Origin of the sequence: Kitasatospora sp. NPDC087861, assembly GCF_044742585.1 — a bacterium.
Lineage (GTDB): Bacteria > Actinomycetota > Actinomycetes > Streptomycetales > Streptomycetaceae > Kitasatospora.
Map to the genome: position 1 here is coordinate 227,629 of NZ_JBIUUS010000006.1, position 57,671 is coordinate 285,299.

At 71.8% G+C, this 57,671-nt stretch carries 48 protein-coding genes and 2 tRNA genes (1 of these 50 running past the window's edge); 34 read left to right on the forward strand and 16 right to left on the reverse strand.

The window, feature by feature from the left end:
• Positions 1-26 precede the first annotated feature (26 nt).
• The 3 genes from ACIOJE_RS11980 (at position 27) to ACIOJE_RS11990 (ending at position 2,705) form a co-directional block, all read left to right on the forward strand.
• Positions 27-326, forward strand: coding sequence for a hypothetical protein (locus tag ACIOJE_RS11980; RefSeq protein WP_280673861.1), 300 nt, complete (start codon positions 27-29; stop codon positions 324-326).
• 212 nt (positions 327-538) lie between these two features.
• The gene (locus ACIOJE_RS11985; protein WP_280673863.1) at positions 539-1,657 is read left to right on the forward strand and encodes a peptidoglycan bridge formation glycyltransferase FemA/FemB family protein; all 1,119 of its coding nucleotides are present in this window, start codon (positions 539-541) and stop codon (positions 1,655-1,657) included.
• A 13-nt stretch (positions 1,658-1,670) separates the two neighbouring features.
• On the forward strand, positions 1,671-2,705 hold the full coding sequence (locus ACIOJE_RS11990; RefSeq protein WP_280673865.1) for an alanine racemase: 1,035 nt from the start codon (positions 1,671-1,673) through the stop codon (positions 2,703-2,705).
• Positions 2,706-2,708: 3 nt separating this feature from the next.
• On the opposite strand, the gene ACIOJE_RS11995 is transcribed toward ACIOJE_RS11990, so the two are convergent.
• Positions 2,709-4,283: a glycosyltransferase family 87 protein gene (locus tag ACIOJE_RS11995; RefSeq protein ID WP_400775425.1), complete on the reverse strand. Its 1,575-nt coding sequence runs from the start codon at positions 4,281-4,283 to the stop codon at positions 2,709-2,711.
• Between the two features lie 155 nt (positions 4,284-4,438).
• A complete protein-coding gene (locus ACIOJE_RS12000) occupies positions 4,439-7,081 on the reverse strand; it encodes a transglycosylase domain-containing protein (RefSeq protein WP_400775428.1) in 2,643 nt (880 codons plus the stop codon).
• Positions 7,082-7,434: 353 nt separating this feature from the next.
• Between ACIOJE_RS12000 and ACIOJE_RS12005 the strand changes: the two genes are divergently transcribed.
• The 5 genes from ACIOJE_RS12005 (at position 7,435) to ACIOJE_RS12025 (ending at position 12,656) form a co-directional block, all read left to right on the forward strand.
• Positions 7,435-8,136, forward strand: a complete 702-nt coding sequence (locus ACIOJE_RS12005) for a PadR family transcriptional regulator (RefSeq protein ID WP_280673871.1) — start codon at positions 7,435-7,437, stop codon at positions 8,134-8,136.
• Between the two features lie 126 nt (positions 8,137-8,262).
• Positions 8,263-9,345, forward strand: coding sequence for an inositol-3-phosphate synthase (locus tag ACIOJE_RS12010; RefSeq protein WP_280673873.1), 1,083 nt, complete (start codon positions 8,263-8,265; stop codon positions 9,343-9,345).
• A 133-nt stretch (positions 9,346-9,478) separates the two neighbouring features.
• Complete coding sequence (locus tag ACIOJE_RS12015; protein WP_400775432.1) at positions 9,479-10,816, forward strand: MFS transporter; 1,338 nt, start codon at positions 9,479-9,481, stop codon at positions 10,814-10,816.
• 90 nt (positions 10,817-10,906) lie between these two features.
• Positions 10,907-11,563, forward strand: a complete 657-nt coding sequence (locus tag ACIOJE_RS12020) for a hypothetical protein (protein WP_400775435.1) — start codon at positions 10,907-10,909, stop codon at positions 11,561-11,563.
• A 55-nt stretch (positions 11,564-11,618) separates the two neighbouring features.
• Positions 11,619-12,656, forward strand: a complete 1,038-nt coding sequence (locus ACIOJE_RS12025) for a hypothetical protein (RefSeq protein WP_400775437.1) — start codon at positions 11,619-11,621, stop codon at positions 12,654-12,656.
• 62 nt (positions 12,657-12,718) lie between these two features.
• Here the strand turns inward: ACIOJE_RS12025 and ACIOJE_RS12030 are convergent, their stop codons facing one another.
• Complete coding sequence (locus tag ACIOJE_RS12030) at positions 12,719-14,143, reverse strand: CCA tRNA nucleotidyltransferase (RefSeq protein WP_280674104.1); 1,425 nt, start codon at positions 14,141-14,143, stop codon at positions 12,719-12,721.
• A 331-nt stretch (positions 14,144-14,474) separates the two neighbouring features.
• Here ACIOJE_RS12030 and ACIOJE_RS12035 point away from each other — a divergent pair, with 331 nt between their 5' ends.
• The 7 genes from ACIOJE_RS12035 (at position 14,475) to trxA (ending at position 25,283) form a co-directional block, all read left to right on the forward strand.
• On the forward strand, positions 14,475-17,030 hold the full coding sequence (locus ACIOJE_RS12035) for a DUF6049 family protein (protein ID WP_400775439.1): 2,556 nt from the start codon (positions 14,475-14,477) through the stop codon (positions 17,028-17,030).
• Positions 17,031-17,555: 525 nt separating this feature from the next.
• Positions 17,556-19,571 carry a murein biosynthesis integral membrane protein MurJ gene (gene murJ / locus ACIOJE_RS12040; protein WP_400775510.1) on the forward strand — a complete coding sequence of 672 codons (2,016 nt, stop codon included), beginning with the start codon at positions 17,556-17,558 and terminating at the stop codon, positions 19,569-19,571.
• Between the two features lie 307 nt (positions 19,572-19,878).
• Positions 19,879-21,945, forward strand: coding sequence for a protein kinase family protein (locus tag ACIOJE_RS12045; RefSeq protein ID WP_400775442.1), 2,067 nt, complete (start codon positions 19,879-19,881; stop codon positions 21,943-21,945).
• Between the two features lie 43 nt (positions 21,946-21,988).
• Positions 21,989-22,714, forward strand: coding sequence for an RNA polymerase sigma factor SigM (sigM, locus tag ACIOJE_RS12050; protein ID WP_280673886.1), 726 nt, complete (start codon positions 21,989-21,991; stop codon positions 22,712-22,714).
• Positions 22,711-23,643: a hypothetical protein gene (locus ACIOJE_RS12055; RefSeq protein WP_400775445.1), complete on the forward strand. Its 933-nt coding sequence runs from the start codon at positions 22,711-22,713 to the stop codon at positions 23,641-23,643. Before sigM ends, ACIOJE_RS12055 begins: the two co-directional genes overlap by 4 nt.
• Before the next feature lie 194 nt (positions 23,644-23,837).
• Positions 23,838-24,803 carry a thioredoxin-disulfide reductase gene (trxB, locus tag ACIOJE_RS12060; protein WP_280673888.1) on the forward strand — a complete coding sequence of 322 codons (966 nt, stop codon included), beginning with the start codon at positions 23,838-23,840 and terminating at the stop codon, positions 24,801-24,803.
• 153 nt (positions 24,804-24,956) lie between these two features.
• Positions 24,957-25,283 (forward strand): thioredoxin, encoded by a 327-nt coding sequence (gene trxA, locus ACIOJE_RS12065; protein ID WP_280673889.1) that lies wholly within the window; start codon positions 24,957-24,959, stop codon positions 25,281-25,283.
• 110 nt (positions 25,284-25,393) lie between these two features.
• Here the strand turns inward: trxA and ACIOJE_RS12070 are convergent, their stop codons facing one another.
• The 9 genes from ACIOJE_RS12070 to rpmH all read right to left on the reverse strand — a co-directional run bounded on the left by ACIOJE_RS12070 (position 25,394) and on the right by rpmH (position 32,225).
• Positions 25,394-26,011, reverse strand: a complete 618-nt coding sequence (locus ACIOJE_RS12070) for a GNAT family N-acetyltransferase (RefSeq protein WP_280674105.1) — start codon at positions 26,009-26,011, stop codon at positions 25,394-25,396.
• 135 nt (positions 26,012-26,146) lie between these two features.
• The gene (locus ACIOJE_RS12075; protein WP_400775448.1) at positions 26,147-27,232 is read right to left on the reverse strand and encodes a ParB/RepB/Spo0J family partition protein; all 1,086 of its coding nucleotides are present in this window, start codon (positions 27,230-27,232) and stop codon (positions 26,147-26,149) included.
• Positions 27,229-28,311 (reverse strand): ParA family protein, encoded by a 1,083-nt coding sequence (locus ACIOJE_RS12080; RefSeq protein ID WP_400775451.1) that lies wholly within the window; start codon positions 28,309-28,311, stop codon positions 27,229-27,231. Before ACIOJE_RS12080 ends, ACIOJE_RS12075 begins: the two co-directional genes overlap by 4 nt.
• Before the next feature lie 165 nt (positions 28,312-28,476).
• The gene (gene rsmG, locus ACIOJE_RS12085; RefSeq protein WP_280673892.1) at positions 28,477-29,316 is read right to left on the reverse strand and encodes a 16S rRNA (guanine(527)-N(7))-methyltransferase RsmG; all 840 of its coding nucleotides are present in this window, start codon (positions 29,314-29,316) and stop codon (positions 28,477-28,479) included.
• A 178-nt stretch (positions 29,317-29,494) separates the two neighbouring features.
• Complete coding sequence (locus ACIOJE_RS12090; RefSeq protein ID WP_280673893.1) at positions 29,495-30,025, reverse strand: R3H domain-containing nucleic acid-binding protein; 531 nt, start codon at positions 30,023-30,025, stop codon at positions 29,495-29,497.
• A gap of 81 nt (positions 30,026-30,106) precedes the next feature.
• Positions 30,107-31,276, reverse strand: coding sequence for a membrane protein insertase YidC (gene yidC, locus ACIOJE_RS12095; protein ID WP_280673894.1), 1,170 nt, complete (start codon positions 31,274-31,276; stop codon positions 30,107-30,109).
• Positions 31,273-31,644, reverse strand: coding sequence for a membrane protein insertion efficiency factor YidD (yidD, locus tag ACIOJE_RS12100; protein WP_280673895.1), 372 nt, complete (start codon positions 31,642-31,644; stop codon positions 31,273-31,275). Before yidD ends, yidC begins: the two co-directional genes overlap by 4 nt.
• On the reverse strand, positions 31,641-32,069 hold the full coding sequence (gene rnpA, locus ACIOJE_RS12105) for a ribonuclease P protein component (protein ID WP_280673896.1): 429 nt from the start codon (positions 32,067-32,069) through the stop codon (positions 31,641-31,643). The genes yidD and rnpA overlap by 4 nt, the downstream gene beginning before the upstream one ends.
• Before the next feature lie 18 nt (positions 32,070-32,087).
• The gene (rpmH, locus tag ACIOJE_RS12110) at positions 32,088-32,225 is read right to left on the reverse strand and encodes a 50S ribosomal protein L34 (RefSeq protein ID WP_030392420.1); all 138 of its coding nucleotides are present in this window, start codon (positions 32,223-32,225) and stop codon (positions 32,088-32,090) included.
• A 471-nt stretch (positions 32,226-32,696) separates the two neighbouring features.
• On the opposite strand from rpmH, the gene dnaA reads away from it, so the two are divergent.
• The 13 genes from dnaA (at position 32,697) to ACIOJE_RS12175 (ending at position 48,254) form a co-directional block, all read left to right on the forward strand.
• Complete coding sequence (gene dnaA / locus ACIOJE_RS12115) at positions 32,697-34,574, forward strand: chromosomal replication initiator protein DnaA (protein ID WP_400775454.1); 1,878 nt, start codon at positions 32,697-32,699, stop codon at positions 34,572-34,574.
• 972 nt (positions 34,575-35,546) lie between these two features.
• Complete coding sequence (dnaN, locus tag ACIOJE_RS12120) at positions 35,547-36,677, forward strand: DNA polymerase III subunit beta (protein WP_280673898.1); 1,131 nt, start codon at positions 35,547-35,549, stop codon at positions 36,675-36,677.
• Positions 36,678-36,835: 158 nt separating this feature from the next.
• Positions 36,836-37,711 carry a phosphogluconate dehydrogenase (NAD(+)-dependent, decarboxylating) gene (gene gnd, locus ACIOJE_RS12125; RefSeq protein WP_280673899.1) on the forward strand — a complete coding sequence of 292 codons (876 nt, stop codon included), beginning with the start codon at positions 36,836-36,838 and terminating at the stop codon, positions 37,709-37,711.
• Positions 37,712-37,755: 44 nt separating this feature from the next.
• Entirely contained in the window at positions 37,756-38,889 is a 1,134-nt protein-coding gene (gene recF, locus ACIOJE_RS12130) for a DNA replication/repair protein RecF (protein ID WP_400775456.1), read from the forward strand.
• A gap of 106 nt (positions 38,890-38,995) precedes the next feature.
• On the forward strand, positions 38,996-39,535 hold the full coding sequence (locus ACIOJE_RS12135; protein WP_280673901.1) for a DUF721 domain-containing protein: 540 nt from the start codon (positions 38,996-38,998) through the stop codon (positions 39,533-39,535).
• Between the two features lie 269 nt (positions 39,536-39,804).
• On the forward strand, positions 39,805-41,820 hold the full coding sequence (gene gyrB, locus ACIOJE_RS12140) for a DNA topoisomerase (ATP-hydrolyzing) subunit B (protein WP_400664906.1): 2,016 nt from the start codon (positions 39,805-39,807) through the stop codon (positions 41,818-41,820).
• Between the two features lie 133 nt (positions 41,821-41,953).
• Positions 41,954-44,491: a DNA gyrase subunit A gene (gene gyrA / locus ACIOJE_RS12145; RefSeq protein ID WP_400775513.1), complete on the forward strand. Its 2,538-nt coding sequence runs from the start codon at positions 41,954-41,956 to the stop codon at positions 44,489-44,491.
• 150 nt (positions 44,492-44,641) lie between these two features.
• Positions 44,642-45,373, forward strand: a complete 732-nt coding sequence (locus ACIOJE_RS12150; RefSeq protein WP_280673904.1) for a DUF3566 domain-containing protein — start codon at positions 44,642-44,644, stop codon at positions 45,371-45,373.
• A 260-nt stretch (positions 45,374-45,633) separates the two neighbouring features.
• Positions 45,634-47,028: a cyclopropane-fatty-acyl-phospholipid synthase family protein gene (locus ACIOJE_RS12155; protein ID WP_280673905.1), complete on the forward strand. Its 1,395-nt coding sequence runs from the start codon at positions 45,634-45,636 to the stop codon at positions 47,026-47,028.
• A gap of 16 nt (positions 47,029-47,044) precedes the next feature.
• Positions 47,045-47,121, forward strand: a tRNA-Ile gene (locus tag ACIOJE_RS12160).
• Between the two features lie 138 nt (positions 47,122-47,259).
• The gene (locus tag ACIOJE_RS12165; protein WP_400775514.1) at positions 47,260-47,595 is read left to right on the forward strand and encodes a DUF6191 domain-containing protein; all 336 of its coding nucleotides are present in this window, start codon (positions 47,260-47,262) and stop codon (positions 47,593-47,595) included.
• Between the two features lie 246 nt (positions 47,596-47,841).
• Entirely contained in the window at positions 47,842-47,970 is a 129-nt protein-coding gene (locus ACIOJE_RS12170; RefSeq protein WP_014137031.1) for a DLW-39 family protein, read from the forward strand.
• Positions 47,971-48,181: 211 nt separating this feature from the next.
• Positions 48,182-48,254 (forward strand) — tRNA-Ala (locus ACIOJE_RS12175).
• Between the two features lie 115 nt (positions 48,255-48,369).
• On the opposite strand, the gene ACIOJE_RS12180 is transcribed toward ACIOJE_RS12175, so the two are convergent.
• Positions 48,370-49,137 carry a DUF5324 family protein gene (locus ACIOJE_RS12180; protein ID WP_400775460.1) on the reverse strand — a complete coding sequence of 256 codons (768 nt, stop codon included), beginning with the start codon at positions 49,135-49,137 and terminating at the stop codon, positions 48,370-48,372.
• A gap of 193 nt (positions 49,138-49,330) precedes the next feature.
• Between ACIOJE_RS12180 and ACIOJE_RS12185 the strand changes: the two genes are divergently transcribed.
• Entirely contained in the window at positions 49,331-50,179 is an 849-nt protein-coding gene (locus tag ACIOJE_RS12185) for a rhomboid family intramembrane serine protease (protein WP_400775463.1), read from the forward strand.
• Between the two features lie 335 nt (positions 50,180-50,514).
• On the opposite strand, the gene crgA is transcribed toward ACIOJE_RS12185, so the two are convergent.
• Positions 50,515-50,763, reverse strand: a complete 249-nt coding sequence (gene crgA / locus ACIOJE_RS12190; RefSeq protein WP_280673908.1) for a cell division protein CrgA — start codon at positions 50,761-50,763, stop codon at positions 50,515-50,517.
• A 170-nt stretch (positions 50,764-50,933) separates the two neighbouring features.
• On the opposite strand from crgA, the gene ACIOJE_RS12195 reads away from it, so the two are divergent.
• The 5 genes from ACIOJE_RS12195 (at position 50,934) to ACIOJE_RS12215 (ending at position 54,716) form a co-directional block, all read left to right on the forward strand.
• Positions 50,934-51,698 (forward strand): DUF881 domain-containing protein, encoded by a 765-nt coding sequence (locus ACIOJE_RS12195; RefSeq protein WP_400775467.1) that lies wholly within the window; start codon positions 50,934-50,936, stop codon positions 51,696-51,698.
• A gap of 69 nt (positions 51,699-51,767) precedes the next feature.
• Positions 51,768-51,947 (forward strand): hypothetical protein, encoded by a 180-nt coding sequence (locus tag ACIOJE_RS12200; RefSeq protein ID WP_280673909.1) that lies wholly within the window; start codon positions 51,768-51,770, stop codon positions 51,945-51,947.
• Between the two features lie 63 nt (positions 51,948-52,010).
• Positions 52,011-52,673, forward strand: a complete 663-nt coding sequence (locus tag ACIOJE_RS12205; RefSeq protein WP_280673910.1) for an aminodeoxychorismate/anthranilate synthase component II — start codon at positions 52,011-52,013, stop codon at positions 52,671-52,673.
• Between the two features lie 5 nt (positions 52,674-52,678).
• Positions 52,679-53,821: a class E sortase gene (locus ACIOJE_RS12210; protein WP_400775469.1), complete on the forward strand. Its 1,143-nt coding sequence runs from the start codon at positions 52,679-52,681 to the stop codon at positions 53,819-53,821.
• A gap of 37 nt (positions 53,822-53,858) precedes the next feature.
• The gene (locus tag ACIOJE_RS12215; protein WP_400775471.1) at positions 53,859-54,716 is read left to right on the forward strand and encodes a class E sortase; all 858 of its coding nucleotides are present in this window, start codon (positions 53,859-53,861) and stop codon (positions 54,714-54,716) included.
• A 101-nt stretch (positions 54,717-54,817) separates the two neighbouring features.
• On the opposite strand, the gene pknB is transcribed toward ACIOJE_RS12215, so the two are convergent.
• Together pknB and ACIOJE_RS12225 are read right to left on the reverse strand one after the other, a co-directional pair.
• On the reverse strand, positions 54,818-56,956 hold the full coding sequence (gene pknB, locus ACIOJE_RS12220; RefSeq protein ID WP_280673913.1) for a Stk1 family PASTA domain-containing Ser/Thr kinase: 2,139 nt from the start codon (positions 56,954-56,956) through the stop codon (positions 54,818-54,820).
• Positions 56,957-57,216: 260 nt separating this feature from the next.
• Positions 57,217-57,671, reverse strand: the 3' portion of a protein-coding gene (locus ACIOJE_RS12225; RefSeq protein ID WP_280673914.1) for a penicillin-binding protein 2. Its footprint extends 1,003 nt past the window's final position; only the last 455 of its 1,458 coding nucleotides appear in the window; the start codon falls outside the window, past its right edge; the stop codon is at positions 57,217-57,219.

Here is a 57,671-nt window from a genome sequence, read left to right on the forward strand (position 1 = left end):
CGTCTCCACGCCAGGAGGTGGGACTCATGGCCCAGTCCGTCCACCGCATGCCCGCGCTCACACTGAACACCGACGGCCACCCGCACCCCCGGGAGAACGCCCTGGTCGGCCTCACCGCCGTGCTGGGCGTGATCGCCTTCACCACCTCGTTCTTCCACAACCTGCACGTGCTGACCTCGTGGACCGGCCTGTTCGGGATCATCACGGGGCTGCTCGGCATGTTCGTCTCGGTCACCACGGCCGAGCGCTTCGTGCTGATGATCACGCTCGGCGCCTCCGCCGTCGGCTTCTACCTCGGCGTCGCCCGCGGCGGCCTCTGGGGCTGAGCCGCCCCGCCGGACCGCTGCGCTCCGGTCGGACGGCCCCACCGGACCGCCCGCACGGAACCCTCGGCGCCCCCGTGACGTATCTGCAAGAAGACAGGTACGCGACGGGGGCGCCGTCGCGCCCGCAGCGGCGGGTGCCCGGGCCCCGGACGATAGGGTCAGCCCGAGAACCTGGGGCCCACCGCAGCCCGACCGACGAGGAGCACCGAGCAATGAGCCTGCGCCTGAGGACGATCACCCGCGAGGAGCACCTCGCCTTCATCAGGAGCCGCGCCTCGGCCAGCCACATGCAGGTGCCGTCGTGGGGCGACGTGAAGGCCGAGTGGCGCTCGGAGTCGATCGGCTGGTTCGACGACGCCAACCAGCTCGTCGGCGCCGGCCTGGTGCTCTACCGCCAGCTGCCGAAGCTCAAGCGCTACCTCGCCTACCTGCCCGAGGGCCCGGTCATCGACTGGTTCGACCGGGACCTCGACCGCTGGCTCTCCCCGATGCTGGCGCACCTGAAGTCGCAGGGCGCCTTCTCCGTGAAGATGGGCCCGCCCGTCGTCATCCGCCGCTGGAACGCCCCGACCATCAAGGAGGCCATCGCCGCCAAGCAGGCCAAGCGCCTGCGCGACGTCGAGGCCGACTGGTACGAGGCGCGCGCCTTCGAGGTGGCCGACCGGCTGCGCAAGTCCGGCTGGCTGCAGGGCGAGGACGGCGGCGCCGGCTTCGGTGACGTCCAGCCCCGCTACGTCTTCCAGGTGCCGCTGGCCAACCGCTCGCTGGACGACATCCAGAAGGGCTTCAACCAGCTCTGGCGCCGCAACATCAAGAAGGCCGAGAAGAGCGGCGTCGAGGTGTACCAGGGCGGCTACGACGAGCTGCCGATCTTCCACCAGCTCTACCTGGTGACCGCCGAGCGCGACAAGTTCACCCCGCGCCCGCTGGCCTACTTCCAGCGGATGTGGAAGGCCCTCACGGCCGAGGACCAGAACCGCATGCGGCTCTACATCGCCTACCACGAGGGCGAGCCGCTGGCCGCGACCACGATGCTGGTGGTCGGCGAGCACGTCTGGTACTCCTACGGCGCCTCGGCCAACCACAAGCGCGAGGTCAAGCCGTCCAACGCGATCCAGTGGCGGATGATGCGCGACTCCTACGCGCTCGGCGGCGGGGTGTACGACCTGCGCGGCATCAGCGACACCCTGGACGAGAACGACCACCTGTTCGGCCTGATCCAGTTCAAGGTCGGCACCGGCGGCCAGGCGGCTGAGTACCTCGGCGAGTGGGACTTCCCGCTCAACAAGCTGCTGCACAAGGCCCTCGACCTCTACATGTCCCGCCGCTGAGGAGGCTGCCCCGATGACGCTGTCCCTCTACCTCGACACCGAACGCTGGCGCACCCACCAGCGATCCGTCCTCGCCGAGTTCCCCGGCCTGGTGCCGGTCGCCAAGGGGAACGGCTACGGCCTGGGCAACCACCGGCTGGCCGAGGAGGCGACTCTGCTCGGCACCGGGGTGCTGGCCGTCGGCACCGCGTACGAAGCCGCCGACGCCGCCGAGTGGTACGGCGGCGAGCTGCTGGTGCTCACCCCGTACCGGGTCGGTGAGGAGGCGCTGCCGCTGCCGCACGCCCGGGTGATCCGGACGGTGGCGAACCTGGACTCGCTGCGGGCGCTGCACGGCGCCCGGGTGGTGGTGGAGTGCATGACCTCCATGCGCCGCCACGGGGTGAGCGCCGCCGACCTCCCGGCGGTCGCCGCCGAGCTGGACGGCGTCGCCTTCGAGGGCCTGGCGCTGCACCTGCCGATGGACCGGCCGGACGGCTCCAGCCCGGTCGAGGAGGTCGCCCACTGGGTGGACACCGCCCGGGCGGCCGGGGTGCCGGTGCACACCGTGTACGTCAGCCACCTCGGCGCGGCCGGCATGGAGCAGCTGGCCCAGCGCTACCCGGACATCGTCTTCCGGGCCCGGATCGGCACCCGGCTCTGGCTGGGCGACCACGGCGCGCTGGAGGTCCGGGCCACGGTCCTGGACGTCACCCCGGTGAAGAAGGGCGACCGCTACGGCTACCGCCAGCACCCGGCGCCGTCCGACGGCCACATCGTGGTGGTGGCCGGCGGCACCGCGCACGGCATCGGCCTGGAGGCGCCCAAGTACGTCCAGAGCATGGCCTCGCGGGCCAAGGGCATCGCCCGGGCCGGCCTGGCGACCGTCAACAAGACCAAGTCGCCGTTCCACTGGGCCGGCAAGCAGCTCTGGTTCGCCGAGCCGCCGCACATGCAGGTCTCGCTGCTGTTCCTGGACGGGGAGACCAAGCCCCCCGCGATCGGCGACGAGCTCGGCCTCCAGGTGCGGCACACCACCACGCACTTCGACCGCGTGGTGGACCGCTAACAGCTACTTCTCGGCCGGCTCCGACAGTTCGGGCTCGTTCAGCCACTGCTCGGAGCCGGCCGGCGCGTATCCGGCGTAGCTCTCCTCCTCGCGCAGCGCCCGGGCGGCGCCGACCACGAACACGTCCGGGGCCCGGTCGAGCACCCCGCCGGACGGGTCGTCGCTGCCGTCCAGGCGCACCGGGTCGCGGTCCGGCAGCAGGACGTCGCGGACCACCAGGGCGACCAGGTAGAGCGTCCCCAGCAGGTGCAGCACGACCGCGAAGTGGTACCAGGACTCGCCGATCCCGTGCTGCTTGGTCCCGGTGACGAAGCCCAGGTGGGACCAGATGCCCAGGGTGTACAGCACCTCGCAGGCCTGCCAGACCAGGAAGTCCCGCCAGCGCGGCCGGGCCAGCACCGCGAGCGGCAACAGCCAGAGCGCGTACTGCGGCGAGTACACCTTGTTGACCAGCACGAACAGGGCGACCACCAGGAAGGCCAGCTGCGCGAAGCGCGGGCGGCGGGGCGCCGAGAGGGCGAGCCACGCTATGGCCAGGCAGCCCAGCACCATCAGCACGCCGATGTAGAGGTCGAGGTCGGCCAGTCCCGTGCCCCGGGCCTGCATCAGGATCAGCCAGAACGAGCCGTAGTCCTCGGCGCGGTGCTTGCTGAAGACGTAGAAGGTCGACCAGCCCTGCCAGTTGGCCGCCATGATCGGCAGGTTGACCAGCAGCCAGGCGCCGACCGCGCCGCCCAGCATCACCCGGAGCTCGCGCCACTTCCCGGCCCGCCAGCAGAGCACCAGCAGCGGGCCGATCAGCAGCACCGGATAGAGCTTGGCCGCGGTGGCCAGGCCGATGAAGACGCCCGCCCAGCCGGGCCGGGAGCCGGCCCACCAGGCCATCGCCACGGCGGCCAGCGCGACCGCGAGCAGGTCCCAGTTGACCGTGCCGTTCAGCAGCAGGACGGGCGCGAGCGCGAACAGCAGGGCGTCCCAGGGGCGGCGGCGGTGGGTGCGCGAGAGCGCCACCACGGCCACCACCGCGCAGGCCATCAGCATCCCCGCGTTGATCGCCCAGAACCAGCGCTCCTGGTCCTGCTGGGTGCCGGCGCCGGGCGTCAGCCAGGCCGCGACCTGCATGAACAGGCCGGTCAGCACCGGGTATTCGAGGTACTGCAGATCCCCCGAGGTGCCCGGGATGCGGTCCACGTACGGGTGCAGCCCGGCCGAGAAGCCGCGGCCGGAGAACAGGTGCGGGATGTCGCTGTAGCAGGCGTGGATGTACTGCGGCGAACCCGGCTGGAACCAGGCCTGGTTGTAGCAGGGCGCCTTCTGCACCATGCCGAGCACCGAGACCACGATCACCGCCAGCGCCAGGAAGCGCGCCGGGATCCACCAGGAGACGCCCAGCAGCGCCCGGCGGCCCGGCGGGCCGCCGATCACCTCGCTGCCGGCCGCCGCCACCGGGTCCTCGTCGGCCGGGACGACCACGGTGTTGACCGGCGGCGCGGCCGTGGCGACGGCCGTCGGCGCCGGCCCTGCGGCGTCGCCTGGCCCGACCGGGCCGGCGGATTCGTCACGATCGCTCGACGTCATGCCGGACATCCTGCCGCACCGGCCCCACCAGGACGAGGAGGCCCCCGCAACGGGCCCGGCCCCCGTCGCCCGGGGTGCGGCGAATCATGACGAAACGGCGGTGGCGGCCCTCCGGAGAGGACCGCCACCGCCGTTCATCCGCTCGGCGGGTGGCCTCAGGGCAGCAGGGCGCCGCCCTGTGACCCGCCTGTGCTGGACGGTGTCGGCGGCTTGGTCGACGGCTTGCCGCTCGGGCTGGTGTCCGTCGGCGGCGTCGTGGGCGGCGGCGTGTGACAGCCGAGGAAGCCGCAGCTGCTCGTCGGACCGGGGTTGGTCTGCGTCGGCGTCTGGCTCGGCGTCCCCGGGCAGTCCACGCCCGGGACACAGCCCGGGCCCTGGGTGGACACGGGCGGCTGCGGCGGGTTGTTGCCGGCCGGCGGGGGCTGGTTGGAGGTCGGCTGCGTCGTGGGCGGGGCCGACGGGGTGTCGGTCGTCGTCGGCGAGGACGTGGGGGACGCGGTGCTCGGGGCCCCGGAGGAGTCGACCTCGGTGCCGACCGGGGTCGGCGTCGGGAAGTCCAGCTTCTTCTCGTTGGCCAGCGCGACCTTCATGTACCGGGTGAAGATGTCGGTGGGGATGTCACCACCGTGGATGGACTCCTTGCCGCCGGTGCCGTTGAGCGACAGCCGCTCGTGCTTGGTCGGGTCCTCGCGCCACATCGCGATGCTGGTGACCAGCTGCGGGGTGTAGCCGACCCACCAGGCCGACTTGTTCTGGTCGGTGGTACCGGTCTTGCCGGCCACCGGGCGGCCCAGGGTCTTGGTCTTGGTGCCGGTACCGTTGCTCGCCACGTTCACCAGCACGTCGGTGACGTTGTCCGCGACGGCCGGCTCCAGCGCCACCCGGGGCTCCTTCTTGCCGAAGCCCGGGCGCTCCTTGCCGTCCACCTCGACCTTGGTGACCGAGTAGGGCTCGGACTCCTTGCCGCTGGCCGCCAGCGTGCCGTAGCCGGTGGCCATCCGGATCGGGCTGATGGTGGAGGTGCCGAGCGCGAAGGTCGGGGTCTTCGGGTCGGCGAAGCTCTCCTTCTTGATGCCCATCTGCTCGGCGATGTTGGCCACGTTCTGGCCGCCGACGTCCTGGTTCAGCTGGACGAACGGCACGTTGTAGGAGAACTGCATGGCCTGCCGCAGCGAGACGTAGCCGTGCTTGCTGGTGTCCTCGTTCTTCTGCCGGTAGGGCTTGCCGTCGTCGCCGATCACCAGCGAGCCGTCCGGCTTGCGGATCTCGGACAGGTCGTCGGACAGGTAGCGGCTGTCGGCGTTGATCCGCTTCGGCTTGCCCTTGTCGTCGGTGGCCGTCTGGACGCCGACCTGCATCGCGGTGGCCAGCACGAAAGGCTTGAAGGTCGAGCCGACCTGGACCCCGATGGCGTCGGCGTTGTTGTCGAAGTGGCCGTTCTCCACGCCGTCGCCGCCGTAGAGGGCGACGATCGCGCCGTCCCCGGGGCGGATGCTGGCGGAGCCGAACTGCACCCACTTGTCCAGGTCGGGGCGCTTCTGCAGGTTGAGGTTCTCGCCCTTGACGTCGTCGACGGCCTTCTTCAGGGCCTCGACCTTGTCCTTCTCGAAGGTGGTGTAGACCTTCAGGCCGCCCTTGTCGATCATCTGCTGGGTGATCGTCTTGTCCGTGGCCATCAGGTACTTGTTCGCGGTGTCGACCAGGTAGCTGACCTCACCGTTCATGCTGGAGCTGGGCTTCTGCGGGACCGGGTCCGGGAACGTGGTGCACTTGGCGCGCTCCTCCGGGGTGATGGCCTTGGTCTTCACCATCTGCTCGAGGATCCAGGTCCACCGGTCGTTGGCCCGCTGCTTGTTCTCCGGCTTGGTGGGGTCGAAGTACGCGGCGCCCTTCAACAGGCCCGCCAGCATCGCGCTCTGGCAGACGTTCAGGTCCTTGGCGTCGACCCCGTAGTAGGCCTGCGCGGCGGCCTGGGCACCGTTCGCTCCGCGACCGAACCAGCTGGTGTTGAGATACCCCTTGAGGATCTCGTTCTTGTCCTTCTCCCGGTTGATCTTCAGCGTGATGAAGAACTCCTTCACCTTGCGGCTCAGGGTCTGCTCCTGGCTGAGGTAGGCGTTCTTCACGTACTGCTGGGTGATCGTCGAGGCGCCCTGGGTCTCGCCGCCCTTCGCCATGTTGTAGACGGCGCGGAGCATGCCCTTGGGGTCGATGCCGCTGTCGGTGCGGAAGCTCTGGTTCTCCGCCGCGATCACCGCGTTCTGCAGGTTGGGGCTGATGTCGGAGAGCTCGACGATCTGGCGGTTGGTCTCGCCCTTGCGGGTCATCTCCGAGTTGTCGGCCCAGTAGTAGATCGTGTTCTGATCCTTCACCAGGTCGTTCAGCTGCGGGACCTCGGTGGTCTGGTACAGGTAGAAGACCAGGCCGACGAAGGCGGCGAAGACGGTCAGACAGGCCGTCAGCCACTGCCGCCAGGACGGCAGCCAGCGCTTGATGCCGGTCTTGCCGAACCGCGGGTAGTCGATGAACCGCTTCTTGCCCGGGCCGGCGGCGACGGCCGCCGATGCGGCGGCGGCACCGCGCCGGCCGCCCTTGCCACCCTTCTGCGCGGCCTTGCGCATCTCGGCACGGCCCATGCGGGGCTGCTGGGCGGTCTCCCGCACGCCCGGCGGGCGGCGGCGGCCGATTCCGGCCGAACCCAACTCGTCACGGCCGGGTCCGCCCCGACGGTCTCCACCTCCCGGGGGCTGCTGCCCGTCACCGCCCGGGTTGGGCGTCCTTCGCCGTCGTTCGCTCATGTTGCAGCCACTCCTCGCCAGGCGGTTCCAGCCTGAAGGCAGGGTTCACGTCCGATGCCCGCCAACCGCCCTAACCCCGGAGGTGGTCCTCGTGCACACGCGACAGCGTACGCAGCCGTTAATCACACCTAATCGGGCATCAGTCGCCAATGGCCGCAAAACGGCAACAGATCATTACACGCCCGTTGCCAATCACCGCCGCGCGTCGCCTTGTGATCACATTCACGCGTGCCCCCCTTGCCCGTTCCGGGGGCCAGGTTTACTGTTCTCGATATATCGAGCCGATACATCGAAGCGGCATACCGCCGGATGCAGCGGCCGGACGAGGGTCGAGAGGAAGGAGGACGACGGCAGTGGGCAGGCGCTCAGGAGTGCTGGAGTTCGCCGTTCTCGGCCTGCTCCACGACGCCCCGATGCACGGCTACGAGCTGCGCAAGCGGCTCAACGTCCTGCTCGGAACGTTGCGGGCGTTCTCCTACGGAACGCTCTACCCCTGCCTGAAGAGCCTGGTCGCCCAGGGTTTCCTGGTCGAGGACAACCCGGACGTCGAGTACGTCCCGGCCACCGCGCTCAACGGCAAGCGGTCCAAGACCGTCTACCGGCTCTCCCCCGAAGGCAAGCAGCGCTTCGAGGAGCTGCTCGCCGACTCCGGGCCCGACGCCTGGGAGGACGAGCACTTCGGCGTCCACTTCGCGTTCTTCGGCCAGACCGACCGGGCCGTGCGGATGCGCGTCCTGGAGGGGCGCCGCAGCCGGCTGGAGGAGCGCCTGGAGAAGATGCGCAACTCGCTGGCCCGGGCCCGCGAGCGGTTCGACGACTACACCGTCGAGCTGCAGCGGCACGGGTTGGAGTCGGTGGAACGCGAGGTCCGGTGGCTCAACGAGCTGATCGAGACCGAGCGCGCCAACCGCACCGGCCGGACCGGGCCCGCCACCGGCGGGAGCACCACCGCCGTACCCCACAAGACTTCGGACGGCCGTGGCCAGGAGGAAGGGTCCCTGGACCCGCCCGGGCCACCGTACGACCGCCCGGGGCGCTCCGACCAGGAGCGCTGACACCGCGTCAGCCCTGTGCCGCGCGGCAGGAGTGGGCGCCTTGCGCCCGTACATGCAGTCATCGAAGAAGCAGGACGAGTGCCGTCGACCCCGGCGGCCCTCATGAGATCACAGGGAGCAACCGGAATGGGTTCGGTTCGCGTAGCCATCGTGGGCGTGGGCAACTGCGCCGCGTCGCTGGTGCAGGGTGTCGAGTACTACAAGGACGCCGACCCGGCCGGCAAGGTCCCCGGGCTGATGCACGTCCAGTTCGGCGAGTACCACGTCCGTGACGTGGAGTTCGTCGCCGCGTTCGACGTCGACGCCAAGAAGGTCGGCTTCGACCTGGCCGACGCCATCGGCAACAGCGAGAACAACACCATCAAGATCTGCGACGTGCCGCCCACCGGCGTCACCGTCCAGCGCGGCCACACCCTCGACGGCCTGGGCAAGTACTACCTGGAGACCATCGAGGAGTCCGACGAGGCCCCGGTCGACGTCGTCCAGGTGCTGAAGGACCAGCAGGTCGACGTCCTGGTCTGCTACCTGCCGGTGGGCTCCGAGGCCGCCGCCAAGTTCTACGCCCAGTGCGCCATCGACGCCAAGGTCGCCTTCGTGAACGCCCTGCCGGTGTTCATCGCGGGCACCAAGGAGTGGGCGGACAAGTTCACCGAGGCCGGTGTGCCGATCGTCGGTGACGACATCAAGTCCCAGGTCGGCGCCACCATCACGCACCGCGTGATGGCCAAGCTGTTCGAGGACCGCGGTGTCATCCTCGAGCGCACCATGCAGCTGAACGTCGGCGGCAACATGGACTTCAAGAACATGCTCGAGCGCGAGCGCCTGGAGTCCAAGAAGATCTCCAAGACCCAGGCCGTCACCTCGCAGATCCGCGACCGCGAGCTGGGCGCCAGGAACGTCCACATCGGTCCGTCGGACTACGTGGCCTGGCTGGACGACCGCAAGTGGGCGTACGTCCGCCTGGAGGGTCGCGCGTTCGGCGACGTCCCGCTGAACCTGGAGTACAAGCTCGAGGTCTGGGACTCCCCGAACTCCGCCGGTGTCATCATCGACGCCGTGCGCGCCGCGAAGATCGCCAAGGACCGCGGCATCGGTGGCCCGATCCTGTCGGCCTCCTCGTACTTCATGAAGTCCCCGCCGGTCCAGTACTTCGACGACGAGGCCAAGGAGAACGTCGAGAAGTTCATCCGCGGCGAGGTCGAGCGCTGAAGCTGACGGCGGGTAGCCGCCGCTAGGGGCCCTGGCCTCATCGAAGGGCCCACGATCGGATCGTGGGCCCTTCACCGTTTCCCGCCGAATGTTTCACGTGAAACAGCGACCGGTTCCGTGGGACCCTGGGCGGGTGGCGATCACCGAGAACGGCAGCACCCACCAGTCCGCGCACCGTGCCACGCTTCTCGGCCTGCTCCGCGGTCGGGACTTCCGCCGGCTGCTGACCGCCCGGGTGCTCTCCCAGCTCTCGGACGGCGTCTTCCAGGTCTCGCTCGCCGCCTACGTGGTGTTCTCCCCGGAGAAGCAGTCCTCCCCCGCCGACATCGCCTCGGTCCTGGCCGTGATGCTGCTGCCGTTCTCGGTGATCGGCCCGTTCGCCGGTGTGCTGCTGGACCGCTGGCGCCGCCGCCAGGTGCTCTACTACGGCAACCTGGCCCGCTTCGGACTCGGGCTGGTCACCGGCGCCCTGCTCCTGGCCGAGGCGCCGACCTGGCTGTTCTTCGCCTCGGCGCTGCTGGTCACCGCGCTCAACCGGTTCATCCTGGCCGGGCTGTCCGCCGCCCTGCCCCGGGTGGTGGAGCAGGACCAACTGGTCACCGCCAACGCGCTCTCCCCCACCCTCGGCACGGTCGCCGCCGCCTCCGGCGGGGGCGTCGGCTTCCTGCTGCACCAGGTGATGACCCCCGGGCCGAAGGCGGACGCCGCGCTGGTCACGGTGGCCGCGCTGCTCTACCTGTCGGCCGCGCTGGCCGCCCGCCGGATGGACCGGGACCTGCTCGGCCCGGAGAAGCACGGCGACCGCCCGGCGCTCGGCCAGGCGCTGGTCCGGGCCACCGTCGAACTCGGCGCCGCCGTCCGCCACCTGGTGCGGGACTGCCGGCCCGCCGTCCACGCGCTGGCCGCCGTCACCGCGGCCCGGTTCTGCTACGGCGTGCTGATCGTGGTCGTGGTGATGCTCGCCCGGTACACCTTCAACGACCCGACCGACAGCGCGGCCGGGCTGGTCACGCTCGGCCAGGCGGTCGGCCTCTCCGCCGCCGGGTTCTTCGTCGCCGCGGTGGTCAGCCCCTGGTGCACCCGGCGGCTCGGCCTGACCGGCTGGATGACGGTCTGTCTGGCGGCCCCGGTGGTCTTCGTCCCGGCACTGGGCCTGAGCTTCACCCTGCTGCCCTGCCTGATCGCGGCGCTGCTGCTCGGGGTGGTCACCCAGGGCACCAAGATCTGCGCCGACACCGTGGTCCAGGAGTCGGTCGAGGACGAGTACCGCGGCCGGGTCTTCGCGATCTACGACGTGCTGTTCAACGTCGCCTTCGTGGTCGCCGCCCTGGTCACCGCGCTGGTGCTGCCACTCTCCGGCCGCTCGGTCGCGGTGCTCGCCGGGGTCGCGGCGGTGTACGGGCTCGCGGCGGTCCTCTACCTGCGCGCCGCCCGGCGCCACGGTCCGCTCCCCGGTGACCAGCACTCCTGAAGTCCCCTGGGCACCGGTGGCGTCCGACCGACTCGCTAAGGTACGTCAGACCTGTCGGAGCGACAGCACTCGGTCTCGGGGGACGAACTGATGAGCACACCGCCCGGCCCGTACGGGCCGCCGCCGTACGGGCAGCCGCAGCAGGCCCCGCAGTTCGGGCCGCCGCCGCAGTACGGGCAGCCGCAGCCGTACATCCCCTCGCAGCCGCAACCGCAGCCCGGGCCGCCGCAGCCCGCCCCGCCCGGCTTCGGGCCGCCCCCGGCGTACGGGCAGCAGCCGCCCGGCTACGGCGCCCAGCCGCCGTACGGGCAGCAGCCCCCGTACGGCCAGCAGCCGCCCGCCGGACCGTACGGCTATCCGCAGCCCGCCCCGGCCGCCTACGCGCCCGGTGGGAAGAAGCGCGGCGTCAAGGCCCGGCTGAAGGCCGTCGGCGTGGTCGGCGGCTGCATCGCCCTGGCCGTCGGCTACTTCGTCAGCGGCCCGGCCGTCAGCAGCGCCAAGCCCGGCGACTGCGTCCGGGTGAGCGGTACGCGCGATGTCGAGATCGTCAAGTGCACTGACTCCACAGCGAATTACCGAGTGCTGTCGAAGTTCGACGACACCACCGACGTGAACCGCTGCCGCCAGACACCGCAGACCACCAGCGCCGTCTCGGGCAAGAGCGGGCGCCGCTGGAACAAGAAGCGGTACGTGCTCTGCCTCGGCCCGATGGCCCCCGCCGGCACCCCGCCGGTGAAGAAGTCCTGACCTCTCCACCACCACCGTTTCCCCGGGGGACCTCTTGTCCGTTCCGCCGCCCCAGATGCCCTACGGCTCTCAGCCGCCCGACGACGGCAACCCGTACGCCGCCGGGAACCCCTACGGCGCACCGACCCCGCCCCCGCCGCCGGGCCCGCCGCCCGGCTACGGCTACCCGACCGCCCCGCCGCCGCCCGACCAGCCGTACGGCTACCCCCCGCAGCCCGCGCCCGGCTACGGCTACGGCTACCCGCCGCCGGCGCCGCAGGACGGGCCCACCTGCCGCTTCTGCGGCGGCTTCCCGGCCGTGGACACCACCGTCCGGGGCCACCAGGGCCTGCTCCTGGCCTACCGGATGCTGCGGATGCCGGGCCCGTTCTGTCGCACCTGCGGGACGGCGACGGTGCGCGACATGTCCGCCCGCACCCTGGTCCAGGGCTGGTGGAGCCCGGTGTCGGTGCTGCTGGCGCCGATCACCCTGCTGTTGAACCTCGTCCCCAACGGCCGGATCAAGCAGCTGCCGCCGCCCGTCCCGGGCAGCCACGGCCCCCAGCTCGACCCCGGCGTCCCGCTGGGCCGGCGGCCGCACGCGCTGATGCTGCTGCTGCCGCTCTCGCTGGTCGTCACGCTCGTGCTGGCCGCCACCGGGGCGCTCGGCCCGAAGCAGGACGACCCGGCCAAGCCGATCGCGATCCCGACGGTGACGGTGCCCCCGGTGTCCACCTTCTCGCCGCCGCCGCTGCCGACCTACACGCCGCGGCCGTTCCCCTCGCCGACGTTCACGATGCCGCCGCTGCCCAGCATCACGCTGCCGCCGCCGTCCGACCCGAGCACCGAGGCGAACAGCATCGACCAGGCCAAGTCCGGCGACTGCCTGCGCAACGAGAACGGCACCGGCGCGACCCACGACGCCAACCCGAAGATCACCATGCTGCCCTGCGGCGACTCCCGCGCCCAGTACAAGGTGGTCTTCAAGTACCTCGCCACCTCCGACGAGAAGGTCTGCGAGAAGCAGCCGAAGTCGGACAGCACCTACACCCGCACGTACTCCAACCTGCCCTCCCTCAGCTACGTGCTCTGCCTGCAGAGCCTCCACGGCTGACCTTCCGGCACGCCCGAGGGGTGGTCCCGGCCGACGGCCGCGACCACCCCTCGTCACACCCCTCAGCCCTGCTGCCCGGCCCACCAGGCCCGCAGCGCGGCCACCGCCTCGTCGTGCTCCATCGGGCCGTGCTCCAGCCGGAGTTCGAGCATGTGCTTGTACGCCTTGCCGACCTGCGGGCCGGGCCTGAGGCCGAGCAGCTCCATGATCTGGTTGCCGTCCAGCGCCGGGCGGACGGCGTCCAGCTCCTCCTGGGCCCTCAGCTCGACGATCCGCTGCTCCAGGCCGTCGTAGGTGCGCGACAGCGCCGTCGCCTTCTTGCGGTTGCGGGTGGTGCAGTCGGAGCGGGTGAGCTTGTGCAGGCGCTCCAGCAGCGGCCCGGCGTCGGTGACGTAGCGGCGCACCGCGGAGTCGGTCCACTCGCCGCCGCCGTAGCCGTGGAAGCGCAGGTGCAGCTCGACCAGGCGCGAGACGTCCTCGGTGAGCTCCTTGGAGTACTTGAGCTCGCGCATCCGCTTGCGGGTCATCTTGGCGCCGACCACCTCGTGGTGGTGGAAGGAGACCCGGCCGTCCGACTCGAAGCGGCGGGTGCGCGGCTTGCCGATGTCGTGCAGCAGCGCGGCCAGCCGCAGGATGAGGTCCGGGCCGTCCTGCTCCAGGGCGATGGCCTGCTCCAGGACGGTCAGCGAGTGCTCGTAGACGTCCTTGTGCCGGTGGTGCTCGTCGCGCTCCAGCCGCAGCGCGGGCAGCTCGGGCAGCACGTGGTCGGCCAGGCCGGTGTCGACCAGGAGCCGCAGGCCCTTCACCGGCTGCTTGGCCAGCAGCAGCTTGTTCAGCTCGGCCTGGACGCGCTCGGCCGAGACGATGGTGATCCGCTCGGCCATCGCGGTCATCGCGGCGATCACCTCGGGGGCCGGGTCGAAGTCGAGCTGGGCCGCGAAGCGGGCGGCCCGCATCATCCGCAGCGGGTCGTCGGAGAAGGACTCCTCGGGGGTGGCGGGGGTGCGCAGCACCCGGGCTTCCAGGTCGTCCAGGCCGTGGTGCGGGTCGACGAAGCCGCGGCCGGGCAGGTCGACGGCCATCGCGTTGACGGTGAAGTCCCGGCGGACCAGGTCCTGCTCGATGGTGTCGCCGTAGGTGACCTCGGGCTTGCGGGAGGTCCGGTCGTACGCCTCGGAGCGGTAGGTGGTGATCTCGATCAGGAAGGAGCCCTCGGCGGTGTCCTTGCGGGCACCGACCGTGCCGAAGGCGATGCCGACGTCCCAGACCGCGTCCGCCCAGCCCTTGACCAGCTTGAGCACCTGCTGCGGGCGGGCGTCGGTGGTGAAGTCCAGGTCGTTGCCGAGCCGGCCGAGCAGCGCGTCCCGCACCGAGCCGCCGACCAGGGCCAGCCGGTGACCGGCCGCCTCGAACCGGCGGGCGATCTCGTCGGCGACCGGCGACACCCGCAGCAGCTCTTGCAGCCCCAGGGTCTGGGCCTCGCTCAGGCCTGGGACGACCTGGACGGCGGTGCTGGAAGGGTCGATGCGCGCGGTGGGCTCATTGGCAGTGGACACGGCTCACAAGAGTACGTGGCCCGGCAGGTCAACCGCCCGCGCGTTTTGGGCGTCTCACCCCAAGGCCCGCAACACTGCATCCCGGGCTGCATCGTTACCATGCCGGTGGACGAGTCTCGGGCACCGGACAGGGGATGCGGTGTCGCGCGCCGCCGTGGCCGGCGGAGCATCCGCGGCACCGGCACGGCGAACAGCGTCAAGCGAAGAGCGTCAAGCGAACAGCATCAGCAGCGAGCGATCGAGAACGGCGAGGGCGGAACGAGTGAGTGAGCCGGCACGGCACTCGGGCCTGGGGGCGCACCGACAGCCCGAACGGACCGAACGGACCGTCGAGGGGCGCGGACCGGGACTGCGCGCGAGGCGTGCGGCCCGCCGCCTCGCCGCCGCCTGCGGGGCCGCCATAACCCTGTTCGCGGCGGTCGCCCCCGCCGAGGCGCTGCCGAGCGGGGGCAACGTCCGGCCGGCCGCCGACAGCGGGTCCACGGCCGAGTACCCGGTGGTGATGACCATCGACACGGTGGCGCCGCAGGTGGCCAGTCCGAACGGCACCGTGACGATCACCGGGCACGTCACCAACACCGGCAAGTCGGCGCTCAAGGGCGCCCACGCGGCCGTCCGCAAGCCGGTGTCGGGCAAGCCGCTGCAGCGGCGCAGCGAGCTGTCCTCGGTGGCCGACCGCTCCGGCCCGGCCAACTCGGACGGCGTGGAGCTGGACAGCCCGCAGTACGCCCTGCCGGAGCTGGGCCCGGGCCAGAGCCAGCCGTACACCCTGGGCGTCGCGGTGAGCGACCTCGGACTGTCCGAGAGCGGCGTCTACGAGCTCGCGGTGGACGCCTGGGGCTCGACCGCCGACAACCAGCGCGACCGGCCGCTGGGCATCGCCCGGACCTTCCTGCCGTACAACCCGGGCGGCGCCGAGGCGCAACCCACCAAGATCACCACGCTCTGGCCGCTGGTGCACGCGCCGGTGCTGGCCGCACAGACCACCTCCGAGAACGACCAGACCGTCCCCGTCCTGCGCGACGACAGCCTGACCGCCGAGTTCTCCCCGGGCGGCCGGCTGTACGAGCTGGTGGACACCGGGGCCAAGCTGCCCGGGCTGACCTGGGTGGTCGACCCGGACCTGTTGGACGCCGCGTTCGCGATGACCAAGCAGTACCGGGTGCAGAAGCCGGGCCACGACTCCGTCGGCAAGCCGGCCAAGGACGACAACACCGTCCTCGGCAACGGCCAGGCCGCGGCCACGGCCTGGCTGGACAAGCTGCGGGCCGCCGTCGCCAAGCCGGGCGCCCAGGTGGTGTCGCTGCCGTACGCCGACCCGGACCTCGCGTCGATCGCGCACAACGGCGCCGACCTGACCGGGATGGGCACCGCCCTGAACAAGGCCGCCACCGCCGGCCGGCTCACCGTCGAGGGGCGGCTGTCCGTCGACACCCGCTCGGACGTGGCCTGGCCGTACCAGGGCTACCTCGACCAGCAGATCGCCGGCGTCGCCCAGCAGGCGGGCAGCAACCTGCTGCTGGTCAACGGCACGAGCATGCCGGAGTCGGACTCGATCACCTACACCCCGACCGCGGTACGCCCGATCGGCAACGGGCAGAACGCGGTGGTCGCCGACGAGACCGTCTCCGGGCTGTTCCAGACCGACCTCACCACCCCGCAGGCGCAGACCCAGGCGACCCAGCGCTTCCTCGCCGAGACGTACACGATCACCCACGAGCAGCCGCAGAACCCGCGCGGCCTGCTGGTGATGCCGCCGCGCGAGATGACCGTGAGCACCGCCAAGGCGCTGGCGGGCGCCCTGCAGACGGCCTCCGACAAGTGGCTCTCCCCGGTCAAGCTGGACACGCTGGCCCAGGCCTCGCCCGACCCGAAGGCCACCACCGCCGTCCCGGCGGCCACCGACTACCCGGCCCAGGCCCGCGCCTCGGAGCTGTCGGCGGACGACCTGAGCAAGACCGACGGCATCCAGCACGACCTGGACACGCTGATGCGGGTACTCACCCTGCCGCAGCGGGTGCGCGGCCCCTTCAGCGCCGCGATGGTCCGCTCGCTGTCCACCGAGTGGCGCACCGACGCGTCGGCCGGCAGCAGCTACCGGGACGGCGTCACCGACTACCTGGACGAGCTGACCAGGGCCGTCCGGGTGCCGCCGAAGACGGTGGTCACCCTCTCCGGTGACACCGGTCTGCTCCAGGTCAGCGTCCGCAACGACCTGACCCAGGCCGTCACCAACCTCAAGCTGGTGCTCACCTCGACCCAGCCCAACCGGCTGCGGGTGGGCAAGGACGAGGAACTGGTCATCCCGGCCTCCCAGAGCGTCACCCTCCGGTTCCAGGCCGAGGCGCACAACAACGGGCCGGTCACCATGACCGCCCAGCTCTGGACCACCGGCCCCAACCCACAGAAGTACGGCGCGGCGCAGACCTTCCAGGTCGAGGTCACCTCGGTGACCAACGGCGTGCTGTACGTCTTCGCGGGCGCCGCCCTCCTCCTGCTGCTCGCCGCGCTGCGGTTCGTCCGCCAGCGCAAGCGGCGGGCCGGGCAGCCGCACGCCGACGGCGACCAGCCGGTCGACGACCCGGCGACGGGCGGCCCGGCAGGGGACAGCCCGGCCGGAGGCGGTACGGCGGACCCGGCGAAGGACGCGGGCCCCGACGGGGACGAGTCCGAGGACGGTACCGGCGAACCCGCCGAGGACGGCCCGGAGGACGGCCCCGACGACGGCTCCGACAGCGCCGGCTCAGCGCAGACACCGCGCGGCAGCAGCGCGGATGGGCGGGATCGGACCGCCAGTGATGAGAAGGTTGGTCCTTGATACCGCCGACCCCCCGCAACGCCGGGCCGGCCACCCCCACGACAGCGAAGAGGTGACATGACCGGGCGCAGCGAGGAGCGGCCGCCGGGCCGCGGTGAGAACCGGCCGGGCGCCGAGTCGCCGTCCGGCGACTGGTACGTGGCCGACACCTACGCCCAGGACCCGTACGCGGCCGACGCGTACGGGAACCCGCAGGCCGGCCAGGACCCGTACGGCCTGCGGGCCGACCGGCCCGCGACGCCGCAGCCGCCGGCCACCGCGTACGACGTGCCGCCGCAGCTGCCACCGCACGGCGGCGGCTACCCGACACCGGTGCCGCCGGCCCAGTTCCCGTCGCCGGCGCCGTTCCCGTCACCGGTGCCGCCGGTGCAGCCCGGCTGGGACACCCCCGCGCAGGCCGCCTGGCAGGAGGCGCCGGCTCCGGCCGGCGGCGGCCAGTGGGGCGGCCAGGAGCAGCCCCGGCAGCAGTGGGAGCCGGGCCCGGCGCACGCGACCTGGGACAGCGAGACCACCGAGTACGTCGGGGTGGACGCGCTGTTCGGCGGCCACCCGGCGCAGGCCGCGGCCCAGCCGCCGGCGCCCCAGCCCGCCCCGATTCCACCGATGACGCCGCCGGGCGCTCCCGTGCCCCCCACCGCCGGGCCGCCGGTCGCCCCCGCGCCGTACCCGCCGGTGGGCGGCTACCCGGGCCAGCAGCCGCCGCACGGCGCTCCGGACGGGTACCACCCGTACGTGCCTCCGATCGAGTTCGACCCGCCGCTCTCCGAGGAGGAGGCCACCACGCAGGTGGCCGCCGTGGCGGTGCCGCCGGCGGTGGAGCCGCTGGCGGACATCGTCGCCGACGAGCACGCCGCCCAGCAGGCGCCCGCGGCCGAGCCCGCCCCGGCGGCCGGCGGCGGCAAGGTCGCGAGTCTGCTGAACTCCAGCGCGATCATGGCGGCCGGCACGCTGGTCTCCCGCGGCACCGGCTTCGTCCGGACCATGGTGATCACCGCGGCCATCGGCGTCGCCGTCATGGGCGACTCGTACAACGCCGCGTACACCCTGCCGACCCTGCTGTACATCCTGATCGGCGGCGGCGCGCTGAACGCGGTCTTCGTGCCGCAGCTGGTGCGCAGCATGAAGAACGACGAGGACGGCGGCACCGCGTACGCCAGCCGGCTGCTCACCCTGGTGATGGTCGGGCTCGGCGGCGTGGTGTTCCTCGCGGTGCTCGGGGCACCGCTGCTGGTGCAGCTGATCTCGCACCCGATGATGGAGAACGCGGCCCGCGCCGAGACCACGGTGGCGTTGGCCCGGTACTGCCTGCCGACCATCTTCTTCATGGGCGTCCACGTGGTGATGGGGCAGATCCTCAACGCCCGCGGCCGGTTCGGCGCGATGATGTGGACCCCGGTCCTGAACAACATCGTGGTGATCTTCACCTTCGGCGCGTACATCTGGGTGTACGGCGGCTACGACGGCACGGGGGTGTCCCCCGAGACCATCTCGCCCGAGGGCGTCCGGCTGCTCGGCCTCGGCACCCTGCTCGGCCTGGTCGTCCAGTCCCTGGCGATGATCCCGTACCTGCGGTCGGCCGGCTTCCGCTACCGGCCCCGCTTCGACTGGCGCGGCCACGGCCTGGGCAAGGCCGCCCGGCTGGCCAAGTGGACCTTCTTCTTCGTGCTCGCCAACCAGGCCGGCTACCTGGTCATCACCCAGCTGGCCACCGCCGCCGGCAGCGCCGCCAAGACGGGCGGCCACGAGGGCGTCGGCCTCGCGGCGTTCTCCAACGCCCTGCTGATCTGGCAGCTCCCGCAGGCCGTGATCACCGTCTCGATCATGAGCGCGGTGCTCCCCCGGCTCTCCCGGGCGGCCGCCGACGAGGACGCCGGCGCCGTCCGCGACGACCTGTCGTACGGGCTGCGCACCAGCGCGGTGGCGGTCGTCCCGGGCGCCTTCCTGTTCCTGTCGCTCGGCCCGGCGATCGGCCGCTCGATCTACGCCGTCGGCGGCGGTGACCGGGCCCTGGACAACGCGACCAACGTCGGCCTGATGCTCTCGGCCTTCGCGCTCGGGCTGATCCCGTACTCGGCCCAGTACGTGATGCTGCGCGGCTTCTACGCCTACGAGGACACCCGGACTCCCTTCTCCAACACCGTCTGGGTCGCCGTCTGCCAGGCCGGGTTCTCGCTGGTCTGCTGGTTCACGCTGCCCGCCCAGTGGGCCGTGATCGGGATGGCCTTCGGCTATGGTCTGGCCTACGCCGTCGGAGTGGCGGTCGCGCTGCCGAAGCTGAAGAAGAAGATCGGCGGGCTGGACAGCAAGCGGATCGCCAGGACCTACAGTCGGCTGGCCACCGCCTGCGTGCCGGCCACGGTCGTCGGCCTCGGCGTCAGCCTGGCGGTCCAGCAGGTGCTCGACGGTTGGATGGGCAGCGTGCTCTCCCTCGTCGCGGCCGGCGGCCTCCAACTGGCGGTGTTCGTGTTCATCGCGAAGCGCCTGCGGATCGAGGAGCTCAACGCCATGCTCGGCATGGTTCGCGGCCGGCTGGGCCGCTGATCCACCGCACCAACCGACCGGACGAGCGGGCGCCCTGACCGGGCGTCAACCGGAGCCACCGGCTCCTCCGCCCGTCCGGCCGGGTGTCGGGCCGCCGCCCGCGCCCGGATCCGCCCGGGCCGCCAGATGGCGGCCCGGTGTCGGGTCTGCACCACATCTCTCCACCGTCATGCAACCGAGCAGGCCCTTCAGCGGTCGTACTCGGTGGAGAAGAGTGGGCACAATTGTCCTGGAGCACGGGACCGCCAACCCGCGGGCTCCAGCGACTCTCTCAGGCCGGGGCGACACAAGGGGAGGCAGGACCACGGTGGCTGATGGCACCAAGGCGGTCGTCGACACGTCAGCAGCTGACGCGGCGGCGGACGAGGCCGCACTGGCCGCGGCGATCGACGAGCTCGCGGGCGGGAAGACCGCCCCTGCGGGCGACGCCGGCGCGCCCTCTCCGGACGCCTCCACGGACGCCTCCACGGACCCCGAGCAGGGCTCCGCCCCGGACACCCCGGTGACCGCCGACGCGGACGGCGCTGCGGATCCCGATGCGGATCCCGATGCGGATCCCGATGCGGCCGCGGAAACGGCGGCCGACAAGGACGCGGAGGCCGTCACGGAGGCCGGAAAGGGCGCCTCCGGCGGCGAGGAGACCTCGGAGATCACCGCTCCGCTCTCGGTCCACGAGATCGCCGCTGAGCTGGCCGCGGGCACCGCCCGGCGCAAGCCCGCCGCCCCGGAGCCTGCGCCGGCCGCCAAGCGCCGCCCCACCGACCCGCAGCCCACCGTCGACCCGCGCGACACCGCCACCCTCCCGCGCACCCTCCCCGCCCCGCTGCGGCACAGCGGCGACAAGATCGGCAACCGGTACCGGCTGGAGGAGTGCATCTCCCAGACCGAGACCTTCAGCAGCTGGCGCGCGGTCGACGAGAAGCTGCGCCGGGCCGTCGGCGTCCACCTGATGGCCTCCGGCCACCAGCGGGCCCGCAAGGTGCTGGCCGCCGCCAAGTCCGCCGCCCTGCTCGGCGACCCGCGCTTCGTCCAGGTTCTGGACGCCGTCCAGGAGGGCGAGCTGGTCTACGTCGTGCGGGAGTGGCTGCCGCACGCCTCCGACCTCGCCAAGCTGCTCGCCGACGGCCCGATGGAGCCGCACGCGGCGTACCAGATGGTCCGCCAGGTCACCGACGCCGTCGCCGCCGCCCACCGGCGCAGCCAGGCCCACCTGCGGCTCACCCCGCGCTGCGTACTGCGCACCGACAGCGGCCAGTACCGGATCAACGGCATCGCGGTGGACGCCGCGCTGCGCGGGCTGCCCGCCGACGAAGGTGTCGAGGACGCCCAGCGCGCCGACACCCGAGCGATCGGCGCACTGCTGTTCGCCGCGCTCACCCACCGCTGGCCCTACCCCGAGGACCGCTACGACCTCCAGGGCCTGCCGAAGGACCTCCAGAACGCCGCGCCGGACCAGGTCCGCGCCGGCGTCCACAAGGGCCTGTCGGAGCTCGCCGCGCGGGCCCTGTTCGACCACCCGCCGCATCACGCCGAGCCGATCACCACTCCGGAGGAGCTGGCCCGGGCCATCTCGCTGATGCCCCGCATCCGCCAGCCCGAGCCCGAGCTGCCCGTCTTCCCGACCCCGCCCCGGCACAACACCCACGCCCTGCCCACCGCGCCCATCCCCAACCGGGTGGCCGACCCGGCCGTCGCCCCGCTGCCGGCCTCGTCCCGTCCGACCTCGACCCGGCGCACCCGGCGGCGGCTGCGCCGGGTGGTCAAGGCGACCGCCTGGACGGTCGCCCTGGGCGCGATCGGCATCGCCTCCTGGCAGTTCGTCGACACCCTGCGCAACAACCAGGGCGCCGTCGCGTCCCCGCTGCCCTCGGCGAGCAGCGCCTCGGTGACCCCCCACCCCACCACGCACACCCCGGTGCCGATCCCGATCAAGGAGGCGCTGTCGTACAACCCGCTGGGCGACGGCCCCGACGGCAACGACAGCATCGGGAAGGCCGTCGACGGCGACCCGAACACCAACTGGACCACCCAGTGGTACAACGACCAGCTCGGCCCCAAGCCGCCCGCCCTCAAGTCGGGTACCGGTCTGCTGATCGACCTCGGCTCGCCGCAGGCCGTCAGCTCCGTGAACGTCCAGTTCGTCGGAAACCACACGGCGGAGCTCCGGGTGCCCAACGCCGCGGCCGCGGCCGACCCGAAGGGCGCCCCGATCGGCGAGTACACCCTGCTCGGCAAGAAGAGCGGCACCGCGGCCGACTTCACCCTCGACAGCCCGGTCACCACGCGTTACGTCATGATCTGGCTGACCAGCCTGTCGAAGGATTCCGACGGCAGGTTCCGTGGCCACGTCGCCGAGGTCAAGGTCTCCGGCTGAGCGGAGGCCCGCACACACCGGACGGCGGAGAGGGGGGGCAAGGGTGACGACGGCGGACGACGACGCGGTGTTGCTCGCCCGGCACGTCGCCGGCGACCCGGACGCCTTCGGCTTCCTGGTGAACCGCCACCGCGACCGGCTCTGGGCGGTCGCCCTGCGCACCCTCGGTGACCGCGAGGAGGCCGCCGACGCCCTCCAGGACGCCCTGGTCTCCGCCTTCCGCGCCGCCCCCGGCTTCCAGGGCCGCTCGGCGGTCACCACCTGGCTGCACCGGATCGTGGTCAACGCCTGTCTGGACCGCGCCCGGCGCAGCGCCACCCGCCGCACCACCCCGCTCGACGAGGACCCGCGGCGCCTGGACACGCTGGTCGGCGCCGCCGAGCCGGCCGACTCCCCGGTGGTCCGGGCCGAGGTCCGGCGCGAGCTGACCGCGGCGCTCGCCGAACTGCCCGCCGAACAGCGGGCCGCGCTGGTCCTGGTCGACATGCAGGGCTACCCGGTCGCCGAGGCGGCCGAGCTGCTGGGCGTCCCGGTGGGCACCGTGAAGAGCCGCTGCGCCCGGGGCCGGGCCCGACTGCTCCCGCTGGTCCGCCACCTGCGCGAGAACGGCGGCGGGGCGGATGTTTCACGTGAAACACCGGACGGCCCCGGCCCGGCCCGGCCCTCACGGCGGAGCGCACCGGGGAACCCTACGGACACCCGTACCGTCACAGGGACAGGCCCGAACACCGGTCGGACGGTTCTGGAAGGAGACGCGAGCACGCGATGACGGCCCACCTCTCCTCCCCCGGCACCCCCGGCCCCGCAGGGGCCCACCCCTCCGTCGACGAGCTCGCCGACCTCGCCGAGGGGCTGATCGAGTCCGCCGACGCCGCCGACGCGCTGCGGCGGCACCTGGACGGCTGCGCCGAGTGCCGCGAGACCACCGACGCGCTCGGCGAGGTCCAGGCGCTGCTCGGCGCCGTCGAGACCCCGCCGATGCCCGCCGACGTCGCCGCCCGGTTGGACGCCGCCCTCGCCGCGGCCGCCACCGCCCCTGAGGCGGTGCAGGCCACCCGGAACACCCCCGCCGCGGGCTCCCGGGCCATCACCCCGGCCCCGCCCTCGCGGGCCGTCAGGGCGCCCTCCGCGCCCCCGGCCCGGCCCACCGCACCCACCGGCCCGGGCCGCCCGCGCCCCCGGCGGCGGCGCGTCGCCCTGCTGCTCGGCGCGGCCACCGCCCTGGCCGCGATCGCCCTCGGCGGGGCCCTGCTGGTGCGCCCGGCCGACCAGGGCGACCGGCATCCGGCCGCGGCCGCCGGCGCGCCCACCGGGACCGGTGCCGCGCACAGCGCCCGCGCCGACCAGGCCGCGGGCGCCGGCCCCGTCTTCCGGGACGACGACCAGCTGGCCGACCAGGTCCAGCAGCTGCTGGCCCACGCGGGGACCGCCCCCGGGCTGCGCCCGACCGGGCCCGCCAAGCCCTCCGCCGCGCCGCCCGCCGAGGGACGCCAGGAGCTCACCACCCAGGCCTCCCCGCCGGCCTGCCAGGCCCCCGCCGAGGGCACCCCGCTGGCCACCGACCACGGCAGCTACGCGGGCGCCCCGGTCGAGGTGCTGGTCTACCCGGCGCCCGGCCGACCCGGGTTCGCGGACGTCTACCTGCGCTCCCCCGACTGCGGGCCGGTCGTGCTGCACCGCACCGTCCCCACCCGTTGACCGCCCGATCCCGTCCGACCGGCCCCGGTTCCCATGCGATCGACGACCAGGGCGCCACGCCGCTCCCGCAGTGCGGGCAGTTGGTACTGATCCGCCTGGGAATGCGAGACACTGGTCAGTCGTTGTCCCGGGCGGCGGAGCAGGACCGCCCTCCCCGCACCTAGCGCGGGTCGCGATGCGAACCAGGAGATGCAGTGAGCGACGTCCGTAACGTGATCATCATCGGTTCCGGCCCGGCCGGCTACACGGCCGCGCTCTACACGGCTCGGGCCTCCCTGAAGCCGCTGGTCTTCGAGGGGGCCGTCACCGCCGGTGGCGCCCTGATGAACACCACCGAGGTCGAGAACTTCCCGGGCTTCCGGGACGGCATCATGGGCCCCGAGCTGATGGACAACATGCGGGCCCAGGCCGAGCGCTTCGGCGCCGAGCTGATCCCGGACGACATCGTCGCGGTCGACCTCACCGGTGACGTCAAGACCGTCACCGACTCCGAGGGCAACGTGCACAAGGCGCGTGCCGTGATCGTCACCACCGGCTCCCAGCACCGCAAGCTGGGCCTGCCGAACGAGGACAAGCTGTCCGGTCGCGGTGTCTCCTGGTGCGCCACCTGCGACGGCTTCTTCTTCCGCGACCAGGACATCGCGGTGGTCGGCGGCGGCGACACCGCGCTGGAGGAGGCGACCTTCCTCTCCCGCTTCGCCCGCAGCGTCACGATCATCCACCGCCGGGACAGCCTGCGCGCCTCCAAGGCGATGCAGGAGCGCGCCTTCGCCGACCCGAAGATCCGCTTCGAGTGGGACAGCGCGGTCGAGGCCATCCACGGCGACCCGAAGCTGAGCGGCGTCACCCTGCGCGACACCACCACCGGTGAGACCCGCGAGCTGGACGTCACCGGCCTCTTCATCGCGATCGGCCACGACCCGCGCACCGAGCTGTTCAAGGGCCAGCTGGACCTCGACGGCGAGGGCTACCTCACGGTCGAGGCGCCCTCGACCCGGACCAACATCCCGGGCGTGTTCGGCGCCGGCGACGTCGTGGACCACACCTACCGCCAGGCCATCACGGCCGCCGGCACCGGCTGCTCCGCCGCGCTGGACGCCGAGCGGTACCTCGCCGCGCTGGACGACCTGGAGGCCAAGGCCGCCGCCGTGGCGGTCTGACCTCCGCGCCCCTCGCGCCACCGACCGATCCCCCGCGGGGGTGTGGCACCTGTTTCACGTGAAACACCCCCGCCCCGGCCAGGCCGAAACAGAACGGGCCCGCCCGTTGTTGACCTGGCAGCAGCCCTCTCCGTCCGAACCCGAGGAGTACCCGTGGCCGGCGCCACCACCACCGTCACCGACGCGACGTTCCAGGCCGACGTCCTGGACAGCGACAAGCCCGTGCTCGTCGACTTCTGGGCCACCTGGTGCGGCCCGTGCCGTCAGGTCGCCCCGATCCTGGACGAGATCGCGGCCGAGAACGGCGACAAGCTGACCATCGCCAAGCTGGACGTGGACGCCAACCAGGCGACCGCCGCCCAGTACGGCGTCATCTCGATCCCGACCCTCATCCTCTACAAGGGCGGCGAGCCGGTGAAGTCCATCACCGGTGCCCGTCCGAAGGCCGCGCTGCTGCGCGAGCTGGACGGCTTCATCTAGGTCGACAGGTCGTCGACCGAACGGCGGCGGGGCTCTCCACACCGGGGAGCCCCGCCGCCGTCGTTTCCGCGCCCGCCGTCGGTTTCCACGGCCGCCGTCGGTTCCGCACCCTAGAACGGCCGCAGCGCAGGCTCCTTGCGTCCCCCGCCGAGCAGCCGCTCCAGCGCCACCTCGACATCGCCCCGCCAGGAGAGCGTGGTCCTCGCCTCCAGCCGCAGCCGCGGGTAGCGGTGATGCGGCCGGACGGTCTTGAAGCCGACCGCGAGCAGATGGTCGGCCGGCAGCACACAGCCGACCGGCTCCGGCCCCGCGGAACCGAACGCCTCGATCGCCCGCACCCCGCGCCCGAGCAGGTCCTTGGCCACGGTCTGCACCAGCACCCGGCCGAGCCCCTGCCGCTGGTAGCCCGGCAGCACCCGGCTGACCATCAGCTGCACGGCGTCCGGTGAGACCGGACTGGTCGGGAAGGACTGCGACCGGGGCACGTAGGCGGGCGGCGCGTACAGCACGAAGCCGGCCGGCTGGTCGTCCACGTAGACGATCCGACCGCAGGAGCCCCACTCCAGCAGCACCGCGGAGATCCACCCCTCCTTCTCCAGCTCCGGCTTCCCGGACTCCACCGCCGCCCTCCCGCTGACCGGATCCAGCTCCCAGAACACACAGGAGCGGCAGGTCGTCGGCAGGTCGGCGAGGTTGTCCAGGGTCAGCGGAGCGATCCGGCGTCCCATGCCCCGCACCTCCTCCTCGTCACGGTCGAGCATGCCCCCACAGACGCCGATGGGTGCATGTTTCACGTGAAACAGCGCTCACGAAACAGCGCTCACGTGGAACATGCACCCATCGGGTACCGTCCCCGGCCCGGCTCAGCCCTGCGACAGCCGCAGACCGTCCTCACCCGGGGCCAGACTGTCCAGGATCCGGTTCAGGTCCTCGACCGAACCGAACTCCAGCACCACCTTGCCCTTGCCCAGCCGGCCGCCGCGCTGCGACACCTCGACCTTGACCCGGGTGTCGAAGCGGTCCGACAGCCGGCTCGCCAGATCGTTGAAGGCCGGGGAGAGCAGCTTGCCGGCCTTCGGCGCCTGGCGCTTCGGCTTCTCCTCCTCCGAGCCCATCACCATGACGATCTCCTCGGTGGTCCGCACCGAGAGGCCCTCCGCGACGATCCGCCTGGCCAGCTGCTCCTGCCGCTCGGCGTCCGCCACACCGAGCAGCGCCCGGGCGTGGCCGGCCGTCAGCGTTCCGGCGGCCACCCGGCTCTGCACGGTCGGCGGGAGCTTCAGCAGCCGCAGTGTGTTGGAGACGTGCGAGCGCGAGCGGCCGATCCGGTCCGCCAGCTCGTCGTGGGTGCAGGAGAAGTCCCGCAGCAGCTGGTCGTAGGCGGCGGCCTCCTCCAGCGGGTTCAGCTCGGCCCGGTGCAGGTTCTCCAGGAGGGCGTCCAGCAGCAGCTTGTCGTCCTCGGTGGCGCGGACGATCGCCGGAATCCGCTCCAGCCCGGCCTCCTTGGAGGCCCGCCAGCGGCGCTCCCCCATGATCAGCTCGAAACTCTCCACGCCGACCTGGCGCACCACGACCGGCTGGAGCAGACCCACCTCCTTGATGGAGGCGACCAGCTCGTCCAGCTTGTCCTCGTCGAAGTTCTTGCGCGGCTGGCACGGGTTGGCCACGATCGCGCCCAGCGGCAGCTCGGCGAAGAAGGCACCGGCCACCGGCGCGAGCCGCACCTGGTCGGCCTGCTCCCGCAGGCTGCCCGCGGCCGCCCTGGCCGCCACCGTGGCACGGCCGCCCGGCAGCACCGGCACCGAGGCCGGCGGCACCGCGTCGGTCGCCACCGCCGAGGCCGGTGCGGGCGGGGCTGCCACGGGCTGCGCCGCCGCCCCGCCGTCCACCGGCGTGGCGGGGCCGATCAGCGCCCCGAGCCCTCGTCCCAGACCCCTGCGACCACTCACTGATGACCCTCCGTCGTACCGTGCTGTGCCACCGGGGCTCCGTGCCCCTGCTGGCCGTCCCGCTGCTGGCCCACCAGTGTGGAGCCACCCACGCCCATGCCCACCGCGCGCAGCGCGAGCTCGCGGGCGGCCTCCAGGTAGGAGAGCGCCCCGGTCGAGCCCGGGTCGTAGGTGAGCACCGTCTGACCGTAGCTGGGCGCCTCCGAGATCCGGACCGAGCGCGGGATCGCGGTGCTCAGCACCTCCTGCTGGAAGTGCGTCCGGACCTCCTCGGCGACCTGCGCGGCCAGCCTGGTCCGGGCGTCGTACATGGTGAGCAGGATGGTCGAGACGTGCAGCGCGGGGTTGAGGTGCGCGCGCACCAGCTCGACGTTGCGCAGCAGCTGGCCCAGGCCCTCCAGCGCGTAGTACTCGCACTGGATCGGGATCAGCACCTCCTGCCCGGCCACCAGGGCGTTGACCGTGAGCAGGCCCAGCGAGGGCGGACAGTCGATCAGGATGTAGTCGAGCGGCTGCTCGTAGGCGGCGATGGCGCGCTGCAGCCGGCTCTCCCGCGCCACCAGCGAGACCAGCTCGATCTCGGCGCCGGCCAGGTCGATGGTCGCGGGGACGCAGAACAGTCCCTCGACGTCCACCACCGGCTGCACCACGTCGGCGAGCGGCTTGCCCTCGACCAGGACGTCGTAGATGGACGGCACCTCGGCGTGGTGGTCGATGCCGAGGGCCGTGGAGGCGTTGCCCTGCGGGTCGAGGTCGACGACCAGGACGCGCAGTCCGTGCATGGCGAGCGAGGCGGCCAGGTTGACGGTGGTGGTGGTCTTGCCGACCCCGCCCTTCTGGTTGGCGACCACCATCACCCGGGTGGCGGCCGGGCGGGGCAGACCCTCACCCGCTCGGCCGATCGCCTGAACCGCAGCCTGGGCAGCCCGCGCGATGGGCGTGTCATCGATCTGGTCGATGGTCTCCGAGTCCTGCATGGGGGTCAGTGTTTCACGTGAAACCGGAGCGGCAACAGTCGCCGCCCGGCTGCGGCCGAGGATTCCCGAGAGCAAGGAGCGACGTTTCACGTGAAACACCATGCCCGCTATGTCGGAAATCTGACGTTGCGACACTCCGGCGTCCTCCCGGCGTCCTCCCGGCGACCCGCCGTCACCCGGCCGGCCACCGGAACGCCGACGGGCGGGCGCTCCCCCGTTCAGGAGGAACCACCCGCCCGTCGTCGAGCGTGTCCGGCGCCACCCGCCTCAGCGGGTACGGCGCCGCCCGCCCCGGGTGCGCTCACCGGTCCGGACGCCCGCGTTGCGCCCGGCCCGGGCCGCCTTCGCCCGCCGGGTCGCGGCCTTCACCCCGCCGGGGCTCTCGCCGGCCTTGACCTGGACCACCCGGGTCGAGGTCTCCAGGGTGCCCTCACCGACCGAGATCACGCTCCATTCGACCGCGCCCAGCTTGGTCAGCCCGGCCCGCGAGTCGGCCAGCTCCTGCTCGGCGCTGTCGCCCTTGAGCGCCAGCATCTGCCCGTGCGGCCGGAGCAGCGGCATCCCCCAGCCGGCCAGCCGGTCCAGCGGCGCCACCGCGCGGGCGGTCACCACGTCCACCGCGAGCTTGCCGACCATCTCCTCGGCCCGGCCGCGCAGCACCGTGACGTTCTCCAGCCCGAGCTCCCGGACGACCTCCTCCAGGAAGGTGGTCCGACGCAGCAGCGGCTCCAGCAGCGTCACCGAGACGTCTGGACGGGCCAGCGCCACCGGGATGCCCGGCAGACCGGCGCCGGACCCGACGTCGCACAGGGTCGAGCCGGCCGGCAGCAGCTCGGCGAGCACCGCGCAGTTGAGGACGTGCCGGTCCCAGAGCCGGGGCACCTCCCGCGGCCCGATCAGCCCGCGCTGCACGCCCGCGGTGGCCAGCAGTTCGGTGTAGCGGACCGCGGCGTCGAAGCGATCGCCGAAGACCTCCCGGGCGACGGCCGGAGCACCGGCCAGCTCGGGCACGTCGGCCACCTCGGCGGCCTCGGCGGCCTGCCCGGCAGCGGCCGGATTCACGTCGGCCGCCCCCGGCCGACCAGCGGCCGCGTTCTCCGTGTCCATCTCGACCTCTCCGATCCCCGGATCCACCGACCCGCTCTCCGCACTGTTTCACGTGAAACATCTCGCGCCGGGCTCACGCCCCGCGAAGGGACGACGACCCCGCCCGCACGAGGCGGACGGGGTCGCGTCCGGTGAAGCCCACCGGCCGCCGAAGCAACCGGTCGTCGTACCGCCGGCCTCAGACCGGCAGCACGACCACGCATCGCTGGGGCTCTTCACCCTCGGACTCGCTGCGCAGACCGGCGGCCGCGACCGCGTCGTGGACGACCTTGCGCTCGAAGGGCGTCATCGGCCGCAGCTTGACCTGCTCGCCACTGCTCTTCGCCTGCTCGGCGGCCTTGGCACCGAGCGCGGCCAGCTCGGAGCGCTTGCGGGCCCGGAAGCCGGCAATGTCCAGCATGAGGCGGCTGCGCTCGCCGGTCTCCCGGTGGACAGCCAACCGGGTCAGCTCCTGCAGTGCCTCCAGCACCTCGCCGTCCTGGCCGACCAGGCGCTGCAGCGCGCGGTCGTTGCCGTCACCGACGATGGAGACCAGGGCGCGGTCGCCCTCGACGTCCATGTCGATGTCACCGTCGAGGTCGGCGATGTCGAGCAGACCCTCCAGGTAGTCCGCCGCGATGTCGCCCTCCTGCTCCAGCCGGGCGATGAGGTTCTCGTCGGCGCTGGCGGCGGCCTCGGCCTCGACGGCGGAGGTGGTGCCTTCAGTCACTGATGGACTCCTTCGGAGATGGGCCCAGTTGGTGGGCCGGGAACGAAGCTCTGCGCGCTGTCACAACAGGTCCGGGACCGGTCAGGACTTCTTCTTCGGCCGCTGCCCGCCACCGCGCTTCGGCTGCTGCCGGGCGCCCTGCTGCCGGGTGGTGCCCGGCTTGGCCGCGCCCTGCTGGGGGGCCGCCGGCTTGGCACCGGAGTCGGCCTGGACGGCCTCCTCGGCGGGCTCCTCGGTCGAGGCCGGGGTGTCCTGGGTCAGGTCGGCGGTCTGCTGCCCGGTACCGCTCTGCTGGCGCTGCGCCTTGCTCTGCTTGCGGGGCTGCTGGCGGCGCGCCTGCGCCGACTCCTCGACCACGGCGGCCGCGGACGAGGCCGCGCTGAGGGCCGCCTTGGACGGGGGAAGCATGCCCCACAGCGCGCCCTTGATCTCCGAACCGTCCGGGTTCAGCCGGCCGGCCTTCTTCAGGCGGACCTGCCGATCCGCGAAGGCCTTGCTGCCCGGGGTCGGGTTGTTGTGGATGACGATCAGCTGCTGGCCCATCGACCAGACGTTGGTGGTCAGCCAGTAGACCAGGACACCGACGGGGAAGTTGATGCCCATCACGGCGAACATCACCGGGAAGACGTACATCAGCATCTTCTGCTGCTGCATGAACGGCGTCTTCACCGTGAGGTCGACGTTCTTGGTCATCAGCTGGCGCTGGGTGATGAACTGCGACAGCGACATCATGATGATCATCACCGCGGTGACGATCTTGACGCTGGTCTCGGGGCTGCTGACGAAGGTCGCGGAGAGCGGGGCGCCGAAGATGTGCGCCTTGCCGGCGCTCACCAGCAGGTCGCCGTGGATGACGCCGATCTCCTGGCTCTTGGCGACCTTGGCGAGCACGCCGTAGAGGGCGGTGAAGAACGGCGCCTGCACGATGATGGGAAGGCAGCTGGAGAACGGGTTGGTACCCGCCTCCTTGTACAGCTTCATCATCTCTTCGGACTGGCGCTGCTTGTCGTTCTTGTAGCGCTCCTGGATGGCCTTCATCTTCGGCTGGATCGCCTGCATGGCCCGGGTCGCCTTGATCTGCTTCACGAAGAGCGGGATCAGGCAGATCCGGATGACGACCACCATCGAGGCGATGGCCAGACCCCAGGCCCAGCCACCGTCCGGGTCGAAGATGTTGCTGTACAGCGAGTGGAACTGGACGATGATCCAGGACACCGCTGTGTACAGGGGATTCAGGAAGGAGAAGGTCACCGGTCAGGCTCCTTGGACATGTGGATTGGCCCCGCAGGGCCAATGGTCGCCGGGCCCTCTGGGTCCGGACCGGCGGGGGTCGTGGTCACCGGCTGTCCGGTGGCGGACCGGCTGCTCAGCCAGTCTCGCAACCGCCGGTGCCACACCGGATGCTTACGCGGCGGAACGTGATCGACCCCGCCGGGCGTCCACGGATTGCAGCGCAGGATGCGCCACACGGTCAGCCCGCCGCCCTTGACCGCCCCGTGCACCTTCACGGCCTCGAAGCCGTAGTGCGAACAGGAGGGGTAGTAACGGCAGACCGGACCGAGCAGTGGGCTGATGGTCCACTGGTAGACCCTGATCAGACCCATCAGCAGGTACTTCATCGACCTGCTCCCGTCGGCGCCGTCGTGGCGGGCTCCACCTTCAGCAACCGCTTCAGCGCCGCGTCCAGGTCACGTTCGAGGTCCTGGTACGAGGCGGACGCGGCCTGGGGCAGCGCACGCACCACTATCAGGCTACCGGCGGGCAGCCTGGACAGACGATCACGAACGAGGTGACGCAACCGGCGCTTGACCAGGTTGCGAACGACCGCCGGGCCGACGGCCTTGCTCACGACGAAACCCGCACGCGCCGAAGGAGTCCCCTCGGCGACGTGCGGGCGGGAGTCGCTGGTCCGGTCGGTCTGCCCCTTGGGGTCACCATCTCTGCTGAGATGGACGACCAGAAGGGGCCGGCCGGCCCGACGACCGCGTTTCACCGCGGTCGCGAAGTCCTGGCGCCGCCGCAGCCGATTCTCGGAGGGCAGCACAACAGACTCTGTCGTGGATCAGGCGGACAGGCTGGTGCGGCCCTTGCCACGGCGGGCAGCCAGGATGGCGCGGCCGGCGCGGGTACGCATACGCAGCCGGAAGCCGTGGGTCTTCGCGCGACGACGGTTGTTCGGCTGGAAGGTGCGCTTGCTCACTCGGGGGCTCCTGAGGTGAATCGTAGGATGACGGGGAGTCGCTTGGCCGTCACCGTGCGTCCGCGTGATCTCCCCTGATACGGAAATCCGGCCCATCACCCCAGTTCGGCTGGGGTTTCAGGCAATCCACGGCGCCCGTGCTGCGCGCCTTATGGAGCGGGTGGACCCGCGGACATGCGGCAGCGGCCATCGACAACTCGACCTGGTTACGGTACGCGGGACGGGGCGCGAGGGTCAAACCAGCCTCTTCGAACGGCCCCCCACGGATGTCCGAAACCCGCTTCGCCCACAGCCTGTGGACAACGACTTGATCCGGCCCTGTTCGCTGACTACCGTTGCAGGACTTGTCTGGTTTGTTCTTCGTGTGTCGTTCCTCGTGGGGTCGGTCCGCCGGAGACGGGCCCACCGATCACTGCCTCCTGATCCACCACCCCCTGCTGGAGCCGCGGGGAACCGAGAAAGCGTGCACCAGTGGCTGATGTCAACAGCGACCTCGTCCCGGTCTGGGCGAGGGTCGTCGAGCGGCTGGTCAGCGACCCGGACGTCGGGGAGATGGACAAGCAGTGGGTGCAGCGCACCCAGCCGATGTGGATGATGCACGACACCGCCCTGCTGGCGACCCCCAACGAGCGGGCCAAGCAGGTGCTGGAGGGCCGGCTGCTGCCGCAGCTCACCGAGGCCCTCAGCCGCGAGCTCAGCCGTCCGGTCCGGATCGCCGTGATGGTCGACGCCAACGCCGTCCCGACCACCCCCGCACCCGCCGCCCAGGCCCCGGCCGAGCCGTACCCCGGCCCGTCCGACGAGGACACCGGCGGCTACGGCGGCCAGGGCTACCAGCAGCCGTACGAGCAGGACTACGAGCGGCCCCGCTACGACACCGGCGGCTACGAGCAGCGCCCCGCGCCGTACGGCGGCCCGGCGGCCGGTCCGACCTGGCCGGGCTACCAGGAGCAGGGCGGCTACCAGGAACACGGCGGCGGCTACCCCGACCAGGGTGGCTACCAGGAACACGGCGGCTACCAGGAGCAACCGCCCGCCTACCGCGAGCCCGACGAGCCCGCGCCCCGACCGGCGCCGCGCCCGATGCCCGGCCCGCCCGCGACCACCCAGGGCGACCTGTTCGGCGGCGCGTACGGCCCCGGCCCGAACGAGCAGCCCCGCGCCGGCGCCGGCCGCCGCTCCCCCGGCTCCCGCCCGGCCGGCGGCCGCCCCGCGGACAAGAACGCGCCGGAGCGCGCGACCGAGCGCCCCGCCGTCCCCGGAGTTCCCGCCCCGCCGGGCGCCCCGCCGGCCGGCGGCTCGCGCAAGGACGAGCCGGCCGCCCGGCTGAACCCCAAGTACCTCTTCGACACCTTCGTCATCGGCGCGAGCAACCGCTTCGCGCACGCGGCGGCGGTGGCGGTCGCCGAGGCCCCGGCCAAGGCGTACAACCCGCTCTTCATCTACGGCGAGTCCGGGCTGGGCAAGACCCACCTGCTGCACGCCATCGGGCACTACTCGCGCAGTCTCTTCCCGGGCACCCGGGTGCGCTACGTGTCCTCGGAGGAGTTCACCAACGAGTTCATCAACTCGATCCGGGACGGCAAGGCGGACACCTTCCGCCGCCGCTACCGGGACATGGACATCCTGCTCGTGGACGACGTGCAGTTCCTCGCGAGCAAGGAGTCCACGCAGGAGGAGTTCTTCCACACCTTCAACACCCTGCACAACGCGAACAAGCAGATCGTCCTCTCCTCGGACCGGCCGCCCAAGCTGCTGACCACGCTGGAGGACCGGCTGCGCAACCGCTTCGAGTGGGGCCTGATCACCGACGTCACCCCGCCGGAGCTGGAGACCCGGATCGCGATCCTGCGCAAGAAGGCGATCCAGGAGCAACTCAACGCCCCGGCCGACGTGTTGGAGTTCATCGCGTCCCGGATCACCCGCAACATCCGGGAGTTGGAGGGCGCCCTGATCCGGGTCACCGCCTTCGCCAACCTCAACCGGGCGCCGGTGGACCTGGAGTTGGCCGGGATCGTCCTCAAGGACCTGATCCCGGGCGGGGACGAGGACGCCGGTCCGGAGATCACCGCGCAGGTCATCATGCAGCAGACCGCCGCGTACTTCGGGCTGGGTGTGGACGACCTCTGCGGATCCTCGCGCAGCCGCGTCCTGGTGACGGCACGTCAGATCGCGATGTACCTCTGCCGGGAGCTGACCGACCTCTCGCTGCCGAAGATCGGCGCGCAGTTCGGCGGCCGCGACCACACCACGGTGATGCACGCGGACCGCAAGATCCGCTCGCTGATGGCCGAGCGGCGCTCGATCTACAACCAGGTCACCGAGCTGACCAACCGCATCAAGAGCTAGGGCCGCCGGCTCGGGAGAGCCGGCCACCCGCCGTCGCGGTGCCGGCCCCGGCACCGCGGGAAAGGGCGTCAGGAGCGATCCTGACGCCCTTTCGGCATATCCACAGGTGTGTACCGCGCATCGGCTGGGCAGAGATGCCCTCGACGGACGTTCCGCCAGTCCACAGCCCGCGCCGAACATCTGACCGGCAATTCGAAAGCCGAGGCCGCGCAGGGCAGTTGTCCACAGGACGGGCGCCTTCCCCGCAGTCCACAGGCCGGGGAGTCCGAAGTTATCCAGAATTCGTCCACAGGCCCGTCACCGCTACGCTCTTCCGCGCAGGTCAGGTGCCTGTGGACTTGTGCACAACGGTTATCCACAGGGTGTGGACAATTGACGGGCCACCAGGGGGCCATCCGGGTTATCCACCGGTTGTCCCCAGGCTCGGGGCGGTTATCCCCAGGTTGTCCACAGAGTGGTCCACAGTTCGGCAACCGTGGGGTAGCGTTCATGCCCTGGTGTGAAAGGCGTCACGTAAAGTTGACCGGCGCCCGTGGATAACCGGGCCCGGATCTGGGGATAGCCCTGGGGATAACCTGTGGATACCCAGCGTGCCCTGTGGGTAACGCTCCGCTGTCCACAGCGAGGCCTGTCCGTCCACAGCCGCCGTCCACACCCGCTGTGGACAAAAAAGTGGGTCTGACCTGCGGAAACGGGGTTATCCACGGTTTCCACAGGCCCTACTACTACCACTACACCTTTAGACCCATCGACTCGCTTGAAAGTGGGTGGGCCCCGAATCTGTGGACAACCGCCGCCCGACATCTGTTCGGGTTGCTTCCGCCCGTCTGCCCCGTCTGTCGGCGGAGTACGTCAGACTGTCCTCTGCGACTGGAAGCGGAGTGGCAGTGCTCGGTGGACAGCCGAACCGACGATCAAGATCAGACGAACCAGAGTGCGAGCGGGAGCGCTCGATCCAGGAGGCGGTTACCGGTGAAGTTCCGGGTGGAGCGTGACGTCCTCGCGGAGGCGGTGGCCTGGGCTGCCCGCAGCCTCCCGGCACGGCCGCCGGTGCCGGTGCTGGCCGGCCTGCTGCTGACGGCACAGGACGGCAGCCTGGCGCTGTCCGGCTTCGACTACGAGGTCTCGGCCCGGGTCGAGCTGGAGGCGGACATCGAGGAGGCCGGCACCGTCCTGGTCTCCGGCCGGCTGCTGAACGACATCTCGCGCAACCTTCCCAACAGGCCGGTGGAGATCTCCACCGACGGCCAGCGGGTCAGCGTGGTCTGCGGCAGCTCCCGGTTCACCCTCCCCACCCTCCCGGTGGACGAGTACCCGGCCCTGCCCCAGATGCCCACCGCCACGGGCACCGTCCCCGGCGACGTCTTCGCCTCCGCGGTCAGCCAGGCCGCCGTGGCCGCCGGCCGTGACGACACCCTGCCGGTGCTCACCGGCGTGCGGGTCGAGATCGAGGGCGACCGGATCACCCTGGCCGCCACCGACCGCTACCGCTTCGCGGTCCGCGAGCTGCTGTGGAAGCCCGAGCAGTCGGACATCTCCGCCGTCGCCCTGGTGCCCGCCAAGACCCTGCAGGACATCGCGAAGTCCCTGGGCAGTGGCGACAACGTCTCGATCGCGCTCTCCTCGGGCGGGGCGGGCGAGGGCCTGATCGGCTTCGAGGGCGCCGGCCGCCGGACCACCACCCGGCTGCTGGAGGGCGAGTTCCCGAAGTTCCGCAGCCTCTTCCCGACGGAGTTCAACGCCATCGCGGCGATCCAGACCCAGCCCTTCCTGGAGGCGCTCAAGCGCGTCTCGCTGGTCGCCGAGCGCAACACCCCGGTCCGGCTGAACTTCGAGGAGGGTGTGCTGACCCTGGAGGCCGGTTCGGGCGACGACGCCCAGGCCACCGAGCGGATCGACGCCTCCCTGGAGGGCGACGCCATCTCGATCGCCTTCAACCCGGGCTACCTGGAGGAGGGCCTCAAGGCCATCGACTCCGCCTACGCCCAGCTGAGCTTCACCACTCCGACCAAGCCGGCCCTGCTCAGCGGCAAGGCGTCGGTGGACGCCGAGGCGGACGAGGCCTACCAGTACCTGATCATGCCGGTCCGCCTCTCCGGCTGACCTCCCGGCTGACGACCCACAGGCTGTGCACACGGCCTGTGGACGGCCTCCCCCGGTCGGCCCGACCGCGGGGAGGCCTTGTCGCTTCAGCGCGTAGGCTCGGGGAGTGCGGCAACGGCGCCGCCGGCAGGCACGTCACCACAGGTAAGGACTTGGTCATGGAGCTCGGCCTCATCGGTCTCGGCAAGATGGGCGGCAACATGCGCGAGCGGATCCGCCGCGCCGGCCACACCGTCATCGGCTACGACCGCAACCCGGACGTCTCCGACGTCGAGAGCCTGCAGGAACTCGTCACCAAGCTCCAGGGCCCGCGGGTGGTCTGGGTGATGGTCCCGGCCGGTGCCGCCACCCAGGCGACCGTCGACGAGCTCGCCGAGCTGCTCTCCCCCGGCGACGTGGTGGTCGACGGCGGCAACTCCCGCTGGACCGACGACATCAAGCACGCCGAGGCACTGGCCGCCAAGGGCATCGGCTTCGTCGACTGCGGTGTCTCCGGCGGTGTCTGGGGCCTGGAGAACGGCTACGCCCTGATGTACGGCGGCGACGCCGAGCACGTCGCCCGCGTCCAGCCGATCTTCGACTCGCTCAAGCCCGAGGGCGACTTCGGCTCGGTGCACGCGGGCGCGGTGGGCGCCGGCCACTTCGCCAAGATGGTCCACAACGGCATCGAGTACGCGATGATGCAGGCCTTCGCCGAGGGCTGGGAGCTGCTGGAGGCCGCCCCCGAGGTCACCGACGTGCGCGAGGTCTTCCGCAGCTGGCAGGAGGGCACGGTCATCCGCTCCTGGCTGCTGGACCTGGCCGTCCGCGCCCTGGACGAGGACGAGCACCTGGCCAAGCTGCGCGGCTGGGCCGCCGACTCCGGCGAGGGCCGTTGGACCGTCGAGGCCGCGATCGACCACGCGGTGCCGCTGCCGGCGATCACCGCCTCGCTGTTCGCCCGCTTCGCCTCACGCCAGGACGACTCGCCGCAGATGAAGATGATCGCCGCGCTGCGCAACCAGTTCGGCGGCCACGCGGTCGAGTCCAAGTAACTCCCCCAGGGTTTGTCCACAGAAGGCGAGCGCAGTCCACAGCCATGCACGTCGCGCATCTGTCGCTCGCCGACTTCCGGTCGTACGCCCGGGCCGAGGTCCCCCTCGACCCGGGCGTGACGGCCTTCGTGGGGCCCAACGGCCAGGGCAAGACCAACCTGGTCGAGGCGATCGGCTACGTCGCCACCCTGGGCAGCCACCGGGTCGCCACCGACGCCCCGCTGATCCGGCTGGGCGCCGAGCGCGCGGTGATCCGCACCTCGGTGGTGGACCGCGGCCGCTCCACCCTGGTCGAGCTGGAGCTGACCCCGGGCAAGGCCAACCGGGCCCGGATCAACCGCTCCGACAACGTCCGCCCGCGCGACGTGCTGGGCCTGCTGCGCACCGTCCTGTTCGCCCCCGAGGACCTCAGCCTGGTCAAGGGCGACCCGGGCGAGCGCCGCCGCTTCCTGGACGAGCTGCTGACCGCCCGGGCCCCCCGGCTGGCCGGGGTCCGGCAGGACTACGAGCGGGTGCTCAAGCAGCGCAACGCCCTGCTGAAGACCGCCGCGATGGCCCGCCGGGCCGGTGGCGGCAAGGGCGCCGACCTCTCCACCCTGGAGGTCTGGGACGGCCATCTGGCCCGGGCCGGCGCCGAGTTGACGGCCTTCCGGATCCAGCTGGTGGCCGCCCTGCAGCCGCTGGTGGCGGCCGCGTACGGGCAGCTGGCCCCGGGCGGCGGCGACACCGCCCTCGAGTACCGCAGCTCCTTCGAGGGCGGGCTGCCGACCAGCCGCGAGCAGGCCGAGGAACAGCTGCTGAACGCGCTGCAGGCGATCCGCAAGCAGGAGGTGGAGCGCGGGATCACCCTGGTCGGCCCGCACCGCGACGAGCTGGTGCTCAAGCTCGGCCCGCTACCCGCCAAGGGCTACGCCAGCCACGGCGAGTCCTGGTCGTTCGCGCTGGCGCTGCGGCTGGCCTCGTACGAGCTGCTGCGCGCCGACGGCGGCGAGCCGGTGCTGATCCTGGACGACGTGTTCGCCGAGCTGGACGCGGCCCGCCGGGACCGGCTGGCCGAACTGGTGGCCGACGGCGAGCAGGTGCTGGTCACCGCGGCGGTCGCCGAGGACGTGCCGAAGGCGCTGGCCGGCGCCCGGTTCACGGTCGCCGACGGCGCCGTCCGTCGGATCGACGCCTGACTTCCCCGGCACACCCGCAACCGCCGCCCGTGCACTCCCGTAGGCTGGACGGCTCATCGGCGCGCACCCGCGACCGTTGTCCACAGGCTGGGGAAAGGAGATCGCCGTGAGCGAGCCGGCGGAGCGCTCCCCCCAGCCGGGCGACCCGGCACCGACCGGCGCCGACCTCGCCCGCTCCGCCCTGCGGGCGGCCCGGGCCCAGGCGCGGCAGCGCGGCGAGCAGGTCCGGGAGAAGCGCGAGGCGAAGCGGTACGGACTGCGCAGCGGCGCCCGGTCGGACGGCCGCGACCCGGTCCCGTTGGGGGCGGCGCTGAATCGGCTGCTGACCGAGCGGGGCTGGGAGTCCTCGGCCGCGGTCGGCGGGGTGATGGGCCGGTGGCCCCAGATCGTCGGCCCGGACATCGCCGCGCACTGCCACCCCTCCTCCTACGACGACGCCGCCGCGGTGCTCACCGTGCAGTGCGACTCCACTGCCTGGGCCACCCAACTGCGCTGGCTGGCAAGGCAGTTGGTGGCCCGTCTGAATCACGAGCTGGGCCACGGCACGGTCCGCACCATCAAGGTGCTCGGCCCGGCGGCGCCCGCCCGGGGCTACGGCCGGCTGCGCGCGCCGGGGAGCAAGGGGCCGGGCGACACCTGGGGCTGACCGCGGGGCCGGCCCCACGGCGACCGACGCCGAGCGGACCACGATCTTCCGGAACCCCTGACAGCCCTTCCAGGCGCTCTGGGCCCCCGGGGCGAGTATCGGGACACGTGCAGAGGGGATTCAGGGCGGCATATCTGCCTTCAAGGGCTGCCAAACGCCCATCTCTGTCAGTCGTACCGGTAGACTGAGAGCCAAACACTGTTGCTAGTGGCAACCGAGTCTAAACGCCGTGGTCGCACGCCCGCCCGCACGGGGCGGGATTGCGGCCCGTGCTGTGCCAGAGAGGGCGCTTCGTGGCCGATTCCGGCAACCCCAGCCAGACCCCAGACCAGACCGACCAGGCTTCCTACACCGGTAGCAACATCCAGGTGCTGGAAGGCCTCGACGCCGTCCGCAAGCGCCCCGGCATGTACATCGGTTCCACCGGCGAGCGCGGTCTGCACCACCTGGTGCAGGAGGTCGTGGACAACTCCGTCGACGAGGCGATGGCCGGGTACGCCGACACCATCGACGTCACGATCATGGCCGACGGCGCGATCCGCGTCGTCGACAACGGCCGAGGCATCCCCGTGGACATCGTCCCCGGCCAGGACAAGCCGGCCGTCGAGGTCGTGCTCACCGTCCTGCACGCCGGCGGCAAGTTCGGCGGCGGCGGCTACGCCGTCTCCGGCGGCCTGCACGGCGTCGGCGTCTCCGTGGTGAACGCGCTGTCCACCAGGCTCTCCGTGGAGATCCACAAGGACGGCAACACCTGGACCCAGGACTACAAGATGGGCGCCCCGGTGGCCGCCCTGGCCAAGGGGGAGCCGACCGACCGCACCGGCACCACGGTCACCTTCTGGGCCGACAGCGACATCTTCGAGACGACCGTCTACTCCTTCGAGACGCTCTCCCGGCGCTTCCAGGAGATGGCCTTCCTCAACAAGGGCCTGTCGATCTCGCTCACCGACGAGCGCCCCGAGCACGTGGACGAGGAGGGCAAGCCGCTCACCGTCACGTACAAGTACGACGGCGGCATCGCCGACTTCGTCGCCCACCTCAACTCCCGCAAGGGCGAGGTGATCCACCCCTCGGTGATCGACTTCGAGGCGGAGGACAAGGACAAGGCGATCTCGGTGGAGATCGCGATGCAGTGGAACTCCTCCTACACCGAGGGGGTCTACAGCTTCGCCAACACCATCCACACCCACGGCGGCGGCACCCACGAGGAGGGCTTCCGCGCCGCGCTGACCGGCCTGGTCAACCGCTACGCGCGGGACAAGAAGCTGCTCCGCGAGAAGGACGACAACCTCTCCGGCGAGGACATTCGCGAGGGTCTGACCGCGATCATCTCGGTCAAGCTCGGCGAGCCGCAGTTCGAGGGCCAGACCAAGGACAAGCTCGGCAACACCGAGGCCAAGACCTTCGTCCAGAAGGTCGTCTACGAGCACCTCAACGACTGGCTGGACCGCAACCCCAACGAGGCCGCGGACATCATCCGCAAGTCCATCCAGGCCGCCACCGCGCGCGTCGCCGCCCGCAAGGCCCGCGACCTCACTCGCCGCAAGGGCCTGCTGGAGTCCGCCTCGCTGCCGGGCAAGCTCTCCGACTGCCAGTCCAAGGACCCGTCCGAGTGCGAGATCTTCATCGTCGAGGGTGACTCCGCCGGCGGCTCGGCCAAGCAGGGCCGGGACCCGCGTACCCAGGCCATCCTGCCGATCCGCGGCAAGATCCTGAACGTCGAGAAGGCCCGGATCGACCGGGTGCTGCAGAACACCGAGGTCCAGGCGCTGATCTCGGCCTTCGGCTGTGGCATCCAGGAGGACTACGACGAGTCCAAGCTCCGCTATCACAAGATCGTCCTGATGGCGGACGCCGACGTCGACGGTCAGCACATCCGCACCCTGCTGCTCACCCTGCTGTTCCGCTTCATGCGGCCGCTGGTCGAGTCCGGGTACGTCTACCTCGCCATGCCGCCGCTGTACAAGATCAAGTGGGGCAAGGACGACTTCGAGTACGCCTACTCCGACCGCGAGCGCGACGCGCTGATCGCGGCCGGGGTGGAGGCCGGGCGCCGACTCCCCAAGGACGACGCGATCCAGCGCTTCAAGGGTCTCGGCGAGATGAACGCCGAGGAGCTCCGGGTCACCACCATGGACGCCGAGCACCGGTTGCTGCTCCAGGTCACCCTGGAGGACGCCGCCCGTGCCGACGAGCTGTTCTCCGTGCTGATGGGCGAGGACGTCGAGGCGCGCCGCTCCTTCATCCAGCGCAACGCCAAGGACGTCCGCTTCCTGGACGTGTGACGCCGCCCGACCGGCAGCGAACCACGTACCAGTCCGCGTGAAAGGAAACTGACCACCAGTGGTCGACGACAACCGTCCCGAAGGCGAACAGCCCGAGACCCCCGAGGCCCCCGAGGCCACCGCCCAGGCGACCATGCGGATCGAGCCGGTCGAGCTCGAGACCGAGATGCAGCGCTCCTACCTCGACTACGCGATGAGCGTGATCGTCAGCCGGGCGCTCCCCGAGGTCCGCGACGGCCTCAAGCCGGTGCACCGACGCGTGCTCTACGCGATGTACGACGGCGGGTACCGCCCCGAGAAGGGCTACTACAAGTGCGCCCGCGTCGTCGGCGACGTCATGGGCAACTACCACCCGCACGGCGACACCTCGATCTACGACACCGTGGTCCGCCTGGCCCAGCCGTGGTCGCTGCGGATGCCGCTGGTGGACGGCAACGGCAACTTCGGGTCCCCGGGCAACGACCCGGCCGCGGCCATGCGCTACACCGAGTGCAAGATGATGCCGCTGGCCATGGAGATGATGCGCGACATCGACGAGGAGACCGTCGACTTCGCCGCCAACTACGACGGCCGCTCGCAGGAGCCGACCGTTCTGCCCGCGCGTATCCCCAACCTGCTCGTCAACGGTGCCACCGGCATCGCGGTCGGCATGGCCACCAACATCCCGCCGCACAACCTCCGCGAGGTCGCCTCCGGCGCGCTCTGGGCGCTGGAGCACCCGGAGGCCTCCAACGAGGAGTTGCTGGAGGCCCTGATCGAGCGGATCAAGGGCCCCGACTTCCCGACCGGCGCGCTGATCGTCGGCCACCGCGGGATCGACGAGGCCTACCGCACCGGCCGCGGCTCGATCACCATGCGTGCCGTGGTCGAGGTCGAGGAGATCCAGGGCCGCCAGTGCCTGGTGATCACCGAGCTGCCGTACCAGGTCAACCCGGACAACCTCGCGCTGAAGATCGCCGACCTGGTCAAGGACGGCAAGGTCGCCGGCATCGCCGACGTCCGCGACGAGTCCTCGTCCCGCACCGGCACCCGCCTGGTGGTCGTGCTCAAGCGCGACGCGGTCGCCAAGGTCGTGCTGAACAACCTCTACAAGCACACCGAGCTGCAGACCAACTTCGGCGCCAACATGCTGGCCCTGGTCGACGGCGTGCCGCGCACGCTGTCGCTGGACGCCTTCATCCGGCACTGGGTCAACCACCAGGTCGAGGTCATCGTCCGGCGCACCACCTTCCGGCTGCGCAAGGCCGAGGAGCGCGCCCACATCCTGCGCGCGCTGCTGCGCGCCCTGGACGTGATCGACGAGGTCATCGCGCTGATCCGGGCCTCGGCGAGCGCCGACGCCGCCCGCACCGGCCTGATGGGACTGCTCTCCATCGACGAGCTGCAGGCCAACGCCATCCTGGAGATGCAGCTGCGCCGCCTGGCCGCCCTGGAGCGCCAGCGGATCATGGACGAGCACGACGAGCTGCAGCGCAAGATCGACGAGTACAACGCGATCCTGGCCTCGCCGATCCGCCAGCGGGAGATCATCTCCGAGGAGCTCACCGCGATCGTCGAGAAGTACGGCGACGAGCGGCGTTCCACCCTCATCCCGTCCGACGGCGACCTCTCGATCGAGGACCTCATCGCCGAGGAGGACATCGTCGTCACGATCACCCGTGGCGGCTACGTCAAGCGGACCCGCTCCGACCTCTACCGCTCGCAGAAGCGCGGCGGCAAGGGCGTGCGCGGCGCGCAGCTCAAGCAGGACGACATCGTCGACCACTTCTTCGTGACGACGACGCACAACTGGATCCTGTTCTTCACCAACCGGGGCCGGGTCTACCGCGCCAAGGGCTACGAGCTGCCGGACGCCGGACGCGACGCCCGCGGCCAGCACGTGGCCAACCTGCTGGCCTTCCAGCCGGAGGAGCACATCACCCAGGTGATGGCCGTGCGCACCTACGAGGACAAGCCGTACCTGGTCCTCGCCACCCGGGCCGGCCTGGTGAAGAAGTCCGCGCTGAAGGACTACGACTCGCCGCGTTCCGGCGGCCTGATCGCGATCAACCTGCGCCAGGACGAGGAGGGCCGGGACGACGAGCTGATCGGCGCCGAGCTGGTCTCCGCCGAGGACGACCTGCTGCTGGTCTCCAAGAAGGCCCAGTCGATCCGCTTCACCGCGACCGACGACGCGCTGCGCCCGACCGGCCGCGCCACCTCCGGCGTCAAGGGCATGGCCTTCCGCGAGGACGACGAACTGCTCTCGATGAACGTCGTCCGCCCGGGGACGTACGTCTTCACCGCGACCGATGGTGGGTACGCCAAGCGCACGGCCGTGGACGAGTACCGTGTCCAGGGGCGGGGCGGCTACGGCACCAAGGCGGCGAAGATCGTCGAGGGCCGGGGCTCGCTGGTCGGCGCGCTCGTGGTCGACGACAGTGACGAGATCATGGCCATCACCCTGTCGGGTGGGGTGATCCGGACAAGGGTTTCCGAGGTTCGTGAAACCGGACGTGACACGATGGGCGTCCAACTGATCAACCTCGGAAAGCGCGATGCGGTCGTGGGCATGGCCCGCAACGCGGAAGCCGAGGACGAGGAGACGGCGGACGACGAGGTCACGGACACCGAGTCCACCGAGACGGCCGAGGGTACGGAGACGACGGTCGGCGGCGACGCCGGGATCTGAACCGAACCACGGGCCGGTGCCGTCGCGTCCAGAGAGAGGACGCGGCGGCACCGGTCGCCGACCAGTTCCGGGCAATCCCGCCGGGCGCTGGATGACGAGTGACGAAGCAGGGCGGTGCCGCCGCCCTGGTGGGAAGTGCGGGAGGACCAGGTGAGTGGAGCCACGGGTGCTGCGGGAGGACCCTCCGGCGGCCGTCCGGGCGCGCAGGGCGGGGGTGGGTACGGCGTTCCGCAGCCGCCGGCCGAGCACTCGGCGTCCACCTCGCTGATGCCACCGGTCGGCGGCGGGGGCCAGAGCGGCGCGACCTACGGCGGCCAGACGCCCCCGCCGCCGCCGGGTGCACCGGCGCCGGGCGGCGGCTTCTCGCAGCCGACCACGTACGCCAAGGGGCAGCCGACCCCGGGCCGGGGCACCCGGACCAGCGGCAACACCCCGCCCGGCGGCACGCCCGTCCCGGGTGCGGCGCGCCGGCCGGCCGGCCCGCCCGCGGCCGCCGGCCCGGGCCTCGGCCGGACCCGCAAGGCCCGGCTGCGGGTGACCAAGGTCGACCCGTGGTCCGTGATGAAGGTCAGCTTCCTGCTGTCGCTGGCGGTCGGGATCATCATCATCGTGGCCGCCGCGGTGCTGTGGATGACGCTGGACTCGCTCGGCGTCTTCAGCTCGCTGACCAAGACCCTCAAGGACGTCACGGGCTCGGACAGCACCGGCGGCCTGAACCTGATGGACTACGTGGGCTTCGGCAAGGTGATGACCTTCACCGCGCTGATCGCCGTGGTCGACGTCGTCCTGCTGACCGCGCTGTCCACGCTCTCGGCGTTCATCTACAACGCGGCGGCCGGCTTCACCGGCGGCGTCGAGCTGACCCTGGCCGAGGAGGACTGACCCCGGCCGGATCCTGACCCTGGGTCATCTCCCCGTCCACGGACGGAATGTCCGGGCCCCGCAGGCTGTTGCAGCCTGCGGGGCCCGTCGGCATTTCGGGTGACAGACGGCGACCCGCGGCGTGCCGTCCGGAAGCCGGTCGGTCGCAGTGGGATTAGCTGGATGGCGCCCGGTCCACGCCTGGGAGTGCCGCAGGCCGCCCCCGGTCCGCCCGACCGGGTCGGATGACGTTCCGTAGGACGGCTGGACGGAGGCGCGCGGTGGCGAAGCTCGCAGGTCAACTGGTCGAGGCCCTGGACGGGCTGTTGGGGGTCCCGGTACCGCTGCGGGTACAGGTCTGGGACGGCAGCGTCGCGGGGCCGCCGGGAGCCCCCACCGTGGTCCTGCGCAACCGCCGGGCGCTGCGCCGGCTGCTCTGGCAGCCGGGTGAGCTGGGCCTGGCCCGGGCCTACGTCGCGGGAGACCTGGAGATCGCCCCCGGCACGGACCTCTACGAGGTGCTGTCGGCCGTCGGGCGGTTCGCCGAGCGGCCGGAGATCCGCCGCCTCGACCTCGGCCCGCGCGACGTGCTCGGCGCGAACGGCCGCCGCGTCCTCGCGGCCGCGCTGCGGGCCGGGGCGCTCGGCCCCGAGCCCACGCCGCCCCCGGAGGAGGTCCGCAAGGCCCGCGGGCGGCTGCACAGCCGCAGCCGGGACCGCGCGGCCATCAGCCACCACTACGACGTCGGGAACGACTTCTACGGGCTCGTACTGGGCTCCTCCATGGTCTACTCGTGCGCCTACTGGGCGCCGGAGGCGAAGAGCCTGGAGGCCGCCCAGGAGGCCAAGCTCGACCTGATCTGCCGCAAGCTCGGCCTACGGCCCGGGATGCGCCTGCTGGACGTCGGCTGCGGCTGGGGCTCGCTGCTGCTGCACGCGGCCGAGCACTACGGCGTCACCGCCGTCGGTGTCTCCATCTCGCGGGAGCAGGTCGCGCTGGCCCGTCGGCGGGTCGAGGAGGCCGGCCTGGCCGGGCGGGTGGAGGTCCGGCTCCAGGACTACCGGGAGATCGTCGACGGCCCGTTCGACGCGATCTCCAGCGTCGGGATGGCCGAGCACGTCGGGTCCGAGCAGTACCGGGTCTACGCCGAGGGCCTCTACGGGCTGCTGGTGCCCGGTGGCCGGCTGCTCAACCACCAGATCGCCCGCCGCCCCGACCACCCCGGTGAGCCGCACCGCACCAGCCCCTTCATCGATCACTACGTCTTCCCCGACGGCGAGCTCTCCCCCGTCGGTTCCACGGTGGCCCGGCTGGAGGAGGCCGGTTTCGAGGTCCGGGACGTCGAGTCGCTGCGCGAGCACTACGGACTGACCCTGCGCGAGTGGGTGGCCAACCTGGAGGCGCACTGGACCGAGGCCGTCCAGTTGGTCGGCCGCGGTCGGGCCCGGGTCTGGCGGCTGTACATGGCGGCCAGCGCGCTCGCCTTCGAGCAGAACCGGATCGGGATCAACCAGATCCTCGCCGTCCGCAGCACCGAGCAGGGAGCGGCCGGCCTCCCGTCGACCCGCGAGGAGTGGTTGCTGCGCCCGGCCGCGGGAGTGCCGCAGCTGGTCACCGGGGTCCCCGCCGCGGGCCCCGCCGACCCGGATTTGGGAGATCGGCCATCGGTCCGCTAATCTTTCAGTGCGGCAAGGGCCTATAGCTCAGACGGTTAGAGCGCTTCCCTGATAAGGAAGAGGCCACAGGTTCAAGTCCTGTTAGGCCCACCACCGCGAAGGGCCCGGAGTCATGTACTCCGGGCCCTTCGGCGTTTCCCCGGCCGCTCCGGGAACCGCGTGTCCCGCCCGGCTGTTCTCCGGGGAGGGGACGTGTGGAGGGATGGTGACGACGTGGCGGTCTTCTGGGCGATGAGCATTCCCGGACTGGTCTGCGCCCTGCTGGTGCTCGCCGTGGTCGACCAGCTCGCGTTACGGGCGTGCCGGTCGCGCTGGGTGCCGTGGCGGGGGACCGGTCGGGAGGGGCGGATCTCGGCCACCGGCTTCGAGCAACTGCACGCGCAGTTCGCCGCCGGCAAGCAGCACGAGCTGGACGAACGCGGCAGCACCCTGATGCTGCGCGACGAGGAGGGCGAGGGGGCGCCGCCCCGGACCAGGGTGGACCTGGCGGGCGGGAAGGCCGTGGTGGTGGCGCCGTCGAACCGCCCGTCCGACCGCCTGCCGAAGCGCCCGTCGGGCACGCCGTAGGGCCCGGCCCGCGCGGGCCGACCGTACGGCAGGAGGTGCTGCGTCAATCCTTCGTCCGGACCGCCGGGTTGGCCGCAGCGGTGGCTGGTCACGATTGGGACACCGGTGTGTATCATCGGCCGCAAGGGCAGTCTGGCACCCGGCAGCCCGCTCGCGCTCGAAACACAACTGGACTCGTCGGCCCGGTCAGTCCGGCCGGAGCACCGGCTCTTGAGTCCATCAACGCAAGAAGGACGAGGTCCCGCGGTGAAGAAGCTTCTCCTGGTCGCCCTGGTCGCCCTCGGCGGCTTCTTTGTCTACCGTCAGGTCCAGGCGGACCGCGCCGAGCAGGACCTGTGGACCGAGGCCACCGACCCGGTTCCGGCCGGTCGCTGAACCCCGGACGATCTGACGATCGACGATCTTCGGAGGCGCCCGAGCGCGCCTCCCGGGCCGGCCGGCCCGGTCATCCGACCGGATCGGCCGGACCCCAGGCACCGCCCGGACGCCGCCTCGGCGGCAGCTCCGGTCGGCCCCGGGGGAGGGCGCTGGGAAAAGCGCCGGAACCCGGTACGCTAGTGCCCGTCGGCACCCGCGGTGCCGTCGAGGGGCATTAGCTCAGTTGGTAGAGCGCTGCCTTTGCAAGGCAGATGTCAGGAGTTCGAGTCTCCTATGCTCCACAGCACGCGCGAAGCGGCTGACCTGCACCAGCGGGTCAGCCGCTTTCGCGTTTCCCGGCTCACGTCAGCGCCGACCTCAGCACCGACGTGGGCACGCGCGGGTCGGGGCGCCGGGTCAGTGCGGCTTGCGCGGGTCGTGCGGCTTGGGGCGGTCGTCGTCGGGCTTGCCGGGCTCCGTGCCGGGCCCGGCGGTGGCGGGCGGGGCGCTCTGCGGGCCGGCGGCGTCCGGGAAGGTGCCGTTGACCGGTGCCGGGGCCGCCGCGTCGGCCGCGTGCGCGCCCGTGGGCCGGTCGGCCGGGGGCTCGACCAGCCACTCCGGGCTGCTGTGCCGGCGCCACCACTGCCAGGCCAGGACGCCGCTGCCGATCGCCAGCGCGCCGGCCACGGCGAGGCCGGTGGCCCAGCCGTTGCACCGCTCCTTCCTGGCGTTGCGGGCGGCGAGCTCGCTGATCTCGGCCGAGGTGACGTGGCCCTGCAGCGCGGTCAGCGCGGCGGCGCCCCGGGTCTGGGCCTCGTGGGCGACCGGGGTGACGGCGGCGCGGGCCTCCTCGACGGCCTGGGCGACCCTGGGGCCGACCGTGGAGCGGGCCTGGTCGGCGGCGCGGGCGGCGGACAGGCGGGCCGCCAGGGCGGCCTCCTGGGCCCGGTGGAAGGCCTTCAGGGCGTTCTGCTGGGCTTCGGGCGGCAGGCTGGCGAAGGCGTGACCGAACTGCGGGGCGAGGTGCCGGTCGTAGTGGACACGGAGCCCGTGGGCGGCCTGGGCGGCCTTCGGACCGAAGGTGTCCAGGGCGGGGCCCAGACGGTGCTTGGCGCCGTCCGCGAGCTGCACGGCGGTGTCCCGGGTCTTGGCGGCCGTCTCACGGGCCGAGTCCGAAAAGGTCACGAGTTCTCTCCTCCTGGGTGGCGTCCTTTATGCACATATCCACCTGAATGCTGATCATGCATGCTGATTTGCCCATCGGCATGTCGGAGTGGGCCGTACGCGGGGTTCGGAAGAGGTTCCGGGGGCGCCCGGCGCCGGCCCGGCCGCAGTAGGCTGGCGATTTCGGCGGTCGTGTACGGGAAGGGAACACCTCATGCTGACCGGCTGCTACCGGCACCCGCAGACGGCCACCGGGGTCTCCTGCGCCCGCTGCGAGCGCCCGATCTGCCCGCAGTGCATGGTGGGCGCCTCGGTGGGCTTCCAGTGCCCGGAGTGCGTCGGGGACGGGCACGCCGGGATGCGGCAGGCGACCACCCGGTTCGGCGGGGCGCTGGCGCCGGACGGCGCGCTGGTCACCAGGGCGCTGGTCGGGATCAACGTGGTGGTCTTCGTACTGGCCGCCTACGTGCTCGCGCCGCGGCTGGGCGAGACCTGGTCGCTGTTCAGCGCCGGGCGGGCCGTCCTGGGCGGCCCGAGCGGCGTGGCCGACGGCCCGGGCCAGTGGTACCGGCTGCTGACCGCCACCTTCGTGCACCTCCAGTGGTGGCACGTCGGCATGAACATGCTGGTCCTGCTCTGGATCGGCCCCGCGCTGGAGGAGGCGCTCGGCCGACTGCGCTTCCTGGCCCTCTACCTGCTCTCCGGCCTGGCGGGGAGCACCTTCGCCTTCCTGCTGGCCGGCAACTCGATGAACACCGTGGGCGCCTCCGGGGCGATCTTCGGGCTGATCGGCGCCACGGTGGTGTTGCAGCTGCGCAGCCGGGGCCCGGTCGCCCCGGTGATGGCGTTCCTGGTCTTCAACCTGGTCATCACCTTCGCGCGGACGGACGTCATCGACTGGCGGGCGCACATCGGCGGTCTGGTGGTGGGCGCGCTGACGGCGGCCGGTCTGATGTACGCCCCGCGCGAGCGCCGCGGCCTGGTGCAGGGGCTGGCGGTGGCGGGGTCGGCGGCCGTGGTGGCGGCGATGCTGCTGATCGGGATGGCCCGCTACGGCGCGTGACGCCGCGGGGTGTTTGTCCACAGCGGGTGCGGGGTTGTGCACAGGCTGTGTGCCGCCCCGGGTGTGGACTGCTGTTCTACGCGCGTCCTGCTGTGCGGTTTTCCCGTTCCCCGGGGGTTGTGCACAGCTGTGGAAAGTTCGCGGCCGCAAAGTTATCCACAGGCTGGGGAGACTTTTCCCCAGTGTGGATAACCATGTGGATAAGCGTGACAGTCCGATTGTGGGGATAGCCGACCGGTTTCCCGCCCGAGTTCGGGCATGCCGGACCGCCGCCCAGGGCGAGCGATCCGGAGCGGCGGAGGCGGCCCGGGAAGGGCCTCAGGAAGAGCGGGGCGTCACTTCCACTGGGTGGAGACGCCGAACCCCGCGGCGATGAAGCCGAAGCCGACCAGGATGTTCCAGTTCCGCCAGCTCTCGACCGGGTAGCTGCCGCTGGTCACGTAATAGGTGACGATCCAGACCAGGCCGATCAGGAACAGTGCCAGCATCAGCGGTGCGACCCAACTGCGGCCCGAACTGATCTTCACCGTGGCCGTCGTCGGCGGGGTGTAGTCGGACTTCTTGCGGAGTCGAGACTTCGGCACGAGGAGCTCTCCTGTCGATGCGCTGTGAGACCGCGCAGAGGTGCAGCGGGGGGTCGGTAGGCGGGTGGTGGGCTGTGCGGAACGCATGGGACCGCTCCCGCACATGCCACCGGCGTCCGTTAGCGTAGTGGCTCGGCGGGTCTTAAGGAGATAAGGGTACGGTGCCTAATTTGTCGATTCCCCCTCGGCCGACCAGTACCCGCCGCTCCGGCACCCGAATTGTCGGACGTGCCCTGACGTGCGCGGTTTTCGCACTCGCCGGACTGCTCTTCTACATCAGCGCGCAGACCGCCCGCGGCACCGACCTGCGGACCGACAACTCGCTGCTGAGCCTCGGCGACGTGATACGCCAGCGCAGCGCGCAGAACCAGCAGGCGCAGTCCCAGCTGGCCGACCTCCAGGCCCGCGCGCAGGAGCTCACCGGGCAGCAGAGCGGCAACCCCGCCGACGCGGCCCGACTGGACGGCCTGCGGCTCGGCGCGGCCCTGGAGCCGCTGCAGGGCGGCGGCCTGACCGTCACCCTCAACGACGCCCCGCCGAACGCCACCGCGCGCATCCCGGGCGTCCCCGAGCCGGGCGTCAACGACCTGGTCATCCACCAGCAGGACATCCAGGCCGTGGTCAACGCGCTGTGGCGGGGCGGCGCCGAGGGCGTGCAGGTGATGGACCAGCGGCTGATCTCCACCAGCGCCGTCCGCTGCGTCGGCAACACCCTGCTCCTGCAGGGCCGGGTCTACTCGCCGCCGTACGTGGTCAAGGCGGTCGGCCGCACGGACGGCCTGAAGGCCGCCGTGGACGCCGACCCGACGATCCGCACCTACCTCAAGTACGTCCAGGCCTACGGGCTCGGCTGGAAGGTCCAGGAGAGCGGTGACCTGACCCTCCCCGGGTACTCCGGCACCACCGAGCTGCGGTCGGCGGGCGGGCAGCAGTAGCGGACCGGCCCCGCGGTCGTTGATCCCGGGTCTACTCTTGACCCCAGTCCGCTACGTCGAGGGAGCACCATGTACGGCTGGATCTGGCGTCACCTCCCGGGGAACACCCTGGTTCGCGCCGTCATCTCGCTGCTCCTCGTCGTGGGGATCGTCTACCTCCTCTTCACCTACGTCTTCCCGTGGGCGGAACCGTTGCTCCCCTTCGGTGACGTCACAGTGGACGGCGGCGACGGTGCCGCGGCCGGCTGACCCGGCGGCCCTGCTCCGCCACCCAGCCGACCCTGCCCCGCATCCCACGGAGACCACGCGAGAATGACCACCCAGCCGACCGCGCCCCGCATCCTGGTCGTGGACAACTACGACAGCTTCGTCTTCAACCTGGTCCAGTACCTGTACCAGCTCGGCGCCACCTGCGAGGTGGTGCGCAACGACGAGGTGACCGTCGAGCACGCCGTCCGCCGCTCGGGCGAGGAGGGCTTCGACGGGGTGCTGCTCTCCCCCGGGCCCGGGGCGCCCGAGGAGGCCGGCGTCTGCATCGCGATGGTGCACCACTGCGCGGGGATCGGGCTGCCGGTGTTCGGCGTCTGCCTGGGCCTGCAGTCGATCGCGGTCGCGTACGGCGCGGTGGTCGGCCGGGCGCCGGAGCTGCTGCACGGCAAGACCTCGCTGGTCGAGCACGAGGACGGCGGGGTGTTCGAGGGCCTGCCCTCGCCGATGACGGCCACCCGGTACCACTCGCTGGCGGTCGACCCGGCCACGGTGCCGGACGAGCTGGTGGTCACCGCGCGCACCGGCAGCGGCGTGATCATGGGCCTGCGGCACCGCGAACTCCCCGTCGAGGGCGTGCAGTTCCACCCCGAGTCGGTGCTCACCGAGGGCGGGCACCGGATGCTCGCGAACTGGCTGGCGGAGTGCGGCGACCCACGGGCCGTGGACCGGTCGGCCGGGCTCGCCCCGGTGATCGGCCGGGGCTGAGCGGCGTGACCGCGCTGCGTCCGGAGGGGCGTTACCAGCCGGAGGCGGGCCCGTACGAGGGGCAGCCGTACGGCGGCGCGCAGTACGGCAACGGCCAGTACGGCAACGGACAGTACGACAACGGCCAGTACGGCAACGGACAGCACTACGGCGACCGGCCGTACCCGGGGCAGGCCCAGCCGGGGCAGGGTGCCGCCGAGGACGCCTGGGGCGTGTACGAGCAGGCCGAGCAGCCCGCCGCGTCCGGCCCCGAGTACCCGTGGCTGCCCGACCAGACCCTGCAGCTTCGCCTGCCCCTCGACGTCGGCGGGCCGGTCGCCGAGCCGGCCCCGCCCACCGGCGGCCGGGCCGAACGGCGGCGGGCCGCCCAGGGCCGGACCTCCGTGCGCGCGGGCGTGGGGCGGCGCCGGGCGGCCGGCCGCGGTGCCGGGGCGCGGGTGCGGCCCAAGGAGTCCGCGGCCGTGGTGACCGCGCGGCTCGTCGGCGAGCTGTGCATCACGCTCGGCGTGGTCATGCTGCTCTTCGTCTCGTACCAGCTCTGGTGGACCAACGTGCAGGCCGACGCGGCCGCCTCCGGTGCCCGGAACCAGTTGGAGCAGCAGTTCGACGCCGCGCAGGCGCCGCCCAAGCCCGGGCAGCCGGCCCCGGACCCGGCCAAGCCGGAGGCGTTCGAGCCCGGCAAGGGCTTCGCCATCATCTACCTGCCCAAGCTGGGGCTGAAGTTCCCGATCGCCGAGGGCACCTCCAAGCCGGCGGTGCTCGACAAGGGCCTGGTCGGCCACTACACGGGCACCGGGATGCCGGCCGACAAGGCGGGCAACTTCGCGCTGGCCGCGCACCGCAACACCCACGGCGAGCCGTTCCGGTACATCAACCAGCTCGGCAAGGGCGACAAGGTCGTGGTGGAGACCGCCACGGCGTACTACACCTACGAGATCACCGGCGGCATCCCGGAGACCTCCCCCAGCAACGTGAGCGTGATCAAGCCGGTCCCCAACGGCGCCGGGTACGCGGGCGCCGGCCGCTACATCACGTTGACCACCTGCACGCCCGAGTTCACCTCCAAGTTCCGCCTCATCGTGTTTGGCAAGATGACCGAGGAACGGCCGCGCAGCCAAGGCAAGCCGGCCGCGATCACGGGCGGGTAGCCGCCCGCGCACCCGGCACAAAGGGGGAGCACCGGAGATGACGGACGAGACCGCGCAGTCGGCCGAGCCACAGGAGGAGGCCTTCCCGCCGCCCCGGCCCGGCCCGGCGCCCGCCCGGCGCGGCCGCGGCCGCGCGCTGGCCGCGCTCGGCGTCCTCGGCGAACTCCTGATAACTCTGGGCCTGGTGCTCGGCCTGTTCGTCGCCTACTCGCTGTGGTGGACCAACGTGGAGGCGGACCGCTCGGCGGCCGCGGCCTCCGGCAGACTGCGCGACACCTGGGCCGCGAGCCCGACCGGCACCCCCTCGGCGGCCCCCGGCGAGACGCCCGGCGCGACGCCCGGCGCGACGCCCGGCGCGACGCCCGGCAAGACGCCCGGCGCGACGCCCACCGCGCCGTACGCGGCCGGGGACGCGGTCGGCTTCCTGTACGTCCCGGCGATGGGCAAGGACTACCAGGTGCTGATCCGGATGGGCACCGACAGCGGCACCCTGGCCGAGGGCGTGGCGGGGGTGTACGAGCAGCCCTACCGGGCCGCGATGCCCTGGGACGAGGCCGGCAACTTCGCGCTGGCGGCCCACCGGGACGGCCACGGCGCCAAGTTCCACGACCTGGACGCCGTCCACAAGGGCGCCGCGATCGTCGTCGAGACCAAGGACAAGTGGTACGTCTACCGGGTCGACAACACCCTGCCGGAGGCCTCCAAGTACGACACCGGCATCGTCGCGCCCGTCCCGGTCGGCTCGGGCTACGCCGGCCCCGGCCGGTACATCACGCTGACCACCTGCACGCCCGTGTACACGTCGCGCTACCGGATGGCGGTCTGGGGGAGCCTGGTCCGGGTGGACGACGTGGACGCCAAGCGCACCCCGCCGCCGGAGCTGCGCTCCTCCTGAGCTCCGCGGAGAACGCCCGAGGGCCCGTCGCAGTCGTTGCGACGGGCCCTCGGGCGTTCCTGCTCAGGACAACCAGGCCTCAGAACCAGGGGAACCAGGGCTTAGTTGTTTCCCCCTTTGGTGTTGGAGGGTGTCGGGGGGACGGGGGGGAGGGGGTCGCCCCCTTTGGGTGGATCGGCCGGCTTCGTGACGAGCTGCACCTGGGTGTTCGGGTCCAGCTGGGTGCCGGCCGGCGGGTTGGTGTTCATCACGGTGGCGTTCGGGTCCGAGGGACCGGACACCACCGTGAAGCCCAGACCGGCCTTCGTCAGCTGCGAGATGGCATCCGACAGCTTGACGTTCTGCAGCGCCGGGACCTGGGGCTTGTCCTGCGCCTTGTAGACCGTCAGCGTGATCTTCGTGTTGGCCGGGGCCTTGGTGCCGGCCGGGACGGACTGCTGGGCGACGGTGTTCACCTTGGTCGGGTCGTTGGTCTGTGCCGTCTTCGAGGCGTCGACCTGGAAGCCCTGGCCCTCCAGCTGGGCCTGCGCGACCTCCTTCTGCATGCCGACCACGTTCGGCACGGGCAGCTTCGCCTTGCCCTGCGAGACGGTCAGCTTGACCGGTGCGCCCGGGTCGGCCGAGCCGGACGCCGGATCCTGGGCGGTGACCGTCTCCTGCGGGGCGGTGTCGTCGTCCTTGTACTCGGTGGTGACGTTGGTGAAGCCCGCGTCGTTGAACGCCTTCGTCGCCTGGTCCTTGGTCTTGCCGATCACGCTAGGCACCGGCGTCTTGGCCGGGCCCGAGGAGATCTGCACCGTGATGGTGGCGTTCTCGGCGACCTGACCGCCGACCACCGGGTTCTGGGTGCAGACCTGGTCCTTCTTGATGTTGGCGTCCGGGCAGGCGATCTTGTCGCCCTCGGTCACCACGAGCTTGGGACCGGCCGCGGCGGCGGCCGTCTTGGCGTCCGCCAGGCTCTTGCCGACCAGGTTCGGCACGGAGACCTTCGGGGTGTCCTTGGCGCCGTTGCCGTTGAACATGGCCTGGGCCACGAAGAAGGTGCCGACCAGGACCAGCACGGCGGCCACCGCCAGCACGATCCAGGAGGTGTTGCTCTTCTTCGGCGGCTCCTCGCCGCGCCGGCCGCCCTCGCGGCCGTAGCCGTCGTCGGGACCGCCGCCTGACGGGCCGCCGGCGTAGGTCTGGCCGTAGCCGTCGTCCTGGTAGCCGCCCTGCGGCCCGTAGCCGGGCTGTCCGCCGGCCTGCGGCAGGACGGTGGTCGGGCCGCCGCCGGGCTGCTGCGGGAGCACGTTGGTCTGGCCGTACGGGTCGTGCTGCTGCGGGTAGCCGTTCTGGTCGTAGCCGTACCCGGCGGCGCCCATGCCGTACGCGGCGGCCTGCTGGGCGGCGGCCACCGGCAGGCCGTCGAGGAAGCGCTCGATGTCGTCGCGCATCTCGTCGGCGGACTGGTAGCGGTAGTCGCGGTCCTTGGCGAGCGCCTTCAGCACGATCGCGTCGATCTCGGGGCGCACCTCGGGGTCGAACACGGACGGCGGCTGCGGCTCCTCCCGGACGTGCTGGTAGGCCACCGCGACCGGGGAGTCGCCGACGAACGGCGGGCGGACGGTCAGCAGCTCGTAGAGCAGGCAGCCGGTGGAGTAGAGGTCGGAGCGGGCGTCGACCTGCTCGCCCTTGGCCTGCTCGGGGGAGAGGTACTGGGCGGTGCCGATGACGGCCGAGGTCTGCGTCATGGTCATCCCGGCGTCGCCCATCGCGCGGGCGATGCCGAAGTCCATGACCTTGACGTTGCCCTGCCGGGTCAGCATCACGTTGGCCGGCTTGATGTCGCGGTGCACGATGCCGGCGCGGTGCGAGTACTCCAGCGCCTGCAGGATGCCGATGGTCATCTCCAGCGCGCGCTCCGGCAGCAGCCGGCGGCCGGAGTGCAGCAGCTCGCGCAGGGTGGACCCCTCGACGTACTCCATCACGATGTACGGGATGGAGATGCCGTCGATGTAGTCCTCGCCGGTGTCGTACACGGCGACGATCGCGGGGTGGTTCAGGGACGCCGCGGACTGCGCCTCGCGGCGGAAGCGGGCCTGGAACGACGGATCCCGGGCCATGTCGGCCCGGAGCGTCTTCACTGCGACGGAACGGCCGAGCCGGGTGTCATGGGCGAGGTACACCTCGGCCATGCCGCCGCGTCCTAGGACGCCGCCGAGCTCGTACCTGCCGCCGAGGCGGCGAGGCTCTTCCATAGTTCCGACCCTCTCCCTCACCCGCCGGTGAGGTTGTGACGTAGGTGTCCCCGCACGCTCTGGGTGACGCCGCGCGGGCCTCGACCGGTTCTCCGGCAGGGCCGTGCGCCGTCTCGCGGGCGGCAACGGGCACACCCGCTGCTGGCGGATACGCTACCGGTCGTACCGCGCCGGGCCGGAGTCGGCCGTCGGCCGATACCAGACCGGTATCCGGACGAGGGTGCCGATCGTGACATTCGACTCACCACCGGGCCCCCTCCCTACTTGCCGAGCACGGCCTGCATCACCGCCTTGGCGATCGGGGCGGCCAGCCGGCCGCCGCTGATGCCGTCGCGGTTGTCGGAGCCGTCCTCGACCACGACCGCGACCGCGACCGACTGGCCGTCGGAGGTCTTGGCCCAGGAGGTGAACCAGGCGAACGGCAGCCCGGCGTTGTCCTCGCCGTGCTGCGCGGTACCGGTCTTGCCGCCGACCTGCAGGCCGGGGATCTTGGCGTTCTTGCCGGTGCCGTTCTCCACCACCGAGACCATCAGGTCCTGCATCTTCTGCGCGGTGCTCGGGCTCATCGGCTGGGAGAACTGCTTCTCGGTGTGCTTGGAGATGGTGGTCAGCGAGGCCGAGCGCTCCTGGTCGACCAGGTACGGCTGCATCAGGCTGCCGTTGTTGGCGATCGCGGCGGAGACCATGGCCATCTGCAGCGGGGTGGCGCGGGTGT

Excerpts from the sequence above, each read along its gene's own strand:
- ACIOJE_RS12185 (WP_400775463.1), top strand. The coding sequence starts at position 49,331 with ATGCTGACCGGCTGCTACCGGCACCCGCAGACGGCCACCGGGGTCTCC.
- ACIOJE_RS12010 (WP_280673873.1), top strand. The coding sequence starts at position 8,263 with ATGGGTTCGGTTCGCGTAGCCATCGTGGGCGTGGGCAACTGCGCCGCG.
- ACIOJE_RS11995 (WP_400775425.1), bottom strand. The coding sequence starts at position 4,283 with ATGACGTCGAGCGATCGTGACGAATCCGCCGGCCCGGTCGGGCCAGGC.
- ACIOJE_RS12000 (WP_400775428.1), bottom strand. The coding sequence starts at position 7,081 with ATGAGCGAACGACGGCGAAGGACGCCCAACCCGGGCGGTGACGGGCAG.
- gyrA (WP_400775513.1), top strand. The coding sequence starts at position 41,954 with ATGCGGATCGAGCCGGTCGAGCTCGAGACCGAGATGCAGCGCTCCTAC.
- ACIOJE_RS12070 (WP_280674105.1), bottom strand. The coding sequence starts at position 26,011 with ATGGGACGCCGGATCGCTCCGCTGACCCTGGACAACCTCGCCGACCTG.
- yidD (WP_280673895.1), bottom strand. The coding sequence starts at position 31,644 with ATGAAGTACCTGCTGATGGGTCTGATCAGGGTCTACCAGTGGACCATC.
- ACIOJE_RS12205 (WP_280673910.1), top strand. The coding sequence starts at position 52,011 with ATGACCACCCAGCCGACCGCGCCCCGCATCCTGGTCGTGGACAACTAC.
- ACIOJE_RS12080 (WP_400775451.1), bottom strand. The coding sequence starts at position 28,311 with ATGGTGTTTCACGTGAAACGTCGCTCCTTGCTCTCGGGAATCCTCGGC.
- gnd (WP_280673899.1), top strand. The coding sequence starts at position 36,836 with ATGGAGCTCGGCCTCATCGGTCTCGGCAAGATGGGCGGCAACATGCGC.
- rsmG (WP_280673892.1), bottom strand. The coding sequence starts at position 29,316 with ATGGACACGGAGAACGCGGCCGCTGGTCGGCCGGGGGCGGCCGACGTG.
- pknB (WP_280673913.1), bottom strand. The coding sequence starts at position 56,956 with ATGGAAGAGCCTCGCCGCCTCGGCGGCAGGTACGAGCTCGGCGGCGTC.
- recF (WP_400775456.1), top strand. The coding sequence starts at position 37,756 with ATGCACGTCGCGCATCTGTCGCTCGCCGACTTCCGGTCGTACGCCCGG.
- ACIOJE_RS12215 (WP_400775471.1), top strand. The coding sequence starts at position 53,859 with ATGACGGACGAGACCGCGCAGTCGGCCGAGCCACAGGAGGAGGCCTTC.
- ACIOJE_RS11985 (WP_280673863.1), top strand. The coding sequence starts at position 539 with ATGAGCCTGCGCCTGAGGACGATCACCCGCGAGGAGCACCTCGCCTTC.
- ACIOJE_RS11980 (WP_280673861.1), top strand. The coding sequence starts at position 27 with ATGGCCCAGTCCGTCCACCGCATGCCCGCGCTCACACTGAACACCGAC.
- ACIOJE_RS12200 (WP_280673909.1), top strand. The coding sequence starts at position 51,768 with ATGTACGGCTGGATCTGGCGTCACCTCCCGGGGAACACCCTGGTTCGC.
- ACIOJE_RS11990 (WP_280673865.1), top strand. The coding sequence starts at position 1,671 with ATGACGCTGTCCCTCTACCTCGACACCGAACGCTGGCGCACCCACCAG.
- ACIOJE_RS12165 (WP_400775514.1), top strand. The coding sequence starts at position 47,260 with ATGAGCATTCCCGGACTGGTCTGCGCCCTGCTGGTGCTCGCCGTGGTC.
- ACIOJE_RS12020 (WP_400775435.1), top strand. The coding sequence starts at position 10,907 with ATGAGCACACCGCCCGGCCCGTACGGGCCGCCGCCGTACGGGCAGCCG.
- ACIOJE_RS12025 (WP_400775437.1), top strand. The coding sequence starts at position 11,619 with ATGCCCTACGGCTCTCAGCCGCCCGACGACGGCAACCCGTACGCCGCC.
- ACIOJE_RS12055 (WP_400775445.1), top strand. The coding sequence starts at position 22,711 with ATGACGGCCCACCTCTCCTCCCCCGGCACCCCCGGCCCCGCAGGGGCC.